This window comes from Nonlabens sp. (assembly GCF_047636915.1).
Lineage (GTDB): Bacteria > Bacteroidota > Bacteroidia > Flavobacteriales > Flavobacteriaceae > Nonlabens.
On sequence record NZ_JBLIGN010000010.1, the window covers coordinates 1 to 56,704 of the forward strand.

The 56,704-nt window shown below is 37.4% G+C and carries 47 protein-coding genes and 1 pseudogene; 20 read left to right on the top strand and 28 right to left on the bottom strand.

The window, feature by feature from the left end; genetic code table 11:
* The 6 genes and pseudogenes from ACJAT0_RS03060 to ACJAT0_RS03085 form a co-directional block, all read right to left on the bottom strand.
* Window positions 1–779 (bottom strand): ABC transporter ATP-binding protein (locus tag ACJAT0_RS03060; protein ID WP_415180467.1); only part of this gene is annotated, 779 nt, incomplete at its 3' end.
* The gene (locus ACJAT0_RS03065) at window positions 776–1,603 is read right to left on the bottom strand and encodes a polysaccharide pyruvyl transferase family protein (RefSeq protein ID WP_415180468.1); all 828 of its coding nucleotides are present in this window, start codon (window positions 1,601–1,603) and stop codon (window positions 776–778) included. The genes ACJAT0_RS03065 and ACJAT0_RS03060, both read right to left, overlap by 4 nt.
* On the bottom strand, window positions 1,603–2,457 hold the full coding sequence (locus ACJAT0_RS03070) for an ABC transporter permease (protein ID WP_415180469.1): 855 nt from the start codon (window positions 2,455–2,457) through the stop codon (window positions 1,603–1,605). Before ACJAT0_RS03070 ends, ACJAT0_RS03065 begins: the two co-directional genes overlap by 1 nt.
* Window position 2,458: 1 nt before the next feature.
* Window positions 2,459–4,900: a polysaccharide biosynthesis tyrosine autokinase gene (locus ACJAT0_RS03075; RefSeq protein ID WP_415180470.1), complete on the bottom strand. Its 2,442-nt coding sequence runs from the start codon at window positions 4,898–4,900 to the stop codon at window positions 2,459–2,461.
* Window position 4,901: 1 nt separating this feature from the next.
* Entirely contained in the window at window positions 4,902–5,720 is an 819-nt protein-coding gene (locus ACJAT0_RS03080; protein ID WP_415180471.1) for a polysaccharide biosynthesis/export family protein, read from the bottom strand.
* A gap of 168 nt (window positions 5,721–5,888) precedes the next feature.
* Window positions 5,889–6,710 (bottom strand): annotated as a pseudogene (locus ACJAT0_RS03085) (3'(2'),5'-bisphosphate nucleotidase CysQ family protein).
* Window positions 6,711–6,935: 225 nt separating this feature from the next.
* Here ACJAT0_RS03085 and ACJAT0_RS03090 point away from each other — a divergent pair.
* Window positions 6,936–8,822 carry an ABC-F family ATP-binding cassette domain-containing protein gene (locus tag ACJAT0_RS03090; RefSeq protein ID WP_415180472.1) on the top strand — a complete coding sequence of 629 codons (1,887 nt, stop codon included), beginning with the start codon at window positions 6,936–6,938 and terminating at the stop codon, window positions 8,820–8,822.
* 475 nt (window positions 8,823–9,297) lie between these two features.
* Here the strand turns inward: ACJAT0_RS03090 and rimO are convergent, their stop codons facing one another.
* The gene (gene rimO, locus ACJAT0_RS03095; RefSeq protein WP_415180473.1) at window positions 9,298–10,608 is read right to left on the bottom strand and encodes a 30S ribosomal protein S12 methylthiotransferase RimO; all 1,311 of its coding nucleotides are present in this window, start codon (window positions 10,606–10,608) and stop codon (window positions 9,298–9,300) included.
* A gap of 165 nt (window positions 10,609–10,773) precedes the next feature.
* On the opposite strand from rimO, the gene ACJAT0_RS03100 reads away from it, so the two are divergent.
* The 3 genes from ACJAT0_RS03100 to ACJAT0_RS03110 all read left to right on the top strand — a co-directional run bounded on the left by ACJAT0_RS03100 (window position 10,774) and on the right by ACJAT0_RS03110 (window position 13,491).
* On the top strand, window positions 10,774–11,451 hold the full coding sequence (locus ACJAT0_RS03100; protein WP_415180474.1) for a class I SAM-dependent methyltransferase: 678 nt from the start codon (window positions 10,774–10,776) through the stop codon (window positions 11,449–11,451).
* On the top strand, window positions 11,448–12,164 hold the full coding sequence (locus tag ACJAT0_RS03105) for a VanW family protein (protein WP_415180475.1): 717 nt from the start codon (window positions 11,448–11,450) through the stop codon (window positions 12,162–12,164). Before ACJAT0_RS03100 ends, ACJAT0_RS03105 begins: the two co-directional genes overlap by 4 nt.
* Window positions 12,165–12,312: 148 nt before the next feature.
* Window positions 12,313–13,491 (top strand): hypothetical protein, encoded by a 1,179-nt coding sequence (locus ACJAT0_RS03110; protein ID WP_415180476.1) that lies wholly within the window; start codon window positions 12,313–12,315, stop codon window positions 13,489–13,491.
* An 86-nt stretch (window positions 13,492–13,577) separates the two neighbouring features.
* On the opposite strand, the gene ACJAT0_RS03115 is transcribed toward ACJAT0_RS03110, so the two are convergent.
* The 13 genes from ACJAT0_RS03115 to ACJAT0_RS03175 form a co-directional block, all read right to left on the bottom strand.
* Window positions 13,578–14,186, bottom strand: a complete 609-nt coding sequence (locus ACJAT0_RS03115) for a DUF1684 domain-containing protein (RefSeq protein WP_415180477.1) — start codon at window positions 14,184–14,186, stop codon at window positions 13,578–13,580.
* A 13-nt stretch (window positions 14,187–14,199) separates the two neighbouring features.
* Window positions 14,200–14,535 carry a hypothetical protein gene (locus ACJAT0_RS03120; protein WP_415180478.1) on the bottom strand — a complete coding sequence of 112 codons (336 nt, stop codon included), beginning with the start codon at window positions 14,533–14,535 and terminating at the stop codon, window positions 14,200–14,202.
* 256 nt (window positions 14,536–14,791) lie between these two features.
* Window positions 14,792–16,390 (bottom strand): amidase family protein, encoded by a 1,599-nt coding sequence (locus tag ACJAT0_RS03125; protein ID WP_415180479.1) that lies wholly within the window; start codon window positions 16,388–16,390, stop codon window positions 14,792–14,794.
* A gap of 225 nt (window positions 16,391–16,615) precedes the next feature.
* Window positions 16,616–17,569, bottom strand: coding sequence for a signal recognition particle-docking protein FtsY (ftsY, locus tag ACJAT0_RS03130; protein WP_374002411.1), 954 nt, complete (start codon window positions 17,567–17,569; stop codon window positions 16,616–16,618).
* A 685-nt stretch (window positions 17,570–18,254) separates the two neighbouring features.
* Complete coding sequence (locus ACJAT0_RS03135) at window positions 18,255–18,407, bottom strand: DUF4295 domain-containing protein (protein ID WP_374004094.1); 153 nt, start codon at window positions 18,405–18,407, stop codon at window positions 18,255–18,257.
* A 7-nt stretch (window positions 18,408–18,414) separates the two neighbouring features.
* The gene (rpmG, locus tag ACJAT0_RS03140; protein ID WP_374004095.1) at window positions 18,415–18,600 is read right to left on the bottom strand and encodes a 50S ribosomal protein L33; all 186 of its coding nucleotides are present in this window, start codon (window positions 18,598–18,600) and stop codon (window positions 18,415–18,417) included.
* Window positions 18,601–18,620: 20 nt separating this feature from the next.
* On the bottom strand, window positions 18,621–18,860 hold the full coding sequence (gene rpmB, locus ACJAT0_RS03145) for a 50S ribosomal protein L28 (RefSeq protein ID WP_415180480.1): 240 nt from the start codon (window positions 18,858–18,860) through the stop codon (window positions 18,621–18,623).
* A 59-nt stretch (window positions 18,861–18,919) separates the two neighbouring features.
* A complete protein-coding gene (locus ACJAT0_RS03150) occupies window positions 18,920–20,176 on the bottom strand; it encodes a CinA family nicotinamide mononucleotide deamidase-related protein (RefSeq protein WP_415180481.1) in 1,257 nt (418 codons plus the stop codon).
* Complete coding sequence (locus ACJAT0_RS03155; RefSeq protein ID WP_415180482.1) at window positions 20,177–20,512, bottom strand: hypothetical protein; 336 nt, start codon at window positions 20,510–20,512, stop codon at window positions 20,177–20,179.
* Complete coding sequence (locus ACJAT0_RS03160; protein ID WP_415180483.1) at window positions 20,509–21,123, bottom strand: fumarylacetoacetate hydrolase family protein; 615 nt, start codon at window positions 21,121–21,123, stop codon at window positions 20,509–20,511. The genes ACJAT0_RS03155 and ACJAT0_RS03160 overlap by 4 nt, the downstream gene beginning before the upstream one ends.
* Window positions 21,124–21,126: 3 nt before the next feature.
* Window positions 21,127–22,599 (bottom strand): IMP dehydrogenase, encoded by a 1,473-nt coding sequence (guaB, locus tag ACJAT0_RS03165; protein WP_415180484.1) that lies wholly within the window; start codon window positions 22,597–22,599, stop codon window positions 21,127–21,129.
* A 754-nt stretch (window positions 22,600–23,353) separates the two neighbouring features.
* Window positions 23,354–25,786 carry a hypothetical protein gene (locus tag ACJAT0_RS03170; RefSeq protein ID WP_415180485.1) on the bottom strand — a complete coding sequence of 811 codons (2,433 nt, stop codon included), beginning with the start codon at window positions 25,784–25,786 and terminating at the stop codon, window positions 23,354–23,356.
* A 216-nt stretch (window positions 25,787–26,002) separates the two neighbouring features.
* Window positions 26,003–26,602 (bottom strand): ribonuclease HII, encoded by a 600-nt coding sequence (locus ACJAT0_RS03175; protein WP_374004107.1) that lies wholly within the window; start codon window positions 26,600–26,602, stop codon window positions 26,003–26,005.
* Between the two features lie 529 nt (window positions 26,603–27,131).
* Here ACJAT0_RS03175 and ACJAT0_RS03180 point away from each other — a divergent pair.
* From ACJAT0_RS03180 to ACJAT0_RS03195, 4 genes are all read left to right on the top strand, one after another.
* The gene (locus ACJAT0_RS03180) at window positions 27,132–29,093 is read left to right on the top strand and encodes a putative porin (protein ID WP_415180486.1); all 1,962 of its coding nucleotides are present in this window, start codon (window positions 27,132–27,134) and stop codon (window positions 29,091–29,093) included.
* Between the two features lie 42 nt (window positions 29,094–29,135).
* Window positions 29,136–29,432 (top strand): hypothetical protein, encoded by a 297-nt coding sequence (locus tag ACJAT0_RS03185; protein WP_415180487.1) that lies wholly within the window; start codon window positions 29,136–29,138, stop codon window positions 29,430–29,432.
* 391 nt (window positions 29,433–29,823) lie between these two features.
* Window positions 29,824–32,289, top strand: coding sequence for a TonB-dependent receptor (locus ACJAT0_RS03190; protein ID WP_415180488.1), 2,466 nt, complete (start codon window positions 29,824–29,826; stop codon window positions 32,287–32,289).
* 47 nt (window positions 32,290–32,336) lie between these two features.
* Window positions 32,337–32,888 carry a type 1 periplasmic binding fold superfamily protein gene (locus ACJAT0_RS03195; RefSeq protein ID WP_415180489.1) on the top strand — a complete coding sequence of 184 codons (552 nt, stop codon included), beginning with the start codon at window positions 32,337–32,339 and terminating at the stop codon, window positions 32,886–32,888.
* A 418-nt stretch (window positions 32,889–33,306) separates the two neighbouring features.
* Here ACJAT0_RS03195 and ACJAT0_RS03200 read toward each other — a convergent pair whose 3' ends face one another.
* The 4 genes from ACJAT0_RS03200 to ACJAT0_RS03215 form a co-directional block, all read right to left on the bottom strand.
* Window positions 33,307–34,848 carry a cryptochrome/photolyase family protein gene (locus ACJAT0_RS03200; RefSeq protein WP_415180490.1) on the bottom strand — a complete coding sequence of 514 codons (1,542 nt, stop codon included), beginning with the start codon at window positions 34,846–34,848 and terminating at the stop codon, window positions 33,307–33,309.
* Between the two features lie 295 nt (window positions 34,849–35,143).
* Window positions 35,144–36,472 carry a DASH family cryptochrome gene (locus ACJAT0_RS03205; RefSeq protein ID WP_415180491.1) on the bottom strand — a complete coding sequence of 443 codons (1,329 nt, stop codon included), beginning with the start codon at window positions 36,470–36,472 and terminating at the stop codon, window positions 35,144–35,146.
* Window positions 36,473–36,749: 277 nt separating this feature from the next.
* The gene (locus ACJAT0_RS03210; RefSeq protein WP_415180492.1) at window positions 36,750–36,893 is read right to left on the bottom strand and encodes a DUF2256 domain-containing protein; all 144 of its coding nucleotides are present in this window, start codon (window positions 36,891–36,893) and stop codon (window positions 36,750–36,752) included.
* A 197-nt stretch (window positions 36,894–37,090) separates the two neighbouring features.
* Window positions 37,091–37,744, bottom strand: coding sequence for a flavin reductase family protein (locus ACJAT0_RS03215; protein ID WP_415180493.1), 654 nt, complete (start codon window positions 37,742–37,744; stop codon window positions 37,091–37,093).
* A gap of 670 nt (window positions 37,745–38,414) precedes the next feature.
* On the opposite strand from ACJAT0_RS03215, the gene ACJAT0_RS03220 reads away from it, so the two are divergent.
* Entirely contained in the window at window positions 38,415–38,627 is a 213-nt protein-coding gene (locus tag ACJAT0_RS03220; RefSeq protein WP_415180494.1) for a hypothetical protein, read from the top strand.
* Between the two features lie 243 nt (window positions 38,628–38,870).
* Here ACJAT0_RS03220 and ACJAT0_RS03225 read toward each other — a convergent pair whose 3' ends face one another.
* Both ACJAT0_RS03225 and typA read right to left on the bottom strand, forming a co-directional pair.
* Entirely contained in the window at window positions 38,871–39,197 is a 327-nt protein-coding gene (locus ACJAT0_RS03225; protein WP_415180495.1) for a YegP family protein, read from the bottom strand.
* Between the two features lie 275 nt (window positions 39,198–39,472).
* Entirely contained in the window at window positions 39,473–41,278 is a 1,806-nt protein-coding gene (gene typA, locus ACJAT0_RS03230) for a translational GTPase TypA (RefSeq protein WP_415180496.1), read from the bottom strand.
* Window positions 41,279–41,730: 452 nt separating this feature from the next.
* Between typA and ACJAT0_RS03235 the strand changes: the two genes are divergently transcribed.
* The 4 genes from ACJAT0_RS03235 (at window position 41,731) to ACJAT0_RS03250 (ending at window position 45,216) form a co-directional block, all read left to right on the top strand.
* Window positions 41,731–41,994, top strand: a complete 264-nt coding sequence (locus ACJAT0_RS03235; protein ID WP_415180497.1) for a hypothetical protein — start codon at window positions 41,731–41,733, stop codon at window positions 41,992–41,994.
* A 774-nt stretch (window positions 41,995–42,768) separates the two neighbouring features.
* Window positions 42,769–43,053, top strand: coding sequence for a two-component regulator propeller domain-containing protein (locus ACJAT0_RS03240; RefSeq protein WP_415180498.1), 285 nt, complete (start codon window positions 42,769–42,771; stop codon window positions 43,051–43,053).
* 256 nt (window positions 43,054–43,309) lie between these two features.
* Window positions 43,310–43,741, top strand: coding sequence for an FKBP-type peptidyl-prolyl cis-trans isomerase (locus ACJAT0_RS03245; protein WP_374004123.1), 432 nt, complete (start codon window positions 43,310–43,312; stop codon window positions 43,739–43,741).
* A gap of 176 nt (window positions 43,742–43,917) precedes the next feature.
* Window positions 43,918–45,216 (top strand): T9SS type A sorting domain-containing protein, encoded by a 1,299-nt coding sequence (locus ACJAT0_RS03250; protein ID WP_415180499.1) that lies wholly within the window; start codon window positions 43,918–43,920, stop codon window positions 45,214–45,216.
* A gap of 900 nt (window positions 45,217–46,116) precedes the next feature.
* Here the strand turns inward: ACJAT0_RS03250 and ACJAT0_RS03255 are convergent.
* Window positions 46,117–46,878 carry a bacteriorhodopsin-like gene (locus tag ACJAT0_RS03255; RefSeq protein ID WP_415180500.1) on the bottom strand — a complete coding sequence of 254 codons (762 nt, stop codon included), beginning with the start codon at window positions 46,876–46,878 and terminating at the stop codon, window positions 46,117–46,119.
* A gap of 85 nt (window positions 46,879–46,963) precedes the next feature.
* On the opposite strand from ACJAT0_RS03255, the gene ACJAT0_RS03260 reads away from it, so the two are divergent.
* Window positions 46,964–47,845 (top strand): Brp/Blh family beta-carotene 15,15'-dioxygenase, encoded by an 882-nt coding sequence (locus ACJAT0_RS03260; protein ID WP_415180501.1) that lies wholly within the window; start codon window positions 46,964–46,966, stop codon window positions 47,843–47,845.
* Window positions 47,846–47,926: 81 nt separating this feature from the next.
* Here the strand turns inward: ACJAT0_RS03260 and ACJAT0_RS03265 are convergent, their stop codons facing one another.
* On the bottom strand, window positions 47,927–49,291 hold the full coding sequence (locus ACJAT0_RS03265) for a peptide-N-glycosidase F-related protein (protein WP_415180502.1): 1,365 nt from the start codon (window positions 49,289–49,291) through the stop codon (window positions 47,927–47,929).
* A gap of 556 nt (window positions 49,292–49,847) precedes the next feature.
* On the opposite strand from ACJAT0_RS03265, the gene ffh reads away from it, so the two are divergent.
* The 6 genes from ffh (at window position 49,848) to ACJAT0_RS03295 (ending at window position 56,214) form a co-directional block, all read left to right on the top strand.
* Window positions 49,848–51,176: a signal recognition particle protein gene (gene ffh / locus ACJAT0_RS03270; protein WP_374004129.1), complete on the top strand. Its 1,329-nt coding sequence runs from the start codon at window positions 49,848–49,850 to the stop codon at window positions 51,174–51,176.
* Between the two features lie 352 nt (window positions 51,177–51,528).
* Window positions 51,529–52,416: a bifunctional 5,10-methylenetetrahydrofolate dehydrogenase/5,10-methenyltetrahydrofolate cyclohydrolase gene (locus tag ACJAT0_RS03275; protein WP_415180503.1), complete on the top strand. Its 888-nt coding sequence runs from the start codon at window positions 51,529–51,531 to the stop codon at window positions 52,414–52,416.
* A gap of 785 nt (window positions 52,417–53,201) precedes the next feature.
* Window positions 53,202–53,681, top strand: a complete 480-nt coding sequence (locus tag ACJAT0_RS03280; protein ID WP_374004131.1) for a TlpA family protein disulfide reductase — start codon at window positions 53,202–53,204, stop codon at window positions 53,679–53,681.
* On the top strand, window positions 53,678–54,376 hold the full coding sequence (locus ACJAT0_RS03285) for a thioredoxin family protein (RefSeq protein WP_415180504.1): 699 nt from the start codon (window positions 53,678–53,680) through the stop codon (window positions 54,374–54,376). The genes ACJAT0_RS03280 and ACJAT0_RS03285 overlap by 4 nt, the downstream gene beginning before the upstream one ends.
* A gap of 98 nt (window positions 54,377–54,474) precedes the next feature.
* Entirely contained in the window at window positions 54,475–55,890 is a 1,416-nt protein-coding gene (locus ACJAT0_RS03290) for an MBL fold metallo-hydrolase (protein WP_415180505.1), read from the top strand.
* A gap of 6 nt (window positions 55,891–55,896) precedes the next feature.
* Window positions 55,897–56,214 carry a rhodanese-like domain-containing protein gene (locus tag ACJAT0_RS03295; protein WP_415180506.1) on the top strand — a complete coding sequence of 106 codons (318 nt, stop codon included), beginning with the start codon at window positions 55,897–55,899 and terminating at the stop codon, window positions 56,212–56,214.
* Window positions 56,215–56,704 lie beyond the last annotated feature (490 nt).

Here is a 56,704-nt window from a genome sequence, read left to right on the forward strand (position 1 = left end):
TATTCATTAATTGCTTCGTTAGTTGGTGCAGAAATAACGATACCTCCATTTTTTAACACTAAAACTCTTTGACAAAGATTTTGTATTGCAGTCATATCATGACTTACAAAAAGTACCGTACGCCCAGCAATATTTGAAATATCTTGCATTTTTCCTATGGCCTTTTTTTGGAACTCAGCATCCCCTACAGCGAGTACCTCATCTACGACTAGAATGTCTGGTTCTAGAAAAGCAGCAACGGCAAAGCCTAATCGCACTCGCATCCCACTAGAATAACGTTTTACGGGGGTATCTATGTACATTTGGCAACCTGAGAACTCTATGATTTCATCAATCTTGCTAGAAATCTCTGTTTTATTCATTCCTAGAATCGCACCGTTGAGAAAGATATTTTCTCGCCCTGTAAGTTCTGGATGCATTCCTGTGCCTACTTCCAGCAAGCTAGCGATGCGACCTTTAGTCTTTATGCTTCCTGTCGTGGGGCTGGTGACCCTAGAGAGTATTTTAAGTAGTGTGGATTTACCCGCACCATTTTTACCTATAATACCCAATATCTCACCTCGTTTTACTTCAAAGTTAATATCTTGTAAAGCCCATACGTAGTCAGAACTAGCGGCAGCGCTGCGATCGTTTACGGCTCCTACTTTTAAATAAGGATCTTCTTTACCCCTTACTCGATGCCACAGCCTGTTTAAGTCGTGAGTTAAAGTTCCAGTACCTACTAGTCCTAGACGGTATTGCTTTGAAATGTTCTCTGCTTTTAATATGATATCACTCATGTGGCACTATTTTTAAAAGGACATACAGCTAATAAACCCTGTTGTATAAGAGAAATTTTTTGTAATGGAGCAAGCGCGCTGGGATGCTGCTGTATCAAAGAAATAGCATCTTTCTCGTTTATAGATCGATCTATTGGTACAGGATCATAAACTTCTAGATCTACCGATAAAAAATAATCATGGTACTTCACTCCATCACCAAAGATGCGATCTGAAAATTGAACCTGTACGGCAGGAATCCCATAGGCATGAGCGACAATAATTCCATGCAAAGAAGAGGATAAAATATGCTCACAGGCTAGAATTTGCTTTGTTGTCATCTCTATATCGTTGGTGTTAAAATCAATGATTTGAATGCTTGGGTGGTCTTTGTATAATTCTTTGACCAGTTCCAAATCATTGATATGAGGTATGATGCCTAATCTATATTCTTTATGAATTTCTGGATCAAAATAAAGCGGCAATAAGAGTGCTGGATCTCCATAGATTTCTGGACATTCATAGCCTAGTTCTAGGAGGCGCTTTCGCGAAAGCGGCCCTCTTACAGCCAAAAAAGTACCTCTTGCAATAGACTCTTCTTTAAAATTGATACCGCTGCCCCATACGATGCAATAGGTATTGATATGAGCAAGCACACTACCTATGGTCACATATAAGGGTTCCAACAAGTTTCTAAAATAAAACTTCTGAGCCCGCACCCAGCTTACCTTCTTTCTAGATATCTTCTCTACTACATACTTACCCAACAAGTCCCCATAGTTTTCTTGAGGCTTTTTTTGGATATAAATCTCGCTCCACCAGTATAATCTTATGACTTTTCCCATTATACGGTATCGATAAAGGTTTTTTCTGTACGGTTAAAGAAAATAAGACCTATAAAGAAAACAACCACACCTAATGCTAAGCCCATATGGATCCCAGGCCAGTACATTTCTAAACTATTAAACCATAGACTGCGATAACTCTCTATAATATGCGCTATGGGATTCCACTCTACAGCCCAATAATAGTCCTTGAGTCTGTCTCTTGCGACATCCATGGAGTACATGACTGCACTAAGGTACATCAATAGATTTAAACCAAAACCTACTAAAAGCGATACATCTCTATACTTAGTAGTAAAAGCAGACAGTATCATCCCTATACCCATAGCAAGTAAAATCACATTTAAAATAACAACCAGCAGCAAAGGCAAGTAGTAAGATGGTCTTACTTCCATACCGTGGTATGCATAATACCCGTAAAATACAACGAGAATTAAGAGTTGAATACTGTATTTGAGCAAGGCCGATAGCACCTTTGAGGCTGGCGAAATAAATCTAGGGAAATATACTTTCCCGAAAATTCCTGCATTGCTCTTAAAAGAGTTGCTAGTCGCATTTAAAGACTCTTTAAAATAAGACCAAAGTGTTAATCCAGTTAAATTAAAGAGAAAATTAGGGATTGCTCCATTATCAATACCTGCAACTTCATTAAAAATTAATGTAAAAACCACACTTGTAAATAATGGCTGAATGATAAACCACAAAGGCCCTAATATGGTTTGCTTATAAACCGTAACGATGTCTCGTTTTATAAAAAGCACTAACAAGTCTCTATAGTTCCATATTTCTTTAAGGTTTAAGTCAATCAATTTCCCTTTAGGCTTGATTTCATACAACCATTCTTCTTGCTTCATTTTACTTATTTTTATTGAAAAGTGAAGATAGAAAATCTGTTATGTTGCTTAGTTTACTCTTTCTCTTCTCGTCTTCATGATAGCCATTCCCATAGGCGCCATAACCGTAACCGTATTGACCCCGATCTTTAAAGTAATTGAACACAAAACTCAAGTTTTTGATTTCTCCACGTTGGTGTTTTTCATTCACCACATCCAGCATCGCTTTTTTAGTATAGCCTTGACGCACTACATACAAAGTAGCATCGGCGTGTTTAGCAATCTCTAATGCATCGGCCACCAGGCCTAGAGGAGGCGTATCCAGTATGATATAATCATAGTCCTTTTTTAATTGATCAATCATCTCACCGCAACGTCGGGTCATGATCAGTTCGCTAGGATTGGGCGGCACAGGACCAGAGAGTAGCATATCTAAGTTTTCTATTCCTGTAGGACGTATCACTTGATTTAAACTGCAATCGTTTACTAAGTAATTAGATACTCCTAGGTCATTTTCAATATTAAAATCATCAAAAATCTTAGGCTTTCTTAAGTCCATTCCGACCAATATGGTACGCTTACCGCTTAAGGCAAAAACCGTGGCTAGATTGATGCTGGTAAAGGTTTTTCCTTCTCCACTTACACTACTGGTTACCATTATGGTGCGGGATCCATAGAGCGAGTCTTGATTGTAAATAAAGTGCAAACTGGAACGTATGCCTCTAAAAGATTCGGCTATGGTAGATTGGGGTTTATCCTTTACGATAAGGTTAGTAGCATGGTTTGTTATACCTATAACACCTATCAAAGGTATTCTAGATAATTTTTCTATATCCTTAGTGGTATGAATAAAATTATCGATTAGAGTGAGTAGAAATGCCGCTGATATAGGAATCGCAAGGCCTATGAGTAATGCAATTAAGTAATTGATATTAGAATCTTTACGTGTACCACCACCGCCCGTATCTTTTGCCTCATCAATTACATAAACATCAGAGACATTGGCTGCTTTTACCAACTCTGCCTCAGCCCTTCTGGACATAAAGACTGTGTAAATATTGTTATCCATATCAAACTGACGCTGGATCTTTAAGAACTCCTGTTGCTCTTTAGGTAATTTTTTGATTTGAGCTTCTACTGTACCGATCTGTGCCTGCAAGGCTGCTAACTCCATATTAAGGAGGTAGTTGGAGCTTTTTATATTTTCATAAATCACCTCTTTAACAGCATTGATATCCCGATCTATCTCTCTAAAAACTGGTGCGTCGGACCGCATGGCAAACTCTCTTTTCTTGCGTTCTTCAGAAAGCGTGATCAATCGCAATACAGCTGCAGAAATACTCCCTTCTTCTATTCCTACAACAGATGGTGCCTGAACAACAGAATAATCCGTTTTATTTTTAAGATAAGATTTTAAATTATCGTAATAATTCAATTTGTTCTGAATCCCGCGTTTCTCGATTTCAAATTCAGACAATCGTTGATTAAAATCAGCGCCTTGCGATAATACATCAATAAGTTGTGAGGTATCTTTAAAATCTTCCAAGTCTTGTTCTGATTTCCTCAAAGCTTTCTCCTGCAAGACTAGTGAACTGTCAATATACTCAATCGTACTAACGGCAAATTTATTCTTGCGTTCCAATTCACCTTGCTCGAGAATGACAGAGCTGGTATTGATATAATCAATCAGCCGTTGCTTGTTACTGCCTGTTAAGCTTAGTAATAATATAGAAGAACCGTCAGGAGCTGGTCTGATAGTAATATTTTTATAGCTGTTTACCGTTCCCCAATAATCTCCAAAGTTAAACAACCATTCTCCTCCGGTAGCTATTGTCGCTGCTCGCTTCTCAATGAGCACCTTAAGGAATGGCAATTCAATGGAGTCACCAAATTTAAATTGCTGCTTCCAGTCGCCCTCCGGTACCTCTAAGGTTTCGTTTCTTTTCTCACCATAATGATAGCCTCCAGCGGTAGCACTTGAGAAGGTAGCAGAAAGTTCAAAAGTCTGTTGATCCAGTACTTTGATTCTGATGTTGTCACGGTACAGCTGAGCCACACTGCTGTCTGCATACACAAAAAAAGGGGTTTGCTTGTAGGCATCAACATTGTAATAATCCCCTTCCTTAAAGTAATTGATGTAATACTGTAGCTCATCCACAACTTGCTCTGCGTGCGTGCGGGACTTAAATTGTACGATGGCAGTCGTTACTTTATCTGTGGTTCCACCCCAATTAAAAGTAAGACTGGTATTGCTGGTAAAAAGCGGATTAGAATTATCTTTTATGCTGATTAAAGAACTAGCACTGTGCACCGTCTGTATAAACTGATTTTTATAATACGCATATCCACTGGCTATACCTATACATAAAAGGAACAACCACCACAATTTAATCAGCTTTAATAAGAACTGCTGTATATCAAATATTCCAGTTAACGAATTTATTTCTCTTTCTTCTTCTTCCATTTTATAAACGTGTAAAGAACAATAAGGTAGTTACCAATGCGGTGAAAACTGAAATTATAGTGGTAAAAGAGGCTAAACCTGTGGTTCCAGTTCCCAAAGCTTTTTGAGGCAAGGGATCTACTACGATCATGTCATTAGGCTGTATGTAATAATAAGGGGAATAAATCACATCCAGTTGTGTTAAATCTACATGGTGCACCTTCACCCCTTCAGGATATTGCCGTACTATTCTTATATTAGTTAAATCGCCTGTTATAGGAACACCACCGCCGTTTGCAATGGCCTCTACTACGGTTACTTGATCTCTAAAAATCACCTGTTCCCCCATCCTACTCACCTCTCCAGTCATGACATACCGCAAACCTCCTAAACGTACCGTGACAAATAAATCGGCATTTTCTTTAAAGTACTCGGTAAGCAAACGTTTTTCGATTAATTCTGTCAATTCTTCTAGTGTAAAACCCAGTGCTTGTATTTTACCCAATCGGGGCACCCGTATGTCCCCATGTTGATCAATCGTATAGCCATTAAAATAAAGACCCGCGGCTTGTGCTCCAGCTTGCCCACCGCCTTGGGCTGCGCCTTGTCCAACACCTGCATTAAACATAGAGACCAGACTTGGATCAAAAGGTGCTTTGATCTGTATACTCAAGATATCGTTAATTTGTAATCGGTAAGGAGATTGGACTTTTTGAAAGGTAATCAACGAATCGTTTTTAACCGTGCGAGACTCCTGCAAATAGGTGATTTTACGAGTAGGCACGCATGAACTGGCTAGCACTAGTAAAAAAATAATTAAAAGGCCTAACAGCTTTCTCATGTATCATAAGTATATAACATGCAATATAGAATTATTGCTTCAAATATCACGTATGGTTTCAATTTGAAAGTGACAAAACACGTGAGAATGAAACTAATCACACAAGCAGTAATTCGCAAGGCACTAGTTATTTTTTGTTTGCGATGTGGCGTTTCTTTAAAAACTTCCCTATCGACTGACTATAAAAAATGGATGGTGTAAATCTTCTTTATTATACTGCAAAGGTTCCTGAGTCTTCGCATTTAAAACTTGCAATCCAGCAGCTTCACAAATAGCTTGCCCTGCAGCCGTATCCCATTCGATAGTTGGTTCAAAATGAGCATATATTTCACATAAACCAGAAAATACCAAACAAAACTTTAAAGAACTTCCTAGACTTTCAATTTCTATCTCGCGATCCGTTTTATTTTTAAGGCCTTCTACAAAAGCAATAATCGCCTCATTGCTGTGTGATTTGCTTCCCACCACTTTAAGTACTTTCTTATCCTTATTAGGAACCAGTACTTCTGAATTTTCAAAGAATTCCTCAAATTCTGGCAAGTTACCAGCAAGCCGGTACGTATAAGAAGCCATCATTTCCGTATGTGTATCATACAGCACACCAGTAACAGGAACATAAATAATCCCTAATTACAGCTTTCCATCGGTCAGCAATACAATGTTCACGATAAACTCAGCATTTCTATTGATACATTCTTTGGTAGCTTCCAATGGATCAATCATCCAGCATTCCTCCCAGTCCTTTCTATTTCTATAGGATTCATTATTGATCTCTTCACTTATAAATAGGAACCCCAAATTCCTTAAATATTCCATTAACATGGCATTAGAGGCAAGATCTGCCTGTGATAGTGGCGATTTATCTGCCTTAGAAACGGTCTCTGTGGTATCCTGAAGGTATACTTCTAAAATCCCATCAACAGCAGCAATGGCCGCTTGTATGCTATAAAATAATAGATCAGGGTGAATCGCATCTAAATTTTTAACCACACAAAAACACGAATCCTTTAACCGACACTTAACAACTGCTTATCGTTTTTTAGAGGCGGTAGTATTTTCTTATTACCGTTTTTTAATTTTATTTAAAAATTAAAAAATCAACCTGGAGAAGCTCAGAGCAGAAGCGAGACAATTACAATTAAAAGATCCTGAAAAAAGTTGAAATACCTTATGATACTACCGTAATATTGCATTTCTTAATTAAGCGATATTACCATGAATTACATCACCGTAGAAAACGTTACCAGAGCCTTTGCAGATAAAGTGCTTTTTAAAAACCTTTCCATTGGAATCAATCAAGGACAAAAGATAGGTTTTGTAGCAAAAAACGGATATGGTAAATCCTCACTGCTCAACATCATCACGCGCGCTGAGGAGCCAGATAGTGGTAATGTATCGTATAGAACAGACCTGAGAATGGCATTCTTATCGCAAGAACCTAATCTCAATCCAGACATGACTATCGAAGAAGTAATCCTAGACAGTGATGTGCCTACCATGAAAATCATAGCAGACTATGAGCACTCCATGGCAAATCCAGACGATGCAGACCTGATGCAAAAAGCACTGGATGCGATGGACGCAGCAAATGCTTGGGATTTTGAAACCAAATACCGTCAGATTCTCTCTAAATTAAAACTAGACGACCTTACCCAAAAAGTAGGAAAGCTAAGTGGTGGACAAAAAAAACGCATCGCTATGGCAATGGTATTGCTGTCAGATCCACAATTGTTGATTCTAGATGAGCCTACTAACCACCTAGATCTAGAGATGATCGAATGGCTAGAAGCTTATTTTAAACAAGAAGACTACACCATTCTTATGGTAACTCACGACCGTTATTTCTTAGATCGTGTTTGTAATGAAATTATAGAACTAGATCAAGGCGAGCTGTATACTTACAAAGGAAACTATTCCTATTATGTAGAGAAAAAGCAAGAACGCCTAGATGTAGAACAGACCAATCAAGAAAAAGCACAACAGCTCTTTAAAAAGGAATTGACTTGGATGCGCCGCCAGCCTAAAGCACGTCGTACCAAATCAAAGTCTCGTATAGACGATTTCTATCAAATTAAGGAAGCTGCGAGTAACAGACGTAAAGATCATCAAGTAGAACTGGAGATCAACATGCAACGACTGGGAACCAAGGTCGTAGAATTGCATAGAATTAGTAAATCTTTTGGTGATAATCACTTGATCAAAGACTTTTCTTATAACTTTTTACGTGGAGAGCGATTGGGAATTATTGGTAAAAATGGAACGGGAAAGTCGACTTTCTTGAACATGATTACCGGTGACTTAGATCCGGATGTTGGTAAAGTTGTTCTAGGAGAAACGCTCAAAATCGGCTATTACACGCAAGGTGGTATCGAGGCAAAACCTGGAATGAAGGTTATAGACGTAGTAAAACAATACGGCGAGTTCATTCCTTTAAACAAAGGAAAAATAATCAGTGCAAGCCAGTTATTGGAACGGTTCCTTTTTGATAATAAAAAGAAACATGACTTTGTAGAAAAACTGAGCGGTGGTGAGAAAAAGAGATTGTATTTATGTACCGTTCTTATTCAGAACCCCAACTTTTTGATTCTTGATGAACCTACTAACGATTTAGACATTCCTACTTTAAATGTATTGGAAAACTTCTTAATGGATTTCCCTGGCTGTATTATCGTAGTCAGTCACGACCGTTACTTTATGGACAAAATTGTAGATCATTTGTTTGTCTTTAATCAATCTGGTACCATTACTGATTTCCCAGGAAACTACAGTGACTTCAGAGCTTACGTAGGAAATACAGACCTCGTTCTAGATAAAGATGCAGGTGAAGTAACTCCAGCACCCGTTAAGAAAGCAATAGCTACACCACAAACAACTCCTACCTCCGGACCTACTAGAGAGCAACAAAAAATGCTTTCGCGTATGGAAAACAAAATCAAGCAACTGGAAGAACAAAAGAAAAAGCTCCAAGACAGTTTTCTAAACCCAGACATCCATGCAGATCAAATGACCGAAAATTCCGTGCAACTTGAAAAAACCAAATCCCAACAAGAAATAGCAGAAATGGAATGGCTGGAATTAAGTGAGCAAATCGCTAAAAATTAAATCTTACGGTTCAAGATCTAAGTTTTTTTTCGCAAAATAAAAAAAATGTTTCTGGGTGTACCTGACGTTCCTTTAGGCGTTTCCTTTGCCACGGAATGCATAGGTGACAGGAAAGAGAGTTGGCCTTATTGGAAATCAAATTTGTATTTAAAATAAAACTCCTCTCCAAATTTAAAAACTCCTTTGTTAAGTCCCTGTTCATTTGTCAAGACAAATTTCAGGGATGGAAAAGGTTGAATTGTTCCCGATCCCGTGAGCGTTCCCAATGATTGTCTATATATCGATCCATTAGGGATCATGGATTCCTGACAAATTACCGTACTAAAACGTTACTTTAATTGTAAACCACACTCTTAAATTTTCAGGTATAACAAGTGGTTGACTACTCACATTTGAGAGCATAGCAAACACATCCAAATAGCTACTGACTGCTAAATTTTCTAACAGAGTTGGGAGGAACACACCCGTTTACTACCTAATTCTCCTCCACGGGTTCTGCAAAAAGATCAAAATCTTCTGCTTCTGTAATAATCACATTCACAAAGGAACCCACAGATAGATAATGCTTATCTGCATCGATCAACACTTCGTTATCTACATCTGGACTGTCAAATTCAGAACGACCTACAAAATGATTCCCTCGCTTGCGATCGATCATTACTCTAAATTCCTTTCCTATCTTCTGCTGATTCAGTTCCCATGAAATCTGAGATTGAATTTCCATGATGACATTAGCGCGATCTTGTTTCACATCGGCAGGAACATCATCTTCTAGCTTATAGGCATGCGTATTTTCTTCATGAGAATACGTAAAACAACCCATTCGCTCAAAACGCTGGTCACTTACCCATTGTTTTAAAATTTCAAAATCTTCTTCTGTCTCACCAGGATACCCCACAATCAATGTCGTACGTATGGCCATTTCTGGAACCAGCGTTCTGAATTTTTCTAGGAGCGCATTCGTCTTTTCAAAAGTAGTTCCACGACGCATGGATTTTAATACAGGCGTAGAAATGTGTTGTAACGGGATATCTAGGTAATTACAAACCTTAAGCTCGCTTTTCATGACATCAAGAACATCTAACGGAAAACCAGTTGGAAAAGCATAATGCATGCGAATCCACTCGATTCCCTCTACCTTTGCTAGCTCCCGTAATAATTCTGCCAGTCTTCTTTCTTTATATAAATCAAGACCATAATACGTCAAGTCTTGAGCAATAAGTATCAATTCTTTTACTCCTTTTGCGGCTAGTTTTTCTGCTTCGATAATAAGGTGCTCAATAGGAGTGCTTTTATGCCCGCCACGCATTAATGGAATGGCACAAAAAGAACAAGGTCTATCACAACCTTCGGCTATTTTAAAATACGCGTAGTTTTTAGGCGTGGTCGTAACTCGTTCCCCTATCAACTCGTGCTTATAATCAGCACCAAGTGCTTTTAAAAGTGACGGCAACTCTGTAGTTCCAAAATACTGATCTACATCTGGGATCTCTTTTTGAAGATCTGGCTTATAACGCTCTGATAAACATCCAGATACAAAAACCTGATCTACTTCACCTCTTTTCTTACGTTCCACAAAATCAAGAATCGTATTCACAGACTCTTCCTTTGCATTATCAATAAAACCGCAGGTATTGATCACGACTATATTACCTTCTTCCTCATGCACTACGTCTTTACCGCTGGCCTTCAGTTGTCCCATTAGTACTTCACTGTCGTACACATTCTTAGAGCAACCTAAAGTGATTACGTTGATCTTGTTCTTTTTTCTAGTTTTTGTTCTCATAAGCGGTTGCAAATTTACGACTTAGGCTACTACTTCTGGGTGGTTGAGCCGTGTTTTTATCTCGCTTTCGCGAAAACGCCATCATTAAAATCCAATTGATAGGTAAAAAGCTCGTTTGTATTTCACTATTTTTACCGCTAGCTTGGCACTGAAAACCAAACAAAGATGGAAGAAAACGAAGTCATTTCTTATTATGATAACATCGCACAAGAGTATGACACGTCCAGATTTGCCAATTCTTACGGCGATTTTATCCACCGACAAGAAATAGCTTTTTTTGATACGTACGTAGGTAAAGAACAACAGGAACATCAACTAGATTTAGGTTGTGGAACAGGCCGATTCTTAGAATATGCCTCCTACGGAATCGATCCAAGTGTAGAAATGATAGCCATTGCTCAAAAAAAACATCCCGAAAAACAGTTTCAAGTAGCGAGTGGAGAGGCAACTGGTTTTGAAAACGATACGTTTAAAAAAATCTACTCCTTTCATGTCATGATGCATCTGGATGAAAAGACCCTCAAAAACATTCTGGTAGAAACGCATCGTATTTTAGAACCTAAGGGCAAGTTCCTATTTGATTTCCCGTCTAAAAAGCGCAGGGAATTATTGGGCTATAAAGCTGCAAACTGGCATGGAGCGACCAGTTATGACCTTTCTGATATTCAAGAACTTTCTAAAGAGCTTTTCACCATCAGATACTCTAGAGGTTTTTTATTCCTACCTATTCATAAACTACCCGTTCAAATACGTCCCTGGTTCCATAGAGTGGACCAATTGCTATGCAAGAGTTTTTTAAAGTCGTTCAGCAGTTATATCACTATAATTTTAGAGAAAAAATGATTCGCAAACTGATTCCCAAAGCATTCAAACTGCAATGGCAACTTTTTAAAAGAGCTCGCCTTGATGAGCAGAGTGGTTTTTACAAACAACTGGCAGTTAGTAGAACAGTACCCCAAAATTTTAAGTGCCGTATCACAGTAACGCAACCTATCAAAAACAACGCTGGGGCACGTAATAAAGTACACAATATTAAACTGGCTTATCAAAAAATGGAACACTTGATGATCCAGCCTGGAGAATCGTTCTCCTACTGGCATGTCGTTACCGCCCCTATTCCAAGAAATGGCTTTAAAAAAGGGCGCAATCTCATCGCAGGAAAACTCCAAGAAGATTATGGTGGTGGCTTATGCCAGCTGTCTGGCATGATGTATATCGCCTTACTAAAAGCCGGCCTAGAAATCACTGAACGTCACCATCATTCGATAGACATCTACACAGAAGCCTCTAGGTACACACCGTTAGGCAGCGACGCCACCGTAGTTTATGGGTACAAAGACCTGAGATTTAAAAACAATCTCAACCAAAATATCACTTTTAAAATTCAGTTTAGAGAAGACGAGTTGGACGTTATCCTCTGCAGCAACCAGCCTATAAAAGAACATCAAATAAGCTGGGAACTCATTTCTAATGAAGGCTATAAAACGGTAGAGACTAAGAATGATAAAAACGAATTGCTAGCCGTTTCTAGATATAAATATTTAAATCACATCTGAACGTTTACAATAATTATATAATTGCTTCACATCAAATAAATTAGAAGTATGGTCAAGAATCAAATGGTTTATTATAAATCTTAAAAAAAACTTAAAAAAGTAAAGTGCATACGGATATGCTATATATTTCTATTTTAAACACGCCAAAATGATCAAGAATTTTACTTTAGGACTGCTTTTATTTTTCTCCATTTGCGGTACCGCACAATCTACATTTTATCCAGGAACATTAACTAGAAGTGATAAAGCCTCCGAGACTATTTATTTTAAAGGCAGAGAATACGTAATTACTAATAATAATGAACTAAACGTCTATAGTGCTGCCAGTTCTAAAAATAAGATGATTTTAAATGCTTCTGACTTTGTTGAAATCAAGTCTGATAATGAAAATCTTGTTATAGAAACTGCAATTGTTAAAAATTACGATTCTAATAAAAAGCAGATTTTAAGAAAACTAGTAGGCGGCGAAAATTCTTTGTACGTGTTTTATGAGAATGAAAAGCCATTATACGTCCACAAAAAAGGAGAGCAATTTACTTTGCTATTGAAGACTTCTGAAAATAATCAAATAAATTTTAGAGAATGGCTTTTTAAAAATTTCAATCCTAACAACAAAAAACCTATTGAGTTTAATAATGTTGCTTACAAAAGATCCAGTTTAATAGCATTCTACATTGAATCAGATCCTACAGCGATCGAACTCGAACAAGAAAATAAAGTTAAATTTTTCAATTTAGGAGCCCATGTAGGATACAGCAACTATAACATAGGGGTGTCTAACCAAAATGAAAATGTAAGTTCAAATGGCTTATCAGGGTCTAATGTTCGTTTTGGATTCAAAACATTTTTTCATATAGATGAAATAAGTAATCATCTTACATTTTTTGCAGGTATAGACTATCATACATCTCTGTACGCGAGCGGCAACTCGGTTCTATTCCCTCAGTCTAATTTATCACGTAGAGATGCAACTACAGAAGTAGCACTTCATTTCATCTCTTGTCAATTAGGTTTTAAATACAATATACATTTCAACAATTTTACTATTTCACCATCCATCTCTTTTGAGCCTTTCATTTATATTGGAGACAGAAATGCGTCTACCATAAGAGATGATGGAAGTATATTTTATGATACTGAAATAAGAGATAATCCCAAGGCATTTAATATTGGACTTCATATAGATGCGTTCCAAAATTTTTATGCTTTTGTTGAGTATGGCACTATTACAGAAATAAGCACTTTTCCACGAACACTTGCACCTACTGAATTTACCAGTAAAAACTTCTCTAGACTTACTTTTGCTTTGGGCTATAAGTTTTTGTAAAGCACAATTCTTTTGTTTAGATTGGTTAGTTTTCAATCATTAGCTTTTAAAAGAAAATAAATTCAAATAGTTTCCGGGTATAGTTTTTACTTCCTAAAACTCTTAAAACCTTTTTTTATTCCTGCTTTTACTCTTAGAGACAAATGATTCTCAGCCGGAGGAATAGGACAAGAGAATCGGTCACTGTACGCACAATACGGATTGTAGGTAGCATTAAAATTGAGCATTACTTTATCACTTAATGGTGCTCTCAATTCCATATAGCGGCCTACTTTGTAAGAATCTTTTCCATTAGTCTCATCTGTAAATTCAACCGTTAGGTAATTGTAATATTCTGGATCGTCTTTAAGGCTCGGACTAAAAAGAACAAGCAGTTTACACTTCTGTCCCTTTAAAGTAAAATGTAAATAACCGTATTTGGTATAAGTTGCTATGCGCGCTGTAGAAGTCTTTGACTTTAACTCTTCGGTATTATCTAACTTTTCAAATGTTGCCTCTACCACAAATTCTGGATCAAAGTCATAGAAATTCAAATAGCCAAAGTTCTTCTTTTCTCTATCGGTCAAGACCTGGTTCTCACCAGATTTGTATTCTAAAGACAGCTTTTTACGATAGTCTATAGATTCCTGCTCGTAATCTTGAGCACATAAACCTGCACTAAAGACAAATAGCAGGAAAGTGAGTAGGTTTTTCATTGGTCTTTATTTATTAAACAGTAGAACTCATGCTCCAAATATACTCTGAAATCTCATTGTAATAAAACCGAGATAAAGTAACGATCAATGCACACACGAGCGTCACTGCCCAATGAAATTTTTTAAACCATACACTAGCACCGCATATCACCAAAACCAACACATGAATAGCCGCCATAAAATATACGGGATCATAAGAGTTTTCAGGTCTCAAAGGATTATCTGACAAAGGATTGGTTAGCAGCTGCACGATGATGACGCAGAGATAAAAAGCGGCATAGATCGCTATGATCTTTGTAATAAGCGCCATGTTTTTACTGTTGAGAATGGGTGGTTTGTTGTCTTCCAATTTATGTATTTAATTATGATTCAATTATTATTTCTCACACTTGACGCAGCATTTATTCCTGTCGTTCTCGATATGAGAACCTTTTCGACTCTAGCTCCAACTAGCATCCCTTACCTATGATGCTCCACACTTCCCTGAGCTGGACTTGTCTAAAAAGAATGCTTGGATAAATCCCGCACAAATAAACTACGCATAAAGATATCAAAATGTCAACACAAGCGGTCTTACGACTATATCTGCTTGGATGAGCTGTATTTTAGTCCTTATAATCCTGAGGCATCACTCTGTGTTTTGTCATTTTCTCATAAGCTGCGGCCCAATCAAAAAGCAATTTATCTTCTCTATTAGGTGCTATAAACGTAAGCCCAAAAGGTTGTCCCTGGTCGTTATAGCCCATAGAAACCGTCATTGCTGGAAAGAATGCTGCGGCGGCAACTCCAGCAGTATAGTTGTTGATAGAAACAAAACCGTTCAGGTCGTGCTTCTCCATCAAATTATAAAAATATTCTTCAGCTTTGGCCGTCATGTCTTTTTTAAATTTCAAAAACTCCTCATCAGAAATAGCAGGTTCTTCTATAATTCCTTTAAAAAGACTTTGTCCGTAAGGCATTGATTTTAGCGAATCTCTTTTATTCCATTCCATGACTTTAGCGACGTCCCAACCTCTAAATTTGGCATGCGATTGCGCTGCAAAATAAACAGGCAGATCTTTTTTCATGTCTGCATTAAGAAGTTTTAAAAATCCGTTTAATTGGGGTCTGGTATCGTCTAATTCAATCAGTATCGCTCCAGAAGATTCAATATCTAACAAGGCTTGGGTATATAAAGGGTTTTCTTTAAAAGAAGTCCACACGCCAAAACGCACTCCTTTTAAACCAGCCGTTTCAAAAGTATTAGCACCGTATTTTTCAATGACCTCGTAAGATGCCCCTAATGCTTGAGTAAGAATGGCATTATCAATCACGTTTTTAGTCATGGGCCCTGCGGTATCTAAATAACTAGAAATAGGCACAATTCCAGAACCACTAAAGGTTCCTGTAGAGGGTTTGTAACCTACGACACTATTTTGTGAAGCTGGAGATAGTATAGATCCAGAAGTTTCTGTTCCTACAGCAGCAACTGCAAAATTTGCTGCCACACTAACGCCACTACCACTGCTAGATCCACCGGTATCCATAGTTCTCCTTCCATAAGGATTTAACGTCTGTCCTCCTACAGCGCTATACCCACTAGGGCAGTCGCCACAAAAGAAATAAGCCCATTCGCTCAAGTTTGCTTTCCCTAGAATTACGGCACCTTCTTGTCTTAGATGAGTTACAATTATAGCATTTTGCGATGTTCTATTTTCTAACAATACAGCGGCACCCGCGGTTGTAGGCATATCTTCTGTATTGATATTATCTTTTAAAAGAATAGGCATTCCTTTGATGGAATAATAAGCGAGGTGTTCCTCATTTCTCTTTACGTAAGCCAAGTCTTGGTCCGCTGCATCGGCTTGTTTTAGAGCATTGGGATTGATGGCAATCACCGAATTTAATGACTTCGTGTTTTCTCTGTCGTACTTATAAATTCTTTTTAAATAAAATAGAGTGAGATCTCTATAAGAAAATTGTCCGCTAGCGATAGCTTCTTGAATCTCTGGGATGCTTTTTTCTAGAATAAGGCTTTTTAAGTTGTCGCTTCCGCGAAAGCGAACAACATCATCTAACAAATCTCCAAAAATCTGATCCCTATCGAGGTATTCAGAATCGAGTACTTTGAGCTCTCTAAAATCCTTACTTGAAATGTTTAGGTTAGTATCTGGCGACTTACAGGCTAAAAAAAGAAAAGGCAAAAAAAGCAGTATTTGTCTCATAGGATGCGTTGGTATAAAGGTAAAAATCCCGCAGATAAAATAAAACAGCTACAAGAATTTTATAAGGTTAATGTGTCAGAAAGTTACAAGACCGTTGTGCTCCTATAATAAAAACTAGATGCCAGCTCTTTATTCTGGAAATCTAATGAGTTGTGGCCAAATTAGTGATTGTTCCTTTTCTATGAACCAGTTTCCACGCATTCTTTTGTAGAGACGGTTCTAATTCTAATTAAAGAAGCTATCTACAAACTCAGCTTTATTGAAAACCTGAAGATCTTCCACTCCTTCTCCGACACCTATATAGCGCACAGGAATCTGAAATTGGTCTGAAATACCGATCACCACACCCCCTTTTGCCGTACCGTCTAATTTCGTGATCGCTAGACTAGTCACCTCGGTAGTTGCCGTAAATTGCTTTGCTTGTTCAAAAGCATTTTGTCCCGTAGATCCATCCAAAACTAACATCACGTCGTGCGGTGCATTGGGGATTATTTTTTGCATGACTCGCTTTACTTTAGAAAGCTCGTTCATTAAGTTTACTTTATTGTGCAACCGTCCAGCAGTATCCAGAAGAACGACATCTGCATTTTGAGCTACGGCACTTTGTAAGGTGTCAAAAGCAACACTTGCAGGATCACTTCCCATAGCTTGCTTTACGATCTCTACACCTGCTCGTTGCGCCCATATATCTAACTGTTCTACAGCAGCTGCTCTAAAAGTATCACCGGCTCCTAGGACCACCTTTTTACCTGCTTTTTTAAATTGGTAGGCCAGTTTCCCTATAGTAGTAGTCTTCCCTACTCCATTGACGCCTACAATCATGATTACATAAGGACCCTCTGTTTCAGGAATAGTGAATTCGGTTGCATCACCATGATTCACCTCGCTCATTAATCCAGCGATCTCTTCCCGAAGGATTTGATCTAGTTCTGAAGTTCCTAAATACTTATTTTTTGCTACCCGAGCTTCGATGCGATCGATAATTTTAACGGTTGTCGCAACACCTACATCACTAGAGATCAAAACATCTTCTAGATCATCAAGAACAGCTGCATCTACGGTAGATCTACCAGCGACCGATTTACCTAATTTATCAAAGAAGCTAGTTTTAGACTTTTCCAGTCCTTTGTCTAGGGTCTCTTTTTTCTCTTTTGAGAATATTTTTTTTAAAAAACTCATGGCTAATTTAGAATGAATACAAAAATAAGAAAGTTAGAGGCAATAATAGCTACATAGTGAAAACATATAACTTTTCGATTTTGTGAGACCAAATAACAAGAGGCAAGACTTGTAAAAATGAATCTGGAGTATGGAATACAGACGCTTTAACTGCTGGAAAGAAAAAAGAAACAGGAGCTTTATTGCGTTTCATAAGGAAAACCTACTGAAAAGGACCTTCTTTATAATTGCGCTGCGGGCTTCTGTGATTCCTGTACATTAACAAGACATTTACAATGCGCATAACCGATATGGTTACAGATAGAAGTAGCCCCTATAAAACAGGCGAGTTTCTCACCTTATACATGGCTTTATACTATAAGCAATGATTGCTCTAGCCTTGCCAATTTTCTATCCATAAAACGCATCGCAAATGCGCGCGATATAAAGATCTAATGGTCGTATTAGAAAATTTTCCTACAAAATCTATAGGGCAATGAAGAGTTTCCATCTCAAATTTGCTCCTGATACAGCAGGTGTTCCCAGTTCCTTTTTACCTCCCGATCGATAATCGTGGTGTATTCCCGATACAACTGGTGTAGGCTATGCTGCTTTATATAAATTTCTCACAACAAATTTGCTTCTATTCAGCACAAAAAAAATGTCCTACATCAGGTAGGACATTTTTAAAAATATGATAAGTAACTTATTTCTTGTTTAAGAAAGCGCTAACTAGGTCTGGCGCCATAATAGCACTTACAAATGTATAGGCTCCGGTCTTTGGAGATTTTACCATTTTTATTGCCTTTGTTAATCTTACATTTCCCGTTTGTAGGGATGCGACTGATTTCTTTGCCATGTCTTAATTATTTAATTTCTTTATGAAGGGTCATACGCTTCAAAACCGGGTTGAATTTTTTAAGTTCAAGACGATCTGGCGTGTTCTTCTTATTTTTCGTTGTTATGTATCGAGACATTCCTGCCATCCCAGATTCTTTGTGTTCTGTACATTGAAGAATTACTTGAATTCTATTTCCTTTACTTTTTGCCATCCTATTTAACTTTTATAAAACTACTTGGTCAAAAAACCCTTTGTGCGAGCTTCCTTAATTACCTGAGTAATTCCTTTTTTGTTGATGTTTTTTATTGCTCTTGTAGATACTTTCAAAGTGATCCACTTATCTTCTTCTGGTAAATAGAATTTCTTCTTGAAAAGATTAACGTTAAATCTACGCTTAGTTTTATTCATAGCGAAGGAAACGTTATTCCCTGTCATTGCTTTTTTTCCAGTAAGTTCACAAACTCGAGACATGATTATTGTTGTTTAAAATCGGAATGCAAAATAACGATTTTTTATTCGATCTCACAAGACTATTTTACAGCCTTTTTCATTAATTCTTTTTGAAGCAATTCAAATGACTTGTTTACCGTCTTTTGAATCACTCGTTCTCGGTGGTTTCCCATCATGAATTTCAACGCAAAACTTTTCGTTTCAGTAGCGACACCTATAAAAACCGTCCCTACACTTGCGTCGCTATCTCCTTTTGATGGACCGGCATTACCTGTTGTAGCAACCGCGTAATCTGATTTAAACTTTCTCTTAGCAGCAACAGCCATAGCTTCAGCTACTTCAGCACTAACTACAGAATATTGATCGATAATTGATGGGTCAATTCCCAATATGACTACTTTAGAATCTGTCGCATAAGTAATCGTACTTCCTTTAAAAAATTCAGAAGCCCCTGGAATTTCTGTAATTAAATTGGCTATTTTTCCACCCGTACAACTTTCTGCTGTGACAAGTGTTTTTCCTTGTTCTTTGAACAAACGGCTTATTTGTTCCACAAGACTCTCTTCATTACTTTCCCCTACGACAATATCCTCTATAAGTTTTAAAAGAAGTCTAATCTGATCATCTACTGTTTTTTCTATAAAAAGTTTATCCATGCCACGACTTGATAATCGCAGTCTAACGGTTCCTAAACTAGGTAAATAAGCCAGTTTAATATGTTCTGGAAGATCATCCTCCCATTGCTCAATTCTTGTGGCTATAGTGCTTTCTCCCTGTCCCGCTGTCAATATGGTTCTGTGGTGTATAAAAGGTAAACCTGGGATCGCCTTGATTTTAGGCAATACGCCACCACGCATTATTTCTTTCATCTCAAAAGGTACCCCTGGCATGGAAACAAAAATCACCTCGTTATGGACCAACCACATACCTGGTGCTGTTCCAAAATTATTCTTGATAATCTCCGCTTTATAAGGAACCATTGCTTGCGCTTTATTCATTTCTACCATAGCATCTTTGATGTACTTAGCAAACAGCTGCGTTACATGGTCCAGTATTTCTTGATTGAGGACCAACTCATCGTTCATGTAGTCACATATGGTCTTTTTGGTGATGTCATCTTTTGTAGGTCCTAATCCACCTGTTATGAGTACGATATCGGATTGCGATTCCGCTTTCGCGAAAGCAGACAAAATATGATCTCTACTGTCACTTATAGAAATAATTTCATGTACATAAACTCCAATTTTATTTAGCTCCTGAGCGATCCAAGCAGAATTTGTGTCCACGATCTGACCTATGAGAATCTCATCCCCTATCGTAATTATAGTTGCTTTCATTTAGAAGTCTCTTCTGAGTTGGATTAAAGTTTCTTCCAGTTCTTGATGCAAATACATGAAATCTTCATGGATATCTTTTTCGTCTTGACCTTCCCCCCAAGTTTCTAATTTGAGTGCCATATGATGCCCTTTTAATCCAAACAACTCCAGAGAAGGCTTCATTTTTTGCGCATAACTATGTACGTTTGCTCTGTTTTCTTCTAACACCGCGACTGCTAGTGCGTCAAGATCTGAAGACATTTCTGTGATAAAGGTGGCCACCATTAATTTTATAAATTCTGAATCATTATCAGACAGCTCTATTATTCGAGATAGGTTGTAAAAAACTTTTTTCATTTCACCTTTATTTTAAAGAGTTCTTTGCCGTGAAGGATCCCTGTCAAAATATCATTTTCTTGCACTCTAGAAACTCCTGCAGGTGTTCCTGTATAAATTAAATCTCCTATTTTAAGAGTGAAGTATTGTGAAATATAAGCAATGATTTCATCTATTTTCCACAGCATATGTGACGTATTTCCGTCTTGCTGCAACACCCCATTTTTAAATAATTGAAAATCGATGTTGTCCATTTCTGGCAAATCCCTTTTATGTATAAAATCTTTTGATAGTGCCGCGGCTCCGTCAAACGCTTTGGATTTTTCCCAAGGCAGACCTTTTTCTTTAAGCTTTTGTTGCACATCTCTCGCTGTAAAATCTATTCCCAAACCTATTTCTTCATAGTATTTATGAGCAAATTTTTGATCGATATGTTTCCCGATGCGATTGATCTTTACCACTACTTCTACTTCATGATGAACATCATCTGTCCATGGTGGAATAAAGAAGGGCTGTTTGTGCAATAAAATAGACGTATCTGGCTTTAGAAAAACTACGGGTTCTTCGGGCCGCTCATTTGCCAATTCATTTATATGATCGGTATAATTGCGACCTATGCAAATAATCTTCATACTCTACCTACTGTAATTAGGAGCTTCTTTAGTAATGGTCACATCATGAGGATGACTTTCCATCATTCCAGCTGCGGTAATCTTAATAAAACGACCTGATGCTTTTAAGGTTTCAATATCCTTTGCTCCACAGTACCCCATTCCTGCTCTTAAACCGCCTAAAAATTGCGTCATGCTTTCAACTAGATCCCCTTTATAAGGCACCCGGCCCACAATTCCTTCTGGAACTAGTTTTTTTATATCGTCTTCTACGTCTTGAAAGTAGCGGTCTTTAGAACCGTGCTGCATCGCCTCCACAGATCCCATTCCACGATAAGATTTAAATTTACGACCTTCATAAATAATGGTCTCCCCAGGAGATTCTGTTGTTCCAGCAAGCATGGATCCTAACATCACACAATCAGCTCCAGCAGCAATAGCTTTAGGAATGTCTCCTGTATATCTAATTCCGCCATCTGCAATTACGGGAACTCCTGTTCCCTTCAATGCATGAGCTACTTCCATAATGGCGCTTAGTTGGGGAAAGCCAACTCCCGCTACCACACGAGTTGTACAAATAGATCCAGGACCTATTCCTACCTTTACCGCATCTGCTCCAGCATTTGCTAAGTATATAGCAGCTTCAGCAGTAGCCACATTTCCTACCACTACTTCTAGATCAGGAAAACGTGCTTTAACCAATTTCAACACATCTACCACGCCTTTTGTATGACCGTGAGCCGTATCGATAACAACCGCATCTACCCCAGCGGCAACTAATGCACCCGCTCTTTCTACCGCATCACCAGTAACACCTATAGCAGCAGCCACCCGCAAACGACCGTACGTATCTTTATTTGCATTGGGCTGTAACGTTAGTTTTGTTATATCTCTAAAGGTGATTAAACCTTCTAGCTTGCCTTCATTGTCAACAACTAGTAATTTTTCAATCTTATATTCTTGTAAAATAACCTCAGCTTCTTGAAGTGATGTTCCTGCTTTTGCTGTTACTAAATTTTCTGATGTCATTACTTCTGAAACCAGTCTCGCATCATTTTTTTCAAAACGCAAATCCCGATTCGTGATGATCCCTTTTATATAACCATTTGCATCGATGATAGGAATTCCCCCTATGCTATGTTCTCTCATGCTGGCTTTTGCATCACCTATAGTAGCCTCCTCTGTCAAAGTTACTGGATCTATGATCATACCACTTTCTGCCCGTTTTACACGACGTACTTTTTGGGCTTGCGCTTCAATAGTCATGTTCTTATGTAGAATACCTATGCCTCCTTCTTGAGCCATAGCAATTGCCATACGGCTTTCAGTGACTGTATCCATCGCTGCAGAAATCACGGGAGCATTGAGTGTTATATTTCTAGTAAATTTAGTTTTGATATTCACTTCTCTAGGGAGCACCTCGCTATAGGCAGGTACAAGAAGTACGTCGTCGTAGGTTAATCCTTCACCTAAGAATTTGGAATCGTGGGAAATCATGCAATACAATTTTATTGCACGCAAAAGTACCTTTTTAATTCTTGTTCTCGGTTTTTATTGTTCTTAATTATTAATAACTCGTATTTGACCGATATAAATGAAATAATTTTAACAATTTGACCAACGCCATACGGCAAATCAGGTACTTTTATATAGAAAGCATAAGAATGTTGATTATTAAGCAGTGTAAAACATAAGCCACCTCCTTAATGCTTTTTAAAATCTACCTTCATAAAAAGTTTCTACCTATTCCATACGCTTGACACTTGCCTATCAAAACCACCCCAACGGGAAACCAAAACACCTCTCTTTACACAATTTTAAGTGCCGCGTATAGCAAAGGATTTAGAATACGTTACCTATTTGACTCGCATATAGCGGTCTGATCGAGTTCCAAAAAATGCTCAGTCTTGCTAGATGACTTGTAGAACCTCGAAAGCCTCATTTAGACAATGTATTAAAAAAATCAATAATTAAAAGTGTGCATAATGGCATAATTGATTGAAATTCTTTTGCCACTATAAACTTCTAGGCTATAACACCTTAACAGGATTTAAAAATGCCTGTTCTACGAACTCGATTGTTCAAGCTTACCACATTCAAAACGGATTATCGAAATCTGTACCTATAAATAGAACATGTTGATTCTCTGTTTTTACAACACCTGTGATAAGTATGCCGAAGTAACACCAAATTAATTTTTAAATATGGAATGGATATCAGCGGTATCCATTCCTTTTCACGGCACAAATTCTTACCACTTATAAATAATCACATCATCACCATCAAGCGTGGTTAGATAACGGTTATGAGATTGTGCCACTGCGCTTTTAGACTTTCCATAAACGGGCAAAGAAGAAAGAACCTCACCATTTTTATCTAAGACATACACCTTGTGTTCTACCGTTTCAATAAGATGAACGAAATCGCCACTAGATAAGCTGGTGATTTTTGCTGGCAGATAGGTACCATAGGGCAAACTTATAGCGTTACCGTTGATTATAAGTTCGTTGTTATTTTGAATCAATTTAATTTTTGAATTGGCATCAAGTGATGCGTCGTTTCGATAAGATCCTGTATATTTAATATTACCATTCACCAAATCTAACTGCATTAATTTTCCTTCTTTTGTAAAAGCTATGGCCTTATTCTTATGGAAAAAGAGTTCTGTATTTAGCTTCGGTTTATCCTTTACTTTAGTTCTTATACCGCCAGTTCTACTTAAAAGTGCAATGGAGTGATCTGCTTTTGCAAAAGCAATAAAATCTTTGGTCCCTACTCTAAAGTGTTTGGGCTGTGTGGTGATCTCATCTGCTTTTTTATAGGTAAATCCATCTACCGTTTTCCCATCTCTATCCAACATGATTAGTTCTTTCCCCTGAGTAACTAGAAATCGATAATCACGCCTTGAGTCATAGTCAAAAACGCTCAAAGGTTGCGTGATAGGATCTTTAAATTTCACAGGATAGGCATTCACATCCTTACCGTTTCTATCCACAAAATAAACGGAATTCCCAGTCGCAAAAACTAGTTGTTTACGGCCATTTTTATAAGCATCAATAGCTTCTATTTCTCCTAAAATAAGTCCATCCAACTTTTTACTCCACCATTTTTTACCGCTTTCTGATAAGAGATGTAGCGTGAAATCTTCATCTTGAAAAGCTACATCGTGTCGTTTACTCAAATGATTAGGAAATAAAAAGGGGCCTGCTATGATCTTTTTAGGCGACTTGTAACTTCCTAGTTGACTGACTTGCTGGTTCATACTGAAATTACTAGCTAACGGAATAATCATGTGAAAATGAGCATATTCATCTTCATGAACATACTGACTAATAATCAACGGAAAATCATTTTCACTGAGTTTATTAATAAGCTTCACATCTTCTTTGGCAGCATTTTGAGCTTCATCCTTGAATTCTTTCAGACTAGTTATTTTCAATAAACTACAACTGCTACTTAATGATTCACTCGCCTTTTTCCACCAAGACTGCTCAGCAAGAACCGTTTTATTCTGGTAATTAGATATAAGTTCTTCTAATGTTGTGGCACTTTGTGAAAAGAGGAGGTGTTGATCTATTACCGTCACAAATTTGTATTCCTTAGCTTGAACCAGTGGCTGTATAGCATGTGTTTTTAAGGGATGAGCCAGCTCGTAAACCCTATTGTCGCGGTAGGTAAATTGAAACGTTGATAAACTGTCTAAGTTCATGAAAATAGTCTCATAAGGAGCTAAGGTGAAGACCAAAGCACTAGACTTTTCTAAAACTACCTCACTCATTTCTTGCGTATGATCAAGAATACTCATCAGCTGGCTTCCCACTTTCACGTCATTGCTATGATACCTCCTTAAATTATCTATAAGTTGAGAAGGATTTTTATAGGTAACCGATTTCAAAGTACGCAGACTTACTGGCACAATTTCTTGAATGTGATTTTCAGTAACTTCTATGTTGTTGTACAGATCATGATCCATTTTTAAACTGTCTTTATAAGTAATCACACCGTCTAATTGGAGAGCAAAATCGCCAGTTTGACCTTCTAACTGATACCATTGCGCATGATTACCAGCATCGCTTATATTGCTTCCTAATAGAAATTGCTCCACCCATTTTTTTTCAGTTGCGTTTACATAGAACGTATTGCCACTTTTAGTTCTATTGTATATCTGCTCAAAACCATCGTCAAACAGGTAATTAGTGACATCTCTACGCACTAAACTTTCTAGAACCAATCGAGAGGAACTCGCTAGATGTACTCCTTTGTGATTGATAGAATAATAACTAAAATCTTTTTTTTGAGTTTTAATGATATCCACGTTATTGTATTTAATAACTGTAGTAAAGTCAGTAGAGTCGGCTTTCTTTTCAATAAGTGAGGTAATCAGTGTGATCACCACTTCATTTTTACCTTCCATACTCAGAGCGATTAAGGAATCATCTAAAAGGTCATAATCCTTGAGAAAAGAACTAGCTTTATGTATTTCCTGAAAACGAGAAAGACCTGACAGGGTACTGTACAACTCATTCCCACTAAAAAATTGATCCAGATCTTCAAAATTATCGGTATGGACAATAATTTTAGAATCCGTAGGAATGCGATTGATAAGATCTCGATTGATCTTTGAATCTCCTGCACAACTGAGGAGTGTAGAAGCAATAATAATAAAGGCAATTAGGTTGCGCATAGAAATTATTTAAGGAACTCGTTTCAACTTTTGTAATCCAGCAAAAATTAAACCTTTTAATTGTAAATAACATATTTTTTTAGCCACACAGCATCCTAATGTAAAGACACAAAGACACCCTTAAAAGAGTTGTTTTTTAGCAGGCGTAAAAGTGCCAACAAGTTAGTTGCAAAAATAAATAGGATTATCATTCTAGACGCTATAAACCCCAACAACTTATTCATCTAATGTCAACTGATCTGGCAGCAATCTAAAAGTCATGCGATGGTATGGTGTTGCTCCATATTGCCTGATCGCCTCCCGGTGCTTTTTAGTGGGATACCCTTGGTTATTTTCCCAATCGTATTCTGGATGCTCTTGAGCGATGCGCGACATGAAATCATCCCGATAGGTCTTAGCGAGTATGGATGCTGCTGCAATGTGTAAGTATTTACCATCCCCTTTTACAACCGTAGTTGCCAGAATTCCTGGATAGGCATTGAATTTATTACCATCTACGGCAATATGTTTTGGACGCAATTTCAATCCATCTATGGCTTGATGCATGGCAAGCAGACTCGCTTGTAAGATATTGATCTCGTCTATCTTTTCCATCATTACATGAGACACATGATAATCTAATGCCTCTCGCTCTATCAAAGTTCTTAATAAATACCTACGCTTTCGCGAAAGTTTCTTGCTATCATCTAATAATTCACATTGAAAATCTAAGGGTAAGATTACGGCTGCAGCGGTTACAGGACCAGAAAGACAGCCACGACCAGCCTCATCGGTACCACATTCTAGGATGTTTTTATGAATTTGATTTAATAACATTTTCAAAAGTACATAATAGCAGCAGTTTAAAATCGTTTAAATTACTATTACCGATGATCCCTATAATTATACCTTCTAAACTTGTTCCTTTTATGTTGTATCCTGCTCTTTATAATGGACACTCTTTTTATTTTAAAATACCAAATGGATAAATGGAATTATCAAACCAAAACAGCTAAAAAAAATGATTTACAGAGGCTCTTTTGGAACAGTACCAATTTGAATTTTAAATATCTGTATACTAAATAAAATTATTTTTTGTTTTAAAAAGGCCTAAAATAAAAGTATAGCGGTAGCTAGGGTTTTATTATTCAACGATGGAAAAATAAAAAAGCGGTTGCTGAACTCGTTTCGGCAAAACAATTTATAACGGCATTTGATGTTACATTTGGTATAAAACGGCCATTGGATAACGATGGCTATAAAACTTATTCACAGCCCGCTGCATCAAAAAAGCAACTTCGCTTCTTATTAGCCCACTTAAAATTAAAATAGGTATTACTTTTGAATACTGCTTGTAGTACTTTTTATGAAACGACTTTTCTTATTATTATTTTTGATGCCGTTAAGCCTTTTGGGTCAAAGGGAAAAAGCGCCTCTGCAAAACAGAAACGATCCAAATAGATCGATCTCCAATAAAGAGGTGACCGTAGAAGGAGAAAAACCACCCATTACAGACTACCTTATCATATCCCAAAAGCGAGATACTACTTTTCTAGACACCACGCTTACCATGGCAAAAGATTTCAAATTCAATTACCTTCGTAAAGACGACTTTGAATACATGCCGTTTCATAACGTTGGTCAACCGTATAACGAATTAGGTAAAAGTTTTGATCTTGAACTACTGTCACCAAGATTGGGTTCTAGAGCAAGGCATCAAGGTTATTATGAGATAGAAGACATTCTCGATTACCACGTCCCTACTCCATTAAGCGATCTGTACTTTAAAACCGTTGTGAACCAAGGACAACAATTAGAAGCTCTTTTCACCTCAAATTTATCACCACAGTTTAATTTCTCTATCAGTTATAAAGGAGTGCGGAGCGCAGGAGATTATGTCCATACCTTAACCAGTTCTGGTAATTTTAAAATTACTACCCATTACACTTCAAAAAACAAACGCTACCGTTTGAGAATTCACACGACTTTTCAAGATCATTTTAATGAAGAAAACGGCGGCCTGGAGTCAGCATCTCTCGAAGGATTTATGAATGAATCTACCGATTTTCAAAATAGAGCAAGGCTAGAACCTAACCTTACCAATGCAGAAAGTTTACTAGATGGAAAACGTTTTTATATAGATCAGGATTATGAAGTCATAGGAAAGAAAGACAGCACTTCTTACTACAGTGGTCGCATTTACAGTAAAGCTTATTACGAAGATAAATTTTATCAATTTTCACAAACTAGTGCCGACGAAGCTTTTCTAGGCGAGGCATATGTTTCTTCTAACCTACAAGATAAAACCAACCTAGAAGAAGGAATGATAGAGGCTGGTGCCTCTTATGACCACCATATATTTGGGTTTTATAAAGCTGGCGTTGCCCGACATAAATACAACTACGGTTACGATCGCTTGATCAATCAAGGTAGCGGTACCATTACCAATAGATTGATAGGAGAATTGTACCAGTTCAAAGCTGAGTTTGCAAAACGCATTGGTAAATTTGATGTCACTGCAAACGGTGGCGTGAATATCGCTGGTGCAGTAGATGGGCAGTTTTTCAATGGGCAAGCATCTTATAAGTTCCAAGATTTTGATGTAAAAGCAGGTCTTGCAATCAGTTCTAGAGCGCCAGATTTTAATTATACACTGCATCAAAGTGATTACCTCAATTACAACTGGCAAAACAACTTCAATAACATAGAGAAACAGGAATTGAGCTTTAACATAGCATCTGAGAAATATGTAAATGCTCAAGTAACCTTTACTACCCTGCAGGATCATGTATATTTTGCCCAAAGTTTGATCACTAATGCTAATGATGAAGTTACTGGCTATAACGCTACACCACTTCAAGCGAGCGAATCTATTACCTACCTGAAAATTAAAATAAGTAAAGACATCACCTTTTTAAGACACTTTGGATTTGACAATACAATAATGTACCAAAATGTCACTCCAACAGATGATATTATTAACGTACCAGACCTCACCGCTCGCAGTACATTCTACTATAAAAACCGGTTGTTCAAAAAAGCATTGTTGCTTCAAACAGGGATTACAGCCAAATATTTCACCGAATACAACATGGATGGTTACGATCCTGTTTTAGGAGAGTTCTACAGTCAGAATACAGACCAATTAGGAGGCTTTCCTATGGTAGATATTTTTGTAAATGCAAAGATTAGACAGACCAGAATCTTCTTTAAGCTAGAACACGCCAACCAGCTTTTTGCAGGTGATACCAATTATTTCAGTGCTCCTCGAAATCCATATCGTGACTTTGCGATTCGTTTTGGGCTGGTATGGAATTTCTTTTTGTAAACTTTTAGCTTTAATTAGCAATACAACGCCTTATCTTTGAGCGTGGCTATACGCAAATCTATAATCGCTTCTTTTTTGTTGTTGCTCTTTACAGCGATGCAAATTTCCATTGTCCATGAGTTTTCTCATGATGACGACAGCATAGGTTGTGACATTTGTTTAATTGCACACAATTTTCAATCGCAGTCTTATGACCTAGCACCACAACTGGATTTCCATCCCTCTGTATTTGTTAGTAGTAAAGAAAAAGTTGTTATTGATATCGCTTTCGCGAAAGCGGAATCTCAGCCAATTGTCCACACCACAAGACCTCCACCAGCTTCAATTATAAGCTTCTAGATTAGAAAAGCAGCCTATTTTGTTTCTTTTTTACTCGTATTTCTTTAAAAAAAGAGCTGTAGTGAAGCTACAGCATATTTTTTATAAGTTATCTGATTAAAAAACAATTTAAATTATTTACGCCTCTTCTTTCATCTTAAACGGCTGTACCCCTTATCAGTTGAGTATCTCGCCTACCTGATACATATTCAAACAATTTCGAACTGAAAACCTCGCGTCTATTTACTTTTTTTTCTGTTGCTCGTATCTTAAAAAATAAGATGTTAGTTGTACTTCCATCAGTTTAGTACAAATCATTATTCTTAAATTTTTTAAATTATTCTAACAGAAATAAAATTCAAATTCTTCAACGAATTTTTCCAATAGAACTTGTAAAATTTAAACTTCCAACATGTTTACGAAACCTCTCGTAGCGATAGCTTTATTAGCAAGCTTTTGTTATACCCATGCACAAGAATGCACCCTTGTACTCCAAGGTAAAATAACAGATTTTCACGATTCCCAACCGCTAGAGTTGGCTCAAATTTATGTGGAACAACTTCAAAAGACCTACATCTCAAAATCAGATGGATCTTATGAAATCACAGATTTATGTCCTGGAAATTATAATATAAGCATCTCACATTATGATTGTGACACCAAAAAAACAGAAATTAAAATTGATCAAAATAAGACACTCCACATCACTTTAGAACACCATATCAATGACCTAAAAGAAATGAAAATACTGGCCGATGTGCATGACAATCATTCCAACACACAATCCAGCACGAGAATCAAGGCCAAAACTATTCAACAATACAGCGGCGCATCTTTAGGTGATGCACTGGCTACCGTCTCAGGAGTTAGTACTCTCAAAACAGGAAATAGTGTCGTAAAACCTATTATTCACGGACTTTATGGAAGTCGTGTAGCCATCGTAAATGACGGAATGCGGCAACAAGATCAAGAATGGGGTGTGGAACACGCGCCCAATATAGATATCAATACGGCGAGTACTATTGAAGTTATAAAAGGAGCCAGTGCCTTGCGTTATGGTGGCGATGCGATAGGTGGCACCATTCTTATAACACCTGCTCGCGTGATTGCAAAAGACACCTTAAATGGTCACGCCATCATGCAAGGGCAGACTAATGGTCGTGGCGGCAGTGCGACGACTACCGTTAATAATTACCGAAAATCTGGATGGTACCAGCAGGCAACACTTACCTACAAAAAGCTAGGAGATTTTGAAGCGCCAGATTATGTTTTGAGCAATACAGGAAGTGAAACCACCGCAGTTAAGTTGGGTATAGGCTTCAAAACATTTGAATATGGGGCTAGTGCCAAGTATTCCTACTACCAAAGCGAAATAGGCATCCTAAGAGCATCACATATAGGAAATGCCAGTGATTTAGTACGCAGCATCAACTCCGGACAACCACTTATTATAAATGACTTTACCTACAATATCGAAGCGCCTAAACAACAAGTGGCACATCATGGGTTGCAATTCAATGCTTTTAAACGATTTGCTGGATTAGGTAAATTGAGTATGGACTATTCCTTTCAGTTTAATAACCGAAAGGAATTTGACATCAGGCGCGGTGAAAATGCAGGCCGTGCTTCTCTAGACATGGATCTACAAACACAAAACATAAGTGTATACGCTATGGTAGATGCTTTTGAAAACACCATTTATGAAGCTGGTATAGATTACATGACCCAGGTGAACAGACCTGATGCAGCAACAGAAGTTAGAAGGTTGATTCCAGATTATAATGCAAATAAAGTGGGTGCGTTTACCAGCGTTACCCATAATCCTTCTGAGAATTGGGTGCTGGATGCTGGGTTGCGATACGATCGCTACCACATCAACGCTACTAAGTTCTACTTACAAAGCCGTTGGGAAGATTTAGGCTATGACGAGCAATTTGCTTCTTTTGAAATAGGCAGAGAAGGCAATCAAATAAAGACCCAGCCCGAATTTCAATACGATTTATTTGCTTTTACAGCTGGAGCAAAATATGAGTTTAACACAGACTACGATCTTTCTATTAACTTAAGTAGTGCTAACCGCGCACCTAATCCCAGCGAATTGTTCAGTGACGGATTGCATCATGCCTTGGCAACGATTGAATTGGGAAGGCTGGATTTAAGAAAAGAACAATCCTATAAAATCAATACTGCTTTTCATGTAAATAAAGGACGTTTGGATTTGGAAATCAATCCTTATCTCAACTTTGTAAATGACTTTATACAATTAGTTCCTACCGGATTGGAAACAACTATTCGCGGTGCTTTTCCTGTGTTTCAATACGAGCAAATTAACGCTAGATTATATGGTATTGACCTTCATGCGAGTTATGATTTTTGGACCAAAAAACCAGCTAAAAAGAGATATACCCATCCCAATGAACTCGTTTATAAAGCCGTAAAACTTCTAAGCCTAGAAACCAACATGTCCTACATTCATGGAACAAGCACCAGCGATGAAGAGCCATTAATAGACATGCCACCAGCACAAATCCAAACGCAGCTCACTTGGTACAACGCTGGTATACAGAATTTCGATCTTTACGTTTCCAATCATGCTGTTTTTCAACAAAATAGGTTTCCAGATAACAACTTCCCAGTTAGTATCCCTAATGATGAAGGACAACTCATTACCTCTACGGTAGATATTTCTAGCACTCCGGCTGCTTATAGTTTATGGAATGTGGGTGCTAGTTACGCTTTCGCGAAAGCGAATACCAAAATCAACCTCACCGTAAACAATTTATTAAATAGCCAGTACCGCAATTACCTCAACCGACAGCGTTTTTATGCAGACGAAATAGGAAGAGACCTTCAATTACAAATTATCTATAACTTTTAAAAACAATAAAAATGAAAACAATGAAAACAACAAAAAAAATGAAAACCATGAAAAATTCCATCCCTGTATTAAGTCTAGTGGCTTTATTATGTATGACGTCCTGTACGGATGACGATGAAGTACAAATCATCAATGAAGAAGAACTGATTACCACTGTAGAATTAGAATTGACCAGCTCCACTGATGCCGCAAATGTCATCCTGTTTACATCTGTCGATATAGATGGCGACGGACCTGACGATCCAGTGATCACGATTACGGGTACGATCAACGCAAATACTTCTTATGACGGAAGTATTAGATTTCTTAATGAATCCATTGCGCCCACTGAAAATATCACAGAAGAAGTGATTGAAGAAGGAGATGAGCATGAGGTGTTTTACAGTTCTAGTTTAGCCGATTTCTCTATCACAAAAATAGACCTTGACGCAAATGGCAATCCGCTAGGAGTGATCACCACATTACAGACTGGAGCCGTAGGAACGGGAACGTTAACAGTAGTACTGCGTCACGAACCTACCAAGCCTAACGACAACACTTTATCTGGTGCTGGCGGTGAGACTGATGTGCAAGTGAGTTTTACTTTAGCGGTAGAGTAAATTACCTGGATTACCTATTATTTAAAGCCTATTGAAGTAATTATTGCTTTGATGGGCTTTTTTGATTCTTATAAATTCCGTTTAAAAAACAATCCTACTTCCTGTTTTTAATACCTAGTCCTCCAGAAGATCCAATTCTTCGGTACCAAAAGACCCGCGTTGTTCCGGATTCCAGAATCCGTAATCCAAACGAATTCTAATGTAATAGGCTAGAGTATTTCCTTTAGGAATAAAGATTTTTTGATCGCTTGATTCCAGAGCTATACCGTACTCAAAAGGAGTAGCATCAAGATTTTCAAAATTATTAATTTAAATAGATACGTAACCTACAAAAAAGTTCTGCCCAGGTTTTAAATGGAAGAGCACGATCTCAATTTAAAACCCAACTTCAGCACACTCATTTTAAATGTAATAGTTATCAATACTTCTCTGGATTTTCAATCACATCCTGTGCTTTGGCCTGATGCTTTTGCAACAACTCAGGATCCATTTTTCTGAGCAATGCCATCATCATATTCATGCGTTGATTTCCTTTAAAATGTTCTTGTTTTTCGGCAAGGAAATTCCAGTATAACGAGTTAAAGGGACAAGCGTCTTCTTCGGCCTTCTTTTTAGTTACTTTGTACGCACAACCTTTGCAATAGTTACTCATTTTATTGATGTAACTACCGCTGGAAACATATGGTTTAGTGGCAACAATGCCGCCATCTGCCCATTGAGACATCCCTCTGGTATTGGTGATTTCCACCCATTCTATGGCGTCGATGTAAATTCCCAGATACCACTCATCCACATAACTAGGATCTGTCATGGTAAGCAGCGCGTAATTACCAGTTATCATCAACCGCTGTATGTGATGTGCGTAAGCGTTATCTAGCGAGTTATTAATGGAATGCTTCAGACAATTCATTTTAGTGTCTCCCGTCCAGTAGAATTCTGGAAGTTTGTTTCTGTTTTCTAATGCATTCTTAGTTTGATATCCTGGCATTTCAGCCCAGTAAATCCCACGCATGAACTCGCGCCAACCTAAAATTTGTCTTATAAATCCCTCTACCTGGGAGATATCTATGACTGGTGTTTCGCTTTCGCGAAAGCGAGATAAAACAGTCTGAATTACTTCTGTAGGAGATAGGAGTTTGCAATTCATTGCAAAACTTATTCTGGAGTGAAATAGAAAATCCTGATCGGTATGCATGGCGTCTTGGAAATCGCCAAAATGCACCAACAAATGCGCACAAAAGTAATCCAACACCTCTAATCCCTCCTGGCGTGTTGTGGGCCAATCAAATTTAGAAGGGTCGATACGACCTATGGTTTTCACTCCTTCTTTTTCCAACAAGTCCGTAATTTCAGAAACTTCCTTTTTAAAAGCTTTCTCTGGAGGAATGGCTGTTTTCTCATCCCATTTATTGCGATTGCTCTGATCGTAATTCCATTTACCGCCTTCTGGTTCTTTATCACCTTCGATCATGATATCGTATTTCTTACGCATATCGCGGTAAAAGTATTCCATGGTCCAGCGTTTTTTTCCCTCAAAAAACTTTTCCACATCTTTTCTTTTGGTCAAGAAATGCTCCGTGTCATAACCTTGCCACTCTATGTCCAATGATTTACAAAAATTGATTAACTGTTGGTCCAATCGCCATTCATCTGGCGCTAGATATTCGAACTTTTCAATCTGGTGGTCTTTGATGAGTTGTTGTAGATTTTGTACGAGATCCTGAGTATTATTTTTATCGTCCAGGTGGTAATAAACGCTCTTCCAACCGCGCTCTTGGATCCAAGAATTAAAACTACGCATCGCCATAAAGTAAGCCACTACTTTCTGAATGTGATGGGTCACATAATCTGTTTCTTGACGCATTTCTGCCATGAAATAAATCACATTCTTTTGATCTTCTTCAAACCAAGAGTGTTTATGGTTAAGTTGATCTCCTAATACCAGTCGTAAAGTTTTCATATTTTATTTTGTAAAGCCGTTGCAATACGTTTTATTTTTCTGCCAAGCCTTAGCAGAAAAGTTTTTCTTGCTAAGCCGTCTCAAGACAACTTAGCTAGCTTATCATCTCGATAATTTTTTAAACCAACAACTGTTTAATGGCTGTTGCGTTTTTGATCCGTCGTACCGTTTAAAACCGCTGCGGTTGCCTTAGCCACAATCTCTTTTAAGTACTGATTTCCATTATGGCAAAATCTCACAAGATCTGCCATCGCTTATTTCCAGTTCGAATTCAAGTTCCGTCTCTGATTCGTTTCTAAAACAATTCATCTTGCAACCACAGTTTTTGGAACTTGCCATCGGCATCATAGCGGCTGGCTTGAAATTGTATATTAAATGTTCTATTTCTTGGATCATTTCCCACACCACTATTATACATCCAGTTGCCGTAATTGGAATGTACATCATAATCGATAAGAATGTGCTCAAAATAAGCAGCTCCTATTCTCCAGTCTTGCTCTTTATGCATGGACCAATAACTAGCAACATTTTGGCGACCGCGATTACTCATAAATCCGGTAGAAGCCAGTTCCTTCATATTTGCGTTTACAAAAGGCTCATGTGTTTCTCCTTCCATCCATTTTTTGAGTTCGCGCTCATTGGATTTCCACTCGTAATCGTTTTGTAAAATCCCTCCTATCTGAAATATTTGATCCTTGTGCTTTAAGGACACATACTTAAAGAAGTCACGCCATACCAATTCAAAAATAAGCCAATACGTGTCTTGATTTTTCTTAATTTCTTTTTCAAATCGGGTTACTTCCCAATAAATTTGCCTCGCAGATATACAACCTATAGCCAGCCATGCACTAAACTTACTGCTGTAATCGATACCTATCAGGCCGTTTCTCGTCTTTTTATAATATTGAAGTTTCTTCGTTTGCCAAAAATAATGATCCAGACGTTCCCATACTGCTGTTTCACCACCGTCCCAAGGAAAAGCACTTCGGCTGTCCTTTGCAAACTCTTCTAATCCTAATTCTGTGAGAGTTGGAATAGTGGTTTGCTCTACTTCTAGTGCAACTTGCAAATAACCGGTAATGTCTACTAGTGCTCTAACTTTAGCTTGCTTTTCGCATTTTTTACGGAATTCAGTAAAGACTTTAGGCACTTGCTTCCAAGTCTCAAAAGGAACTTCATCCGGGTGGTACAAAAACTGGTCGTAAAAACGATGCCCTTTTACCTTCTCTTTAAGTCCCGCTTTCTCCAGAGCTATTCCTAAGTCCTCTTCTTGTTGTAACTCATCACGAGTCCATTCCTTTTGAAGGAAGATATTGGATATATCCTGCTTCTCCATCAATTCTGGAAATACTTCAGCTGGTGTGGCGTGAAAGATTAAAAGCGGAATACCGTGCTTTTCTAGACTAGAGCGCAAATCTGCTAAAGCTTCTCTAATAAATTGTGCTCGGTATTTTCCTGTTTTACCAAAGGGTATATCAATACCTAAATCAAAGCAGCCTTCTTTATAAAAAGCAGGATCAAAACAATAGGCTGCAATTACGCTTCCGTCATTCTCACATGCCGCTTTTAAGCTTTGATTATCCTGTATTCTTAAATCATTTCTAAACCAGATAAGGTTGTTCATATATTATTATTTATCAAGTTGTTATAAAACAGCTGTGCTGTTTTTACAATGTCTTTACTATAATTTAAAGATGTATCACAATGAATTATTTGTACCATTGACCGACCACATCTTTACAGATGTATAAGTTCTTTTCCAAGAGAAAACCTTACAGATCTAGGTGCAGTTCATAAATTTTTAAAGGGGGAAACGCCATCTAGCGATGACACTATATCAACTAGTATTGCACCTATCCTATGTTCTTCCTTCCAAATAAGTGAAGGGTTACATCAACAAATCATTTATTAGAACTGCACTTCTTACTGCAATACTTAACTGTTTCCCAATTCTTTTCCCACTTTTTACGCCAAGTAAATTCGCGGTTGCAAACGGGACATACTTTAGTAGGTAGTTGGTGCTGGTTTCGTGCTTTTTGTGCCATAACATTTTCCGCACAGGCGGAACTCTATTTAAATTACTCTCAATACCTGTACCGCACAGGTGTAACTTTATTTAAATCGTTTTAGTAGGGTATACCTTACTAGAAAACTTTTTAAATAAAAAAAAATGATTACAAGTAACTTATTTGTTATGACACACAGTTATAAAATTATTCAACTGATTTTTTATAAACACTGATTAATTTCCTGTTTTTAGAGAAATTTCATATAACTTTTTATCCACTTGAGCATAAGAAAGTCGTTTCTCTGTTTTTGCAGCAGCATAACCATCGAGACCGTTTATAGTGACGGTTCCCGCCTTTCCTAAATCCAACCAGCCATCTTCATGCAAGATATCTGGGTCAAGGAAGACCTCTGTAATTTTACAAATAACTAGAATACAATTGTTCTCTTCTAGGTAATATTCGTTCACATATTCTGCCACTAATTGCACTGGAGATTCTTTTACAAATGGCACTGCATACCCATCTCGTTCTAGCTTTTCAATTTCTAATTCCTCAAATTCTGAAATATTTTTATCATATTTGGCACTGGATTGATGTGCTACATTTACTAAAGATACTGGAATATGATTCAGCGTTATTTTACCCGTTTCTTTCAGGTTATAATACGTATGTCCTGCTCCGTGTCCTAAAGGTCGTTGCACAAAACTGAACAATGCTGGATCACTTCCCAAATGGGTAACACTACTAAAGATAGCTACATTATCTACACCGTCTTTTGATCTCGTGGCTAGAAGGTTGGCACTCTTAAATCCAGTAACACTATTCACTAAATTAGCTCTATAAATCCGCTCGTAACTTTGAAGTTCCTTATGGTTGATGTGTTTCATTTGATTAACTATCTTTCTCAAAGGTAGAACAATACACGAGTGTAGCAGGCTTTTAAGGTGTTTAAACTTTATTAAATTGCTGCTATGGATATAGAAAAGGCTTTTGAGATCAACAAAGAAACTTGGAATACCAAAACAGGTATTCATTAAAAAAGAAAATTTTATGATAAGCAGGCTTTCGCGAAAGCGAGAAACTCATTAAAACGTTGTGAAATCGACGCATTAAAAGATGTAAAAGGAAAGAGCTTATTACATTTACAGTGTCACTTCGAACAAGATTCCTTGAGCTGGGCAAACAATAGAGCGCAAATAACAGCAGTGTATATCTCTGACAAGGCTATCGAGCTTGCAAAACTTTGAGCCTAGCATTAAAAATTCCCACCCACTTAGTACGCTACAATGTATTAGAAACGTCACAACATATAAAGCAACAATTTGATATTGTTTTACCCGTTACGGAGTCACAGGTTGGTTGCCAGATTTAAAACCTTGGGCTCAAATAATAGCCCAAAGATTACAGCCTGGCGGCGTTTTTTATATGGTAGAGTTCCATCCTATTTTATGGATGTTTGACTAGAGTGAAGAAAAACCCACTTTAAAATATCATTATTCACAAAATGAAACCATCTACGATGAATATCCCGTCACCTATGCAGATCCTAATTCAAAAATGATCTCTAAAGAGTACGGATGGAACCATTCTCTAAGCGAGGTGATCCAGTCCTTACTTGAGGCAGGTCTAACTGTAGAATTATTTGCAGAGCACGATGGCAGTCCTTATGACGTATTTCCTGATATGGAATTGAATGATGACGGACTTTATTATACCAAAGACGGTTTGAGTCCTAGTTTGTTTGAATTGAAGGCGAGGAAAGGAAATTGAATTCGAACTTGAACTTGAATTTGAACTTGAAAATCTTAAACTTGTGAGGATTCGCCATGAGAAATAGCTCGATTGATCCTAATACTTGAAAGGCAAACTCACTGGTTTTAAACAGCTATTGAGACAGAATGTAGCGAAGCCGTTATGCAACGACTTGACATTTAATTAATTTTTGGATAGGAAATAAAAAAATCCCTTTTCAATAGCATGAAAAAGGATTTTTCTATAGCATGAAATACATCTCTAAGAGTCCACCACTTCAGCATCTGGCGCATTTTTCATAACGCTTTGAATGCCGCTATCACGAGTATTTTCTGACTCGTACATTTCGCTTTTACCTATAACCTGACCATTAGTTTCGGTAAGGTTAAAATAAGACTGGCTGGACGTACTAACTCCATTGGTATACCGATTTTCATCTGGAGCGTTCTTGCGTACCGATTCTATTCCATTATCGCGAGCTGCTTTAGTATTGTAACCTTCACTGGCTAGAATCGTTTGCCCGTTTCCTGCTTTTAACCTGAAACGAAATTCTCCTGACTTATTTTTATAAACTTCAAATTTTCCCATGTTTGTATTTTGTATTGACGAGATAAAGGTAAGGAATGAGTCTGGTATGTAGGAATAATGAGTGCTAAAACCTTCTCTCTGACCCTTTTTGCAAGCTTTCTATATCACAGCACTTTTACAGGTGTAAATCAGCGGTAGCATTTCCTGTTTTAGAATTCTCTTTTTAGGTGTCGTAATGAGTGAATCGAAGTAGTTATAGAACACAAACATTACTCCCATAAAAAAAGACCGTCTTTTCAGACGGTCTTTTTAATATTTCCATCCTTACTATAGGATTAGGAGATTTGTTTTCCACTGCGTTTACGCTGGCCTTCATCTAGAATTACTTTACGCAATCTTAAGAAATTAGGCGTTACCTCAACGTATTCATCCTTTTGAATGTATTCTAAAGCTTCTTCAAGAGTAAACTTTACAGGTGGAGCGATCTTTACTTTGTCATCGTTACCAGCACTACGTACGTTAGAAAGCTTCTTAGTTTTCGTAAGGTTAACTGCTAGATCATCTGGTCTAGAGTTTTCTCCTACTACCTGACCACCGTAAATTTCTTCACCTGGATAGATAAAGAATTTACCACGATCTTGTAATTTATCCATAGAATAAGGAATAGACATCCCTTTTTCCATAGAGATCATAGAACCGTTAGTACGACCTTGGATAGCGCCTTTATATGGTTCAAAACCTACAAAACGGTGGTTCATAATCGCTTCTCCAGCTGTAGCTGTGATCAATTGATTACGCAATCCTATAATACCACGAGAAGGAATTTTAAATTGACAAACCATACGTTGCCCTTTAGGCGCCATACTGGTCATTTCTCCTTTTCTCAAGGTTACCATTTCGACAGCTTTACCACTTACGTCATCAGGTAAGTCAATGGTAAGCTCTTCAATAGGCTCACATTTTACACCGTCAATTTCTTTTATAATTACTTGTGGCTGTCCTATCTGTAATTCATAACCTTCCCGACGCATCGTTTCAATCAATACAGAAAGGTGTAATACACCACGACCGAAAACCATAAATTTATCAGCTGCACCAGTATCGTGTACTTGTAAGGCAAGATTCTTTTCTAGTTCTTTAGTTAAGCGGTCATTAATGTGACGAGATGTTACAAATTTACCATCCTTACCGAAGAAAGGAGAATCGTTAATCGTAAACAACATACTCATCGTAGGCTCATCAATAGCAATCGTTGGCAAGGCTTCAGGATTTTCAAAATCAGCAACGGTATCGCCTATTTCAAAACCTTCCAATCCTACAATCGCACAAATATCACCAGCCTTCACTTCATCCGTTTTAGCTTTTCCCATACCGTCAAAGACATATACCTCTTTCACTTTAGTTTTAGTGACAGAACCATCACGCTTGCATAAAGAAACGTTTTGGCCTTCCTTAATAGAACCTCTCTTCACTCTACCTATCGCGATACGACCGGTGTAATTAGAGAAATCTAAAGAAGTAATCAATATTTGAGTTGATCCTTCTTCCACAACGGGAGCAGGCACATGTTCAAGAACCATATCTAATAATGGCTCAATATCAGTCGTTTCATCTTTCCAGTCTAGAGACATCCAGTTGTTCTTTGCACTACCGTAAACGGTAGGAAAGTCCAGTTGCCATTCTTCAGCACCCAGTTCGAACATCAAGTCAAAAACCAACTCATGTACCTCATCTGGAGTACAGTTTTCTTTATCTACTTTGTTCACCACCACACAAGGCTTTAACCCTAAGTCGATAGCTTTTTGCAATACAAAACGCGTTTGAGGCATCGGTCCTTCAAATGCATCTACTAGAAGTAGCACACCGTCTGCCATGTTCAATACACGTTCCACCTCTCCACCAAAATCGGCGTGACCAGGAGTATCGATGATATTGATCTTAGTTCCTTTGTACATTACTGATACGTTCTTTGCAAGGATGGTAATCCCGCGTTCCCGTTCAATATCGTTGTTATCAAGGATTAAGTCTCCGGTAGCTTCATTCTCACGGAAGGTTTCACAGTGGTGTAAAATCTTATCTACTAACGTAGTCTTACCGTGGTCTACGTGAGCAATAATCGCGATGTTTCTAATATCTTTCATAAAATAAGTGCTTCTAAGCGGCTGCAAAAATACTGTTATTTATTGATTTTAAGAGCGTTATTACGTTAAATGATCGTTACCATTAACAGCTTGATTCTCAAAGCCTCTTCTTACCTCACCTTCACCTCTCCAAGAAAAAGGAGTTTTTCACTCTGCTGGAAAAACCTTTGATTTTCAACAATTGCTTTTATTTTTTTAACTGTTCCCTTTTGCAATAGCAATATTGCTTCCAGCTTCTCTGCTTCTGTGTCATTCTATAGGTTACATTCAGATACAGCATATTTTATACTGCAAAATATTTTATACTGCAAAGTTCTTACGGCACTAATTCCCAATCAACACCAAAAACATTTGCTTATAATTAGAGCGCGTAAAGACGTAATACCCAGAAAATACGAGATCATCAACATCTGTTTTCTTAGACTTATAATCTCCCTGATAAGTGCTTGCTTATGCCAATAGTTGTTGAAGAGCTTTGTTGGAAGAAATTGAAGAAAGCAGAAAATTTATTCCATGAAAAGCGCTCCGTTAAGGCCGCTTTGAATGTTTTTACACAGAATAATACTTATGGCGAATTGCTTGCGTCTTTACGAACTGCGCCAGACTTCAAACTATTAATAAAAGGAGGAACCAAAAGCAATTCACACCAACATTCTATAAATATCTCGGAAGTTGAAGCAATGCATCACTCTCGCAGCTTTCGTCAGATGCAATAAAAAATAAGAACCGTAAGCAATTCACAACAAGAGTAAGTTGAAGACTTTTGATTTATTCCATTATACCAACTTCCATTTGTAAAAAAAAAGTCCAGCTACAAAAAACATAAAACTCCCATTATTAGTCTTCTCTTCCGTATTCCTTAGCTCTTGCAACAGTAAAAAGAAACAAATATCAATCCACAAGACAAAGTTATATCAATGGAGAAACCTACTAAAAATAGAGCTATCCCAAACAAAAAAAGGATTTGATTATGACGTGATCTCTAATCAGCCTGTTGCATTAAGCGCATTTGTACGTTGCATTTTGAAGATTCTAAAGGGAATCTATAGGTGGGAACAAATGGTTATGGCGTAATGCATTTTGATGGGGAATCGTTGGGTTATTTCTTAAGAAATAATAGTTTTGGTGGGGGAAGCTGTTCGTACCATTCTAGAGGATACAAATATTGATCCATGGTTTGCCACAAACAAGGGACTCACATAATAAAATGGAATGTGTTTACCAATAAAACAGAGAAAATGGCCTTCCCGTCAAGAATTTATAAGTTTTACCATTGATAGTAAAGGGCTGCTATGAATAGGTACTTTGCAAGGCGCCTGTCCCTTTAAGAGGGATGACCAACAGAAAAATAGTGCACCGCATTATGAAAGATAGCAAAAGAACTATGTGGTTTACTACGAACTGCGGTGCATATAAATATAAAGGCGCCAGCTCAATGCATCTTTTTACAAAAGACGGCGATATAACAGGTGAATAAGTATGGCGTATGTATGAAGATCAACAAGGTAATATGGTTTCCTGTAGAAAATAATGGCAGTTACCTATACCACAGAACTTCATTTGCTAATTACTCTACAAAAGACGTTCTTTTGACTAATACCGTCCAATCCATTTATCAAGATAAAAAAGGAAGGATATGGCTAAGTGGCTGCATGAGGTTATTTAATTTTGATGGCGATAGGTTTCATTACATGACTAAAAATGATGTGACCCATCAGACCAGACAAACTATAATTGTAGTGTTAAGTTGGTTTAAAATTGACACGAATATTTAAAAACGATATCAGAACAGATACATCCTAAAATAGCTGACCACTGTCTGTTGATGTTCCAGCTTATTACGCTTTTGCGAAAGCAGAATTTAAAAAAGACTTCGATCTTATGTATTTTGCATGCCATTATCAATATAGGAAAACACCGTTTTGCCTCTCAACCGTTAAGTCTTTCTTAATTTAAAGGGATTATTACTCCCTCAATTTTGTCAGACGTTTGTAAATCATACCTTTGTATCGATACAAAATATCAAATTTTATGAGTCAAGTAAAAGCAAATGACACTGTAAAGGTGCACTACACAGGAAAATTAAAAGCAAACGGACAAGTTTTTGACACCAGTACTGAAAGAGAGCCATTAGAGGCTCAATTGGGTCAAGGTTCATTGATACCAGGTTTTGAAAAAGGTCTCGTAGACATGAAAGTTAATGAGAAAAAAACCATTGAGATCCCAAAGGAAGAAGCCTACGGAGAGATCATGGAAGATCTTTTTCATAAAATACCTTTAGATCAATTGCCACAGGAAGTAAAGCCAGAGGTAGGTATGGGACTTGTTTCTAAGAACCCTGATGGTACAGAACGCCAGTTGCGTGTAGCTCAAGTTGAGGAAGATCACATCATAGTAGATGCAAACCATCCACTTGCTGGACAAGACCTAGTATTTGAACTAGAAGTAGTGGAGATTCACTAATCTTCACTCCTATTTATATAGTAAAGCCCATCGAGATCTTTCTCGATGGGCTTTTTTTATGGAGTCAATTAGATCAGACTGCCTTCATCATCCCTACTAAAAAAGCAGTTTATTTTATTTTAAAACAATTTATAACTTTACAAGCTGCACGAGTTATCTTTAACCATAAAAATATTATGCTCAAACAATTCCTTTTTTTGTTAATTCCCTTTTTAAGTTTAAGCCAGAATTATACCTCTTATAAAACAGGAAGCAGTACAGACCTTGTTACTAATCCTGCCGGTGGCGTTTGTCTAATGGGTGGAGCAACTGAAGATGACAATGCCATGCGCTGGTTTTTACAACGAGCAAACGGTGGCGATATAGTTGTCTTAAGAGCTTCTGGCAGTGATGGATACAATACCTATTTATACACGACTCTAAATAGTAGTGTAAACTCTGTAGAAACCATTGTATGCCATACGGCTGCGGCCAGTCATGATGCTTATGTGATTCAAAAAATCAATCAGGCAGAAGCGATATGGTTTGCAGGTGGCAACCAGTGGGATTATGTAAGTCAGTTTAGGGATAGTCCTTTGTCTATAGCACTTAACAATGCAATTACACAACGCAATATAGTTATAGGTGGCACTAGTGCAGGTATGGCTATTATGGGAGAATATTATTTTAGCGCTCAAAACGGAACGATAACTTCTACCACAGCTCTTAATAATCCTTATGCCTCAAACGCTACTATTAGTAATACACCTTTTTTAAATAACATTCATCTACAACAGACCATCACAGATACACATTTTGATAGTCCAGATCGCAAAGGTCGCATCAGTAGTTTTATGGCCAGAACTTATACCGATACTGGCATTGCCATAAAAGCCATAGCTTGTGACGAGTACACATCCGTATGTATTAATCCGAATGGTATAGCCAGAGTTTATGGTGATCATCCTTCTAATGATGATAATGCATATTTTATACAATCTAACTGTGAGCTTGTCAATCCCACACCTGAAAATTGTGCTCCTTCTACTCCACTCACATGGAATTATGATGGAGCAGCTCTAAAAGTGTATCAAATTAAAGGGACTGGTAGTGGCGCTAACTTTTTTGATTTGAACGATTGGCAAACAGGCTCTGGTGGTAACTGGATACAGTGGAGTGTTTCAAATGGCTCGTTTATGGAAGAGATGGGAACCCCTATATCTTGTGTAACTGCGAGCATAGAAGATATAAATAATCGACTCGTTTTGTTTTCTAATCCAGTAAGTGATATATTGGAATTTGAATTGTTAGAAGATAAAAGTTCTATTCAAACAGCTTACTTATACAATCTCAGCGGTGCAAAAGTCTTAAAGCTACTAAATAAGCATAATGATGCCTACTTTAAAATACCGGTAAGCGATTTAAAATCTGGTGTTTATTTTTTAAGCGTTACTACAGCCAATGGAGATTATTTAAAGAAATTGGTTATCGATTAATTTTATAACAGCCTGTCTTATTCTATTTTTAATTAAAGTGTTATGTATGAATTAATCCAAAATGAATGCAACACAATTCGTCTATAAAGGAAAGGTCTTTAACTTCCAAAATTGAGTAACTTACCTTCAAAAATAAATAGTCATTTATCTTTTATGTCTATTCATAATACCCATTGAACAGCAAGATCCCAAGTATAAATCGCTGCTTTTAACCTTTAGTTTGATTGGAAAAACTAAAAGTAACGAAGGCTCTATTTTTTTTACCTGAATCCAACACGAACCATTCTATAAATTTCAAACGTATCAGAAAGTAGGGTTGCTAAAGTAGTTGGAAAAGCCACTGTTCTGGTTGTATGATCTGAAAATAAATTTCGCAATACTTTTCCATCCCTCTAAAAATAAAGACATACTTGCCGATCATGATTATTAAAAGGAGAAGCTCCAATAATGTACACTTTCGATTTAGATAACTCTAATTGCTGAGTATTCCCATACACTCATTGCTATAACAACTGCAAATAACAAACAGGCTTTTTTTGATTTCGACGGGGAAATAAAAATAGGCCAAACAGATGAGTATGCCTTAAACTATGCGCAAGTCAGATAAGGAAAGATGTGAAAAAGAATCAATAGAATACCGCAAGAAGAATCGGTATTTAAAATAGACTTATTCCATTGATAAAGTCCGTGTTAACCATAGGATTACCAACTACAACAAATGATTAGGTCTAAGTTTTACAACTTTCAAACACCAGTGAATTTATGATATATCAGTTTAGAAATAAGCTGATATAACTTATTATAATAAGCACTTATAAAAATGAGATCAACTGACTAGAATACATAAAAAAAGGCTCCTTATTTCTAAGGAGCCTTTTTAATGTGGTTGTTGATTTAATACTATGCTTCTGACTTCTTAGATGAAGCAGCGGCTAGACCAAAGATTACAAGACCAAAACCTATCTTATTGATAGCATCACCGATGTTGTAAACAACGTCCATTGCCTCTTGAGCTACTTTTGGATCTTCAACTAATTGTAGACCGAATAAACCTCCCTCAGTACCTAAAATGTAACCAAGTGGGTAGATTGCCCATCCTACTAATACGAACCAGCACAACACGTTATGTGCTTTCAATACTGCTCCACCAGCTGCAACAGCAAGTTTCTTAGCCTCACCAAACCATATGATGTAAACTATTAAAAAGTAAGCAATTCCAGATGCAAGACCCCATACCCATTGAGCAGTAGGATTTCCTAGTGCAACAACTTCACCGAAATATCCAGTTGTTAGCATTACTACAGATAAGAAAATTAATTTCCACATAAGTCCTAGTTTTGCACCAGCAACTTTAAGTATCAAGTAAAATTCAACACACATAAGTGGCACTGTTAATGTCCAGTCTACATATCTGAAGAATGTAGGAGACTCGTTGAAAGCAGCATAATAATCACGCATATAGAAATAATGCACAGCTGCAATAAAGGTAATTAGACCTGAAACTAAAACAGAAGTTCGCCACTTGCTGTCAAATTGACTCAGGGATAAAAAGAAGAAAGCACTTGCTGCCATCATGGCCATGCTTCCAATGAAAAACGTAAATCCTACGTAGTCATCGGTAGCCATTTTCGCTACCTCAAGATTTAAAAGTAAATTATTCATAATTATTGGTTTTTATATTACAGTAAAGGTACAACGTAATAGTTAAAGTTGTTTAACTTTACAATGTTAATATTAAACAAAAATAATGTCTGAGAAATTACGCCTCTACAATATCATTATGGTGTTGAGTTTTTTTGCTTTATGGCTCTCTATACAAATCCCTGAAGATTTAGAAGTGGCTATTGGATATTTTCTAATCCTTACTATAGGAGTAGGACACGGAGCAAATGACCTAAAGATTTATTTTAATTCTAGAAAATTAAGCCTAAAAAAAACAATAGTATTCGTAACTATTTATGCACTAATTGTTTTGATCGGATTTGCCTTGTTTTTCTTTGTGCCCGAAATCATTTTAACCGTATTCCTTTTAATAAGTGGCTACCATTTTGGACAAGAACATTTTGAAAAATACAAGTTAAACACATCGTGGTTGACCCACGTATTTTTATTGTCTTACGGCTTTAGTATTATTCTTACTCTATTAGTCCTGCATCACGAGGAAAGCCTCCCTATTATTAATGACCTTTTAAATGTTTCCGTTTCGTACACTTTTTTGTTATACCCTTTGATCGCATCTGTGGCATTGTTAGCGCTTAGTTCTCTAAAAGTAATGCAACCCCTAATGTGGAAAACAATAGCCAGAGAGCTCTTCTATCTAGTCCTTATATACGTTTTATTTCAATCAGCAAGTTTGCTTTGGGGATTTGCCATTTATTTTATCCTGTGGCACAGTGTCCCTTCTATACATAGTCAGATTGTGTTTTTAGAAGGTACCGTATCTAATTTTTCTGTTAAAAAATACATATTAAATTCGTTGCTTTATTGGATAGCCGCTCTGATATTTTTAAGCCTGCTCTATTACTTCTTAAAAGAGTACACAAGCCTTTTTCTCTCTACCATTATTGCCTTTTTAGGAGGCATTACATTTCCACACGTGATCGTCATGAATCAGCTGCACAAGAAATAGTTGTTTTTGCTGTGCACTGCTTTCGCGAAAGCGGAACACAAACAATAAACTTGCACCCATTTTTTAAGGATGCTATAAAAATTAATCCATGACAACGGGTCTCTGTATAGGAGTATCGCTTTTAACTACTACAAAAGCAGAAATAGCATAAAAAGCACTGCTGCTTCCCATGTTTATCCAGTTTTCCAGTTCGTATTCAAAATTAAATGCTGTACCAGCTCTGTTGGAAGAAAACACATCAATTCTAGTGGGCACTTCCATTCCTGGACACCATCCTGCGCGATCTGGCATCCAGTTTCCTGGCGCTTGATTACTAACTGGGTTGGAAGCACAACCTAAGGGAGCTAGATCGTGCTGAAACATCGTAGCTCCGTCAATCAAAACTTGATGAGTTCTAAAACACCACTCTGCACAAGGACGTCCATCAGAATCACCAGATGCCGTTTGTCCCCATCCAGAAATTACGGTGCGCAAGTGCGTGCTTTGAGCATTTGAAGGAACATTAATTGTTCTTGTCAGGTCAAAGGAATGGGTCACACCATATGGAATGCCAGCTAGTGAATTGTTGTCGTAGTTAAATAAACGCGCAATTTCATAATAAGCATAATCTGGCATTCCTTCTACATAGTCAAAATCTACACTCACTTCATATCCTCGAACGTTCCAGCACTCTGTCATAATCCTTAAACTTACACTACCCGAAAGTAGCGACTTAAAATCAGTTACATCAAATTCAAAACCACGTGGTAACTGACTGTTATCATTCCAATAAGGAGTTATGAATCGAGCGAGTTCGTAAAGTTCACCAGACAAGGGGTCTAGAACTTTAACATTTGCAAAGACATCCCATTCATCACAACCACCCGATGGACAAGTTAATTTTACGTACATGTTAATCGCTTCAAAATTTGACACATCGCTAGGTAAATTAAAAGTGTGTACAGCACTTTGAGAAAAGCCGGCACCAAAAGCTAATCGTTCTCTAGAAAAGGTTTGGTAATTTTGAATTCTAGGAGTTCCTGCACCACTAATAGTGATCACAAGATCAGTTGCTATAGCTGTGTTTTGGATAGTGATTTCACCTTGAAAACGATCCACCGACAGTGGAGCAAATCGAACGAAAAGCAAATTAGAAGAACTATCAATAGGCATCACTATGCTATTTGAAAACGCAGCCCCATCTAGAGATACTTCAAATACACTGCTAGAGCTAATCTGTATAGCTGTAGTCAGATTAGAATAGGATATCGTTAACGTTTTTACGGAGGAATATTGGTCAATTGGAGTGGGTTCAAAAAGGAGCTCACTTAACGAGGTGCTCAAAGATGCCGCATCTTCAGAACCGTCTGAACCAGAATCGCTATTGGAATCAGAGCTGCATTGAACCAAAATTAATGCCGAAAGAAAAAAAACGATATGCCTACAAGTATCTTTTACATTTTTCATAAATATCTAAATTTGTCTAAGCCTGTAATTTAACTCAAATAGAATAAATATCTAATTAAAATTTAACTGTCGAATCAAAAAAATGAATTATTTTATTCCATTTTAAGAATACAATACACGCGATGGTTGTCACTTTTGGAACGTCTATGAGCGTTGTATTTCTTTTTAAAATCAAGGCAAAATTTTAAATTTCAGAAAAAGAAAAAGAAAGCCTAAAGGGCCTGAGAGGATAGGTAATGAGAGTTAACCAATACAGCTGCCTCTGCCGAGCAGAATCAAAATACCTACTGATATTTTTATGACTACCTCACCTGCACGGAGACTGTAGAAGTACCGAACGGTCGAAGTTATGGGCTAAAAACTAAGGGTCCTTGTGCGAGGATTACCTTATTAATGGGGATAGCAGTCAAGTCACAAAAAATAGTTGTCACACCGACCCTAGGTTTCACCTATACATTTTCTATATCCAGACAACTGTAAACAAAAGACTTCTAATTGCTTGAACTTAAAGAGCCGAAATAGTATCTTTGCGGTCTTCAAAAAATGAGTTAAAAATATGTTTGATAATTTAACTGACAAGCTCGATAAAGCCATGCATGTTCTAAAAGGACATGGAAGCATTACAGAGGTAAACGTTGCAGATACTCTTAAAGAAATACGTCGCGCTCTCGTGGATGCCGATGTAAACTATAAAATCGCAAAAGAATTTACCGCTCGCGCTAAAGAAAAAGCTTTAGGACAAGGGGTCCTTACGACACTTAAACCTGGACAACTTCTTACCAAGATCGTGAAAGACGAACTTACGGCACTTATGGGTGGTGATGTTGCTGGAATCAATTTAAGTAGCACTCCTAGTATAATTTTAATGTCTGGCCTTCAGGGATCTGGTAAAACAACATTTTCTGGTAAACTAGCAAACTATCTTACCACTAAGAAAAATAAAAAGACCCTTTTAGTAGCTTGTGATATCTACCGTCCTGCGGCAATAGATCAGTTACACGTAGTAGGAGAAAGTGTGGGCGTGGAAGTTTTTTCGAATCGTGATGAGAAAGATCCTGTTAAAATCTCTCAGGCGGCCGTTGCTTATGCAAAACAAAACGGCTTTACTGCTGTAATTATAGATACCGCTGGTCGTCTGGCGGTAGATGAGCAAATGATGAAGGAAATTGCTGATGTACATGCCGCAATTAATCCACAAGAAACACTATTTGTAGTAGACTCCATGACGGGTCAAGATGCTGTTAATACAGCAAAAGCATTTAATGACCGTCTTAATTTTGATGGTGTTGTTCTTACTAAATTAGATGGTGATACTCGTGGTGGAGCTGCCTTATCCATCAAATCTATCGTTAATAAGCCTATTAAATTTATAGGTACTGGGGAAAAAATGGAAGCTATAGATGTTTTCTACCCAGAACGTATGGCAGACCGTATTCTAGGAATGGGAGATGTAATCTCTCTTGTAGAGCGTGCTCAGGAGCAATTTGACGAAGAGGAAGCTAGAAAATTAAGCAAGAAGATCGCTAAAAACCAATTCGGTTTTGACGATTTCCTTTCTCAAATCCAGCAAATCAAGAAAATGGGTAATATGAAGGACTTGATGGGTATGATTCCTGGAGCCGGTAAAATGCTCAAGGATGTAGACATCGATGACGACGCTTTTAAAGGTATCGAGGCCATCATTCATTCCATGACTGTTGAAGAGCGCACGCAACCACAAGTCATTAACGGATCCCGTAAAAAACGAATCTCAAAAGGCAGCGGCACCACCGTAACCGAAGTCAATCAATTACTGAAACAGTTTGACCAAATGAGCAAAATGATGAAAATGATGCAAGGTGGGAAAGGAAAAGCGATGATGAATGCACTGGGTAACATGAAGTAATTCTCTTATAGGTTTATCATTTAAATTTATACTCACAGCATTTAGGTTTTCGGAGAATTTAGCAGGTTTATTTTTTCTTTTGTTAAGGCATAAATTTCAAGCATAGCTTATGTTAGGGTTGTAAATTTTAACGCAAAGAAAAGGAAAAAGAAAGAACAGAAAATTCGGAAACCTAGGTGTTTTGAGTAGATATCAAATCCCAAGTTAACGCTTGGGATTTTTTTGTTCCCTTAGAGTTGGACATCACGCAATCGGTATCGTTAATAAGTAGGTAATAAAAGAAGGTCTTTAAATTTCTTAATTTGACCCATATTAGTGAATTTTACAAAAGAAATAAAGATTACACATAATTATGATTATTCTCGACGGAAAAAAAACAAGTAACGACATTAAGGACGAAATCACCAATACCGTTCAAAAAATGAAAAAAAACGGTGAAAAAGTACCTCATCTTGCGGCTGTTATAGTTGGAAATGACGGAGCCAGCCTTACATATGTTGGTTCTAAAGTACGCGCTTGTGAACGAGTAGGCTTTGAAAGTACCATGGTGCGCCTTCCTAACACCACAAGCGAGGCAGAACTCCTCGCAGAAATAAAAAAACTAAACGACAACCCAGAAATAGATGGATTTATTGTGCAGCTTCCTCTACCAAAACAAATTGATACGCAAAAAGTATTGATGGCAGTAGATCCAGATAAAGATGTAGATGGTTTCCATCCTACTAACTTTGGAAGAATGGCGCTAGACATGAGTACTTTTATTCCAGCTACTCCTTTTGGAATCCTAGAATTAATGGATCGTTATGGAGTAGAAACACAAGGGAAGCACACGGTTGTTATAGGCCGTTCTCATATTGTGGGAAGACCTATGAGTATTCTGATGGGAAGAAAAGGCTTTCCAGGTAATTCTACTGTAACCCTAACGCACAGTCACACTAAAAACATCACTCAAATTACTTCACAAGCAGATATTATTATTACCGCCTTAGGAGTTCCTGGATTCCTAAAAGCAGAAATGGTAAAAGATGATGTTGTGATCATAGACGTAGGAATAACTCGCGTCCCAGACGAAAGTCGTGAACGTGGTTATTATATCACTGGTGATGTAGATTTTGAAAATGTTTCGAAAAAAGCAAGTTACATCACTCCAGTTCCTGGTGGTGTAGGTCCTATGACCATAGCCATGTTATTAAAAAACACGTTACTCGCTAGGGAACGCCATAGAGCAGCAAATAAATAAAGGTTGGACAAATAAAAAAACTAAACCTATAAGACTTGTTAGGCTTTTTTTTAACTTAAGGCTTATCTCTAAACGCAATGAATAGGAGACTGAGTTACCCACGTGTATGGAATTAAAAAGGCATCTATTCCCTGGTATAGATGCCTTTTTTATTGGCTAAATAGTGCCTTATGACAAATACGTTGCACTAATTCATGTCTTTATAAAATATAAATATTAGAAAATTACCTTAACCGACTTCAGCATCTTACACAACAAGATAAAAAAGTGCGTGCAAAAACCCAAAGAGTTACACCCTATTGTTCAACATATTCCGGCTGAAGTTTTGAAGCATTAGACTTTCTTGCCAGCGCTAATTGCTGTATAACTATTGGCACTCCTTCTATTTCTACTGAAATCTATAAAATCGCCAAAAATTTCAAAATAAAACCTCGCAATTTTACAGATCAGTTTTTAATAAAAAAGATGAAGATTATAAACTGAAGCAAACCTCATGTCATTCTTAGGAACAGATAAGTATTGCTCTATATACCAAGTAATATTCAAAGCCTGCCGTGCATACCCGCATACCAACCGTAGAAAAATTTATCAAATAGACAGGTTAACGGTTAAAAATACAGTTGTTTGCTCAGCAGCATTTAAGATGGTAGAACTTGTTAATTCACGGGTGAGAAGACTAAAAGGAGCTTTTTTACCTACATGATTTTGTTATATTTTCCATAATATTAGGAAACTATTAGCTAAACACTATTTAATTTTTAAGGGAGACTGCTATATTTGGGTAAATGAAAAAGAAGCTCTTACTAATCGGTATCCTTATGTCGTTTATATCCTGTAATCAACGACCTGTTTCAAAAGTAATTACCATTGATCAAAAAGGTTTAAAAGAGGTTACCTTACCACTAGATAAAAAAATCAAGGTCATCAACTTTTGGGCTACTTGGTGCGCCCCATGTGTAAAAGAATTGCCTTATTTTGAAAAACTAGGAGCAAAATATGAAGATAAATTAGAGGTGATTTTAATCTCACTTGATGATGCCAAAAAAATTAAGAATACCGTACAGCCATTTTTAAAAAATAACCAGATCAAATCAAAAGTACTGCTTCTAGATGACCCATATGCTGCAGAATGGATTCCTCTTGTCGATGCTCATTGGGATGGAGCCATTCCAGTCACTTTGATCGTATCCAAAAATAAAAAGCAGTTTTATAACAAAGCATTGAGTTATGATGAATTACAAGATGCCATAGAAAAATTCTTGTGAAAACACTAAAAATTTTAATAGGAATACTTTTAGCGGCGTTAGCCATCGCTATTGTCTCAGGAATGTTAGATAGCCATGATCGTGAAAATTTATATGCCCCACCACCTGTTCCTAAACAGTATCCGATTAAAGAAAGCACACAGGAAAACGCTACTCCGATTAAAGGATATGGTATTGGAGATGCTGCAACTGACTTTTCATTGAAAAATATAGATGGTAATAAAACATCCCTTAAAGATTATAAATATGCCAAGGGTTTTGTACTCATTTTTACTTGTAATCATTGCCCCTACAGTGTTGCTTATGAAGACCGCATCATAGCATTAGATAAAAAATATAAAAATCTAGGATACCCGGTAATTGCTATAAATCCGAACAACCCAAAAGAATATCCTGCCGACAGCTTTGAACTTATGAAGGTGAGAGCAAGAGAAAAAGGATTCTCATTCCCCTATTTGTTAGACGAAGGTCAGAAAATTTACCCGCAATATGGCGCCACAAAGACACCTCATGTATTTTTACTTCAAAAAGAAAATGATGAATATCTAGTAAAGTATATAGGTGCTATCGATGATAATTATCAAGATGCAACAGCGGTTAAAAACAATTATTTAGAAAACGCCCTTCAGTCTTTACTAAGCGGTGCAGCGATCGATGTGACAGAGTCCGTCGCGATAGGCTGCCGCATAAAATAAAGCCTATCATAATTAATATCTATGGAGGCCCACAATCTACTCATAGGCTTTTTTTAATTTCAGAGCTTATAAATTGTATTTTTACATAAAATTACTTCATGATACTGGAACAATATTATACAAAGTGTCTTGCTCAGGGAACCTATTATATCTCTTCAAATGGTGAGGCTGCTATCATAGATCCTTTAAGAGAAGTGCAACAATATATTGACCGTGCCGAGCAAGATAAGGTGGCCATCAAATATATTTTTCTTACCCATTTTCACGCAGATTTTGTATCTGGACATGTAGATCTAGCAGATAAAACTGGGGCAACTATTGTCATAGGCCCTAATGCTGTTACTAGTTACGCTTTCGCGAAAGCAGCACACCTACAAACTTTTACAATAGGAGGAATCAGTTTACAATTATTACATACTCCTGGTCATACTATGGAGTCCTCTTGTTACCTTTTAAGAGACGAACAAGGTAAAGAACAAGCCCTTTTTACTGGGGACACCTTGTTCATAGGCGATGTAGGAAGACCAGATCTAGCCGCAAAATCAGAGTTATCTGTAGATGATCTTGCTGGTCATTTGTATCATTCCCTCAGAGATTTGATCCTGCCATTACCAGATCATATTATAGTTTATCCAGCCCACGGTGCTGGAAGTGCTTGTGGGAAAAATATGAGTGCAGAAACGAGTGATACACTAGGGAATCAGAAAAAAACTAATTATGCACTCGCGCCTTCTTTGAGTAAAAAGGATTTTATTAAAGAATTAACCACTGGAATTGAACCACCACCAGCTTATTTTCCAAAAAATGTCTGGATGAATAAAGGGGTGAACTCCAGTATCGACGAGGTAATCTCCAGAGGAATCACTCCATTAAAATTGGCTGCTTTTAAAGCGCTTGCAGAGGATCCTGAATATCTAGTTTTAGACGTAAGATCTCCGCAAGAGTATACGGCTGGATCAATTCCTGGATCTTGGTTTATAGGATTAGACGGACAGTTTGCACCTTGGGTAGGTTCATTAATTGAGAATATCGACCAAAAGATAATACTCATAACTCCAGAAGGAAGAGAAAAAGAAACAGTCACTAGGTTAGCACGTGTAGGTTATGACAACGCGCAGGGGTATTTAATTGGAGGTTTTTCTGCTTGGAAAACTAGTGGTTTTGAAATTTCTTCTATAGAAAATGTAACCGCACAAGGGTTTATTGACGGTCTAGAGGATGGATCTATAAAAAACCCTATTGATACTCGCAGACCTGGCGAGTACGAGTCCGGACATATATGCAGCGTTCCCCTACACACCTTAAGTTTAGTGTTGGAAGAAGTTAAACGTCTGAATAGTGAAAAAATCTATCATATTCACTGCGCTGGTGGGTATCGATCGGTCATATTCTCTAGCATTGCTAAAGCCAATGGCATTAAGTATGCAGTGAATGTAGAAGGTGGTTTTGGCGCCATTAAAAAAACAAATCTTAAAAATCAAAAAATAGTTGCCACAAGTAACTGTTCCTTATAATAGTATATGAAAGATATAGACAACCAAAAATGGAAAGAGCTTACCGCTCAAGATATCAACTCTCTAATAATTGACGTACGTACTGATGAAGAAGTAAATGAAGGCATCATTCCTCATGCTATTCATTGTGACATTTTTAAACCTCAAGAGTTTATGAGCGCTATGAATAATATGGACGCTGATAAAAACTACTACGTATACTGTCGCGCTGGCAGTCGAAGTGCGCAAGCTTGTCAAATCATGGAGTCACTTGGCATAAAAAACACGTTTAACCTTACTGGCGGCTATAGCAACTGGAATGGCGACACGGCAATGCCTGAATAATAAACAGATAACAAAACCTTGTTCTTATCTTGCTATTATTTCAAAAACCTGCAAGTCTGTTTGGAGTAAAAAATAAGAGCTATTTATCTGATAACCGCAGAAGAGGCTGCCGCTTCAATCAAAAGGGATAAGGGTCATGTTATGGATAAAAAAAAACCTTCAATTCCATAAAAGCACCGTAAAAATTTGCCCCATAACAGTTTTGAAAGTAACTATCTTAGCCCATCCTGAATCAAAAGATATAAAAGACACGCTGTTTGTTTATGGTACGGTGAAGTAGGTCAAGGAAGCGATGTTACGATTCTTACATAAAAGTACTTTACCGTTATATAACGGGTCAAGTAGCACTCATAAATAGGAATACAGCAGTACATAAATTATAGTAAAAACAAATTAAAAAAGCATTTTATGCCACTTCATAATATACCGAGACTTAAACATACAGACTCCGATAATTTTTTTCTCCTCGCTGGCCCTTGTGCCATAGAAA

Coding starts and splice junctions, on each gene's coding strand:
- ACJAT0_RS03070 (WP_415180469.1), bottom strand. CDS start 2,457: ATGAAGCAAGAAGAATGGTTGTATGAAATCAAGCCTAAAGGGAAATTG.
- rimO (WP_415180473.1), bottom strand. CDS start 10,608: ATGAGAACAAAAACTAGAAAAAAGAACAAGATCAACGTAATCACTTTA.
- ACJAT0_RS03195 (WP_415180489.1), top strand. CDS start 32,337: ATGAAAAATTCCATCCCTGTATTAAGTCTAGTGGCTTTATTATGTATG.
- ACJAT0_RS03065 (WP_415180468.1), bottom strand. CDS start 1,603: ATGGGAAAAGTCATAAGATTATACTGGTGGAGCGAGATTTATATCCAA.
- ACJAT0_RS03210 (WP_415180492.1), bottom strand. CDS start 36,893: ATGGCACAAAAAGCACGAAACCAGCACCAACTACCTACTAAAGTATGT.
- ACJAT0_RS03235 (WP_415180497.1), top strand. CDS start 41,731: ATGCCAATAGTTGTTGAAGAGCTTTGTTGGAAGAAATTGAAGAAAGCA.
- ACJAT0_RS03275 (WP_415180503.1), top strand. CDS start 51,529: ATGATTATTCTCGACGGAAAAAAAACAAGTAACGACATTAAGGACGAA.
- typA (WP_415180496.1), bottom strand. CDS start 41,278: ATGAAAGATATTAGAAACATCGCGATTATTGCTCACGTAGACCACGGT.
- ACJAT0_RS03265 (WP_415180502.1), bottom strand. CDS start 49,291: ATGAAAAATGTAAAAGATACTTGTAGGCATATCGTTTTTTTTCTTTCG.
- ACJAT0_RS03170 (WP_415180485.1), bottom strand. CDS start 25,786: ATGCGCAACCTAATTGCCTTTATTATTATTGCTTCTACACTCCTCAGT.
- ftsY (WP_374002411.1), bottom strand. CDS start 17,569: ATGAGTTTTTTAAAAAAAATATTCTCAAAAGAGAAAAAAGAGACCCTA.
- ACJAT0_RS03190 (WP_415180488.1), top strand. CDS start 29,824: ATGTTTACGAAACCTCTCGTAGCGATAGCTTTATTAGCAAGCTTTTGT.
- ACJAT0_RS03245 (WP_374004123.1), top strand. CDS start 43,310: ATGAGTCAAGTAAAAGCAAATGACACTGTAAAGGTGCACTACACAGGA.
- ACJAT0_RS03180 (WP_415180486.1), top strand. CDS start 27,132: ATGAAACGACTTTTCTTATTATTATTTTTGATGCCGTTAAGCCTTTTG.
- ACJAT0_RS03290 (WP_415180505.1), top strand. CDS start 54,475: ATGATACTGGAACAATATTATACAAAGTGTCTTGCTCAGGGAACCTAT.
- ffh (WP_374004129.1), top strand. CDS start 49,848: ATGTTTGATAATTTAACTGACAAGCTCGATAAAGCCATGCATGTTCTA.
- ACJAT0_RS03105 (WP_415180475.1), top strand. CDS start 11,448: ATGATTCGCAAACTGATTCCCAAAGCATTCAAACTGCAATGGCAACTT.
- ACJAT0_RS03295 (WP_415180506.1), top strand. CDS start 55,897: ATGAAAGATATAGACAACCAAAAATGGAAAGAGCTTACCGCTCAAGAT.
- rpmB (WP_415180480.1), bottom strand. CDS start 18,860: ATGTCTCGAGTTTGTGAACTTACTGGAAAAAAAGCAATGACAGGGAAT.
- ACJAT0_RS03220 (WP_415180494.1), top strand. CDS start 38,415: ATGATCTCTAAAGAGTACGGATGGAACCATTCTCTAAGCGAGGTGATC.
- ACJAT0_RS03090 (WP_415180472.1), top strand. CDS start 6,936: ATGAATTACATCACCGTAGAAAACGTTACCAGAGCCTTTGCAGATAAA.
- ACJAT0_RS03155 (WP_415180482.1), bottom strand. CDS start 20,512: ATGAAAAAAGTTTTTTACAACCTATCTCGAATAATAGAGCTGTCTGAT.
- ACJAT0_RS03255 (WP_415180500.1), bottom strand. CDS start 46,878: ATGAATAATTTACTTTTAAATCTTGAGGTAGCGAAAATGGCTACCGAT.
- ACJAT0_RS03215 (WP_415180493.1), bottom strand. CDS start 37,744: ATGAAACACATCAACCATAAGGAACTTCAAAGTTACGAGCGGATTTAT.
- guaB (WP_415180484.1), bottom strand. CDS start 22,599: ATGATTTCCCACGATTCCAAATTCTTAGGTGAAGGATTAACCTACGAC.
- ACJAT0_RS03250 (WP_415180499.1), top strand. CDS start 43,918: ATGCTCAAACAATTCCTTTTTTTGTTAATTCCCTTTTTAAGTTTAAGC.
- ACJAT0_RS03240 (WP_415180498.1), top strand. CDS start 42,769: ATGAAGATCAACAAGGTAATATGGTTTCCTGTAGAAAATAATGGCAGT.
- ACJAT0_RS03175 (WP_374004107.1), bottom strand. CDS start 26,602: ATGTTATTAAATCAAATTCATAAAAACATCCTAGAATGTGGTACCGAT.
- ACJAT0_RS03115 (WP_415180477.1), bottom strand. CDS start 14,186: ATGAAAAACCTACTCACTTTCCTGCTATTTGTCTTTAGTGCAGGTTTA.
- ACJAT0_RS03260 (WP_415180501.1), top strand. CDS start 46,964: ATGTCTGAGAAATTACGCCTCTACAATATCATTATGGTGTTGAGTTTT.
- ACJAT0_RS03225 (WP_415180495.1), bottom strand. CDS start 39,197: ATGGGAAAATTTGAAGTTTATAAAAATAAGTCAGGAGAATTTCGTTTC.
- ACJAT0_RS03100 (WP_415180474.1), top strand. CDS start 10,774: ATGGAAGAAAACGAAGTCATTTCTTATTATGATAACATCGCACAAGAG.
- ACJAT0_RS03125 (WP_415180479.1), bottom strand. CDS start 16,390: ATGAGACAAATACTGCTTTTTTTGCCTTTTCTTTTTTTAGCCTGTAAG.
- ACJAT0_RS03075 (WP_415180470.1), bottom strand. CDS start 4,900: ATGGAAGAAGAAGAAAGAGAAATAAATTCGTTAACTGGAATATTTGAT.
- ACJAT0_RS03150 (WP_415180481.1), bottom strand. CDS start 20,176: ATGAAAGCAACTATAATTACGATAGGGGATGAGATTCTCATAGGTCAG.
- ACJAT0_RS03205 (WP_415180491.1), bottom strand. CDS start 36,472: ATGAACAACCTTATCTGGTTTAGAAATGATTTAAGAATACAGGATAAT.
- ACJAT0_RS03110 (WP_415180476.1), top strand. CDS start 12,313: ATGATCAAGAATTTTACTTTAGGACTGCTTTTATTTTTCTCCATTTGC.
- ACJAT0_RS03200 (WP_415180490.1), bottom strand. CDS start 34,848: ATGAAAACTTTACGACTGGTATTAGGAGATCAACTTAACCATAAACAC.
- rpmG (WP_374004095.1), bottom strand. CDS start 18,600: ATGGCAAAAAGTAAAGGAAATAGAATTCAAGTAATTCTTCAATGTACA.
- ACJAT0_RS03280 (WP_374004131.1), top strand. CDS start 53,202: ATGAAAAAGAAGCTCTTACTAATCGGTATCCTTATGTCGTTTATATCC.
- ACJAT0_RS03135 (WP_374004094.1), bottom strand. CDS start 18,407: ATGGCAAAGAAATCAGTCGCATCCCTACAAACGGGAAATGTAAGATTA.
- ACJAT0_RS03080 (WP_415180471.1), bottom strand. CDS start 5,720: ATGAGAAAGCTGTTAGGCCTTTTAATTATTTTTTTACTAGTGCTAGCC.
- ACJAT0_RS03160 (WP_415180483.1), bottom strand. CDS start 21,123: ATGAAGATTATTTGCATAGGTCGCAATTATACCGATCATATAAATGAA.